55 protein-coding genes and 1 riboswitch (1 of these 56 only partly in view) are annotated in these 56,563 nt (G+C 66.8%); of the genes, 21 read left to right on the top strand and 34 right to left on the bottom strand.

The features are described 5' to 3' along the window. The 4 genes from HYG77_RS05945 to HYG77_RS05930 form a co-directional block, all read left to right on the top strand. A protein-coding gene (locus HYG77_RS05945) for an FAD-binding and (Fe-S)-binding domain-containing protein (RefSeq protein ID WP_208962111.1) crosses the window boundary here: on the top strand, positions 1-2,569 show its 3' portion. 332 nt of this gene lie to the left of the window's left edge; the window shows 2,569 of its 2,901 coding nt (coding positions 333-2,901); the start codon falls outside the window, past its left edge; it ends in the stop codon at positions 2,567-2,569. Between the two features lie 75 nt (positions 2,570-2,644). After that, the gene (locus HYG77_RS05940) at positions 2,645-4,240 is read left to right on the top strand and encodes an FAD-binding protein (protein ID WP_208962110.1); all 1,596 of its coding nucleotides are present in this window, start codon (positions 2,645-2,647) and stop codon (positions 4,238-4,240) included. After that, on the top strand, positions 4,237-4,575 hold the full coding sequence (locus HYG77_RS05935) for a ferredoxin family protein (RefSeq protein WP_109328521.1): 339 nt from the start codon (positions 4,237-4,239) through the stop codon (positions 4,573-4,575). Before HYG77_RS05940 ends, HYG77_RS05935 begins: the two co-directional genes overlap by 4 nt. A gap of 122 nt (positions 4,576-4,697) precedes the next feature. Continuing rightward, positions 4,698-5,129 carry a pyridoxamine 5'-phosphate oxidase family protein gene (locus tag HYG77_RS05930; protein WP_208962109.1) on the top strand — a complete coding sequence of 144 codons (432 nt, stop codon included), beginning with the start codon at positions 4,698-4,700 and terminating at the stop codon, positions 5,127-5,129. Positions 5,130-5,152: 23 nt separating this feature from the next. Here HYG77_RS05930 and HYG77_RS05925 read toward each other — a convergent pair whose 3' ends face one another. After that, complete coding sequence (locus HYG77_RS05925; protein ID WP_162603204.1) at positions 5,153-5,305, bottom strand: hypothetical protein; 153 nt, start codon at positions 5,303-5,305, stop codon at positions 5,153-5,155. 332 nt (positions 5,306-5,637) lie between these two features. Between HYG77_RS05925 and HYG77_RS05920 the strand changes: the two genes are divergently transcribed. Then, on the top strand, positions 5,638-6,285 hold the full coding sequence (locus HYG77_RS05920) for a restriction endonuclease (RefSeq protein WP_208962108.1): 648 nt from the start codon (positions 5,638-5,640) through the stop codon (positions 6,283-6,285). 28 nt (positions 6,286-6,313) lie between these two features. Here HYG77_RS05920 and HYG77_RS05915 read toward each other — a convergent pair whose 3' ends face one another. Continuing rightward, positions 6,314-6,772, bottom strand: a complete 459-nt coding sequence (locus HYG77_RS05915; RefSeq protein ID WP_208962107.1) for a 6,7-dimethyl-8-ribityllumazine synthase — start codon at positions 6,770-6,772, stop codon at positions 6,314-6,316. 23 nt (positions 6,773-6,795) lie between these two features. Further along, the gene (locus HYG77_RS05910) at positions 6,796-7,308 is read right to left on the bottom strand and encodes an Lrp/AsnC family transcriptional regulator (RefSeq protein ID WP_109328528.1); all 513 of its coding nucleotides are present in this window, start codon (positions 7,306-7,308) and stop codon (positions 6,796-6,798) included. Positions 7,309-7,446: 138 nt separating this feature from the next. Here HYG77_RS05910 and HYG77_RS05905 point away from each other — a divergent pair, with 138 nt between their 5' ends. From HYG77_RS05905 to HYG77_RS05890, 4 genes are all read left to right on the top strand, one after another. Beyond that, positions 7,447-10,956: an indolepyruvate ferredoxin oxidoreductase family protein gene (locus tag HYG77_RS05905; RefSeq protein ID WP_348273574.1), complete on the top strand. Its 3,510-nt coding sequence runs from the start codon at positions 7,447-7,449 to the stop codon at positions 10,954-10,956. Positions 10,957-10,962: 6 nt separating this feature from the next. Next, complete coding sequence (locus HYG77_RS05900) at positions 10,963-12,057, top strand: Glu/Leu/Phe/Val dehydrogenase dimerization domain-containing protein (RefSeq protein WP_109328532.1); 1,095 nt, start codon at positions 10,963-10,965, stop codon at positions 12,055-12,057. A gap of 79 nt (positions 12,058-12,136) precedes the next feature. Continuing rightward, positions 12,137-13,261 carry a class I SAM-dependent methyltransferase gene (locus HYG77_RS05895; RefSeq protein ID WP_208962105.1) on the top strand — a complete coding sequence of 375 codons (1,125 nt, stop codon included), beginning with the start codon at positions 12,137-12,139 and terminating at the stop codon, positions 13,259-13,261. Positions 13,262-13,353: 92 nt separating this feature from the next. Continuing rightward, the gene (locus tag HYG77_RS05890) at positions 13,354-14,622 is read left to right on the top strand and encodes an MFS transporter (RefSeq protein ID WP_244373486.1); all 1,269 of its coding nucleotides are present in this window, start codon (positions 13,354-13,356) and stop codon (positions 14,620-14,622) included. Here the strand turns inward: HYG77_RS05890 and HYG77_RS05885 are convergent. The 6 genes from HYG77_RS05885 to HYG77_RS05865 form a co-directional block, all read right to left on the bottom strand. Next, a complete protein-coding gene (locus tag HYG77_RS05885) occupies positions 14,597-15,622 on the bottom strand; it encodes an ABC transporter substrate-binding protein (protein ID WP_208962104.1) in 1,026 nt (341 codons plus the stop codon). The two genes, HYG77_RS05890 and HYG77_RS05885, sit on opposite strands and share 26 nt — an antisense overlap. Before the next feature lie 149 nt (positions 15,623-15,771). Further along, the gene (locus HYG77_RS40610; protein WP_257792473.1) at positions 15,772-15,906 is read right to left on the bottom strand and encodes a hypothetical protein; all 135 of its coding nucleotides are present in this window, start codon (positions 15,904-15,906) and stop codon (positions 15,772-15,774) included. 95 nt (positions 15,907-16,001) lie between these two features. Beyond that, positions 16,002-17,393, bottom strand: a complete 1,392-nt coding sequence (locus HYG77_RS05880; RefSeq protein WP_208962103.1) for a hypothetical protein — start codon at positions 17,391-17,393, stop codon at positions 16,002-16,004. 70 nt (positions 17,394-17,463) lie between these two features. After that, on the bottom strand, positions 17,464-18,150 hold the full coding sequence (locus tag HYG77_RS05875; protein ID WP_244373484.1) for an ESX secretion-associated protein EspG: 687 nt from the start codon (positions 18,148-18,150) through the stop codon (positions 17,464-17,466). A gap of 17 nt (positions 18,151-18,167) precedes the next feature. Beyond that, positions 18,168-19,157, bottom strand: coding sequence for a hypothetical protein (locus HYG77_RS05870; RefSeq protein ID WP_208962101.1), 990 nt, complete (start codon positions 19,155-19,157; stop codon positions 18,168-18,170). A 124-nt stretch (positions 19,158-19,281) separates the two neighbouring features. Next, complete coding sequence (locus tag HYG77_RS05865; protein WP_208962100.1) at positions 19,282-19,845, bottom strand: hypothetical protein; 564 nt, start codon at positions 19,843-19,845, stop codon at positions 19,282-19,284. 172 nt (positions 19,846-20,017) lie between these two features. Between HYG77_RS05865 and HYG77_RS40605 the strand changes: the two genes are divergently transcribed. Further along, positions 20,018-20,140 (top strand): hypothetical protein, encoded by a 123-nt coding sequence (locus HYG77_RS40605; RefSeq protein WP_280123294.1) that lies wholly within the window; start codon positions 20,018-20,020, stop codon positions 20,138-20,140. A gap of 3 nt (positions 20,141-20,143) precedes the next feature. On the opposite strand, the gene HYG77_RS05860 is transcribed toward HYG77_RS40605, so the two are convergent. Then, positions 20,144-21,169, bottom strand: coding sequence for an alpha/beta hydrolase (locus HYG77_RS05860; protein WP_109328548.1), 1,026 nt, complete (start codon positions 21,167-21,169; stop codon positions 20,144-20,146). A 175-nt stretch (positions 21,170-21,344) separates the two neighbouring features. Here HYG77_RS05860 and HYG77_RS05855 point away from each other — a divergent pair, with 175 nt between their 5' ends. Next, positions 21,345-22,709, top strand: coding sequence for a wax ester/triacylglycerol synthase family O-acyltransferase (locus HYG77_RS05855; RefSeq protein WP_208962099.1), 1,365 nt, complete (start codon positions 21,345-21,347; stop codon positions 22,707-22,709). A 32-nt stretch (positions 22,710-22,741) separates the two neighbouring features. Here the strand turns inward: HYG77_RS05855 and HYG77_RS05850 are convergent, their stop codons facing one another. The 4 genes from HYG77_RS05850 to HYG77_RS05835 all read right to left on the bottom strand — a co-directional run bounded on the left by HYG77_RS05850 (position 22,742) and on the right by HYG77_RS05835 (position 26,093). After that, entirely contained in the window at positions 22,742-23,554 is an 813-nt protein-coding gene (locus tag HYG77_RS05850) for an ABC transporter ATP-binding protein (protein ID WP_208962098.1), read from the bottom strand. Next, positions 23,547-24,368, bottom strand: a complete 822-nt coding sequence (locus HYG77_RS05845; protein WP_109328554.1) for an ABC transporter permease — start codon at positions 24,366-24,368, stop codon at positions 23,547-23,549. The genes HYG77_RS05850 and HYG77_RS05845 overlap by 8 nt, the downstream gene beginning before the upstream one ends. Next, positions 24,346-25,386, bottom strand: coding sequence for an ABC transporter substrate-binding protein (locus HYG77_RS05840; protein WP_244373479.1), 1,041 nt, complete (start codon positions 25,384-25,386; stop codon positions 24,346-24,348). The genes HYG77_RS05845 and HYG77_RS05840 overlap by 23 nt, the downstream gene beginning before the upstream one ends. After that, positions 25,371-26,093, bottom strand: coding sequence for a TenA family protein (locus HYG77_RS05835; RefSeq protein WP_208962097.1), 723 nt, complete (start codon positions 26,091-26,093; stop codon positions 25,371-25,373). The genes HYG77_RS05840 and HYG77_RS05835 overlap by 16 nt, the downstream gene beginning before the upstream one ends. Then, positions 26,087-26,182: riboswitch (TPP riboswitch) on the bottom strand. Its footprint overlaps the gene before it by 7 nt. Before the next feature lie 110 nt (positions 26,183-26,292). Here HYG77_RS05835 and HYG77_RS05830 point away from each other — a divergent pair. Beyond that, a complete protein-coding gene (locus HYG77_RS05830) occupies positions 26,293-27,846 on the top strand; it encodes a carboxylesterase/lipase family protein (RefSeq protein WP_208963290.1) in 1,554 nt (517 codons plus the stop codon). Here the strand turns inward: HYG77_RS05830 and HYG77_RS05825 are convergent. From HYG77_RS05825 to HYG77_RS05800, 6 genes are all read right to left on the bottom strand, one after another. Next, entirely contained in the window at positions 27,839-29,080 is a 1,242-nt protein-coding gene (locus HYG77_RS05825) for an MFS transporter (protein WP_208962096.1), read from the bottom strand. The two genes, HYG77_RS05830 and HYG77_RS05825, sit on opposite strands and share 8 nt — an antisense overlap. A gap of 85 nt (positions 29,081-29,165) precedes the next feature. Then, positions 29,166-29,690: a DUF3558 domain-containing protein gene (locus HYG77_RS05820; RefSeq protein WP_109328560.1), complete on the bottom strand. Its 525-nt coding sequence runs from the start codon at positions 29,688-29,690 to the stop codon at positions 29,166-29,168. Next, the gene (locus HYG77_RS05815; protein ID WP_208962095.1) at positions 29,687-30,229 is read right to left on the bottom strand and encodes a DUF3558 domain-containing protein; all 543 of its coding nucleotides are present in this window, start codon (positions 30,227-30,229) and stop codon (positions 29,687-29,689) included. Before HYG77_RS05815 ends, HYG77_RS05820 begins: the two co-directional genes overlap by 4 nt. After that, the gene (locus tag HYG77_RS05810; RefSeq protein WP_109328564.1) at positions 30,213-30,488 is read right to left on the bottom strand and encodes a GNAT family N-acetyltransferase; all 276 of its coding nucleotides are present in this window, start codon (positions 30,486-30,488) and stop codon (positions 30,213-30,215) included. Before HYG77_RS05810 ends, HYG77_RS05815 begins: the two co-directional genes overlap by 17 nt. Positions 30,489-30,544: 56 nt before the next feature. Beyond that, positions 30,545-31,717 carry a DUF4185 domain-containing protein gene (locus HYG77_RS05805; RefSeq protein ID WP_208962094.1) on the bottom strand — a complete coding sequence of 391 codons (1,173 nt, stop codon included), beginning with the start codon at positions 31,715-31,717 and terminating at the stop codon, positions 30,545-30,547. A 110-nt stretch (positions 31,718-31,827) separates the two neighbouring features. Then, a complete protein-coding gene (locus HYG77_RS05800; protein ID WP_208962093.1) occupies positions 31,828-33,201 on the bottom strand; it encodes an FAD-linked oxidase C-terminal domain-containing protein in 1,374 nt (457 codons plus the stop codon). Between the two features lie 513 nt (positions 33,202-33,714). Between HYG77_RS05800 and HYG77_RS05795 the strand changes: the two genes are divergently transcribed. After that, positions 33,715-34,044, top strand: coding sequence for a hypothetical protein (locus HYG77_RS05795; RefSeq protein ID WP_109328568.1), 330 nt, complete (start codon positions 33,715-33,717; stop codon positions 34,042-34,044). A gap of 42 nt (positions 34,045-34,086) precedes the next feature. Here HYG77_RS05795 and HYG77_RS05790 read toward each other — a convergent pair whose 3' ends face one another. Further along, positions 34,087-34,767 (bottom strand): Type 1 glutamine amidotransferase-like domain-containing protein, encoded by a 681-nt coding sequence (locus HYG77_RS05790; protein ID WP_208962092.1) that lies wholly within the window; start codon positions 34,765-34,767, stop codon positions 34,087-34,089. Positions 34,768-34,772: 5 nt separating this feature from the next. Beyond that, entirely contained in the window at positions 34,773-35,591 is an 819-nt protein-coding gene (locus HYG77_RS05785; protein ID WP_109328572.1) for a maleylpyruvate isomerase family mycothiol-dependent enzyme, read from the bottom strand. A gap of 161 nt (positions 35,592-35,752) precedes the next feature. Here HYG77_RS05785 and HYG77_RS05780 point away from each other — a divergent pair, with 161 nt between their 5' ends. Continuing rightward, complete coding sequence (locus tag HYG77_RS05780) at positions 35,753-37,306, top strand: AMP-binding protein (RefSeq protein ID WP_208962091.1); 1,554 nt, start codon at positions 35,753-35,755, stop codon at positions 37,304-37,306. Between the two features lie 16 nt (positions 37,307-37,322). On the opposite strand, the gene HYG77_RS05775 is transcribed toward HYG77_RS05780, so the two are convergent. Beyond that, entirely contained in the window at positions 37,323-38,699 is a 1,377-nt protein-coding gene (locus HYG77_RS05775; protein ID WP_208962090.1) for an APC family permease, read from the bottom strand. A gap of 236 nt (positions 38,700-38,935) precedes the next feature. After that, positions 38,936-39,331, bottom strand: coding sequence for a DUF488 family protein (locus HYG77_RS05770; RefSeq protein ID WP_109328578.1), 396 nt, complete (start codon positions 39,329-39,331; stop codon positions 38,936-38,938). A gap of 269 nt (positions 39,332-39,600) precedes the next feature. On the opposite strand from HYG77_RS05770, the gene HYG77_RS05765 reads away from it, so the two are divergent. From HYG77_RS05765 to HYG77_RS05755, 3 genes are read left to right on the top strand one after another with little or no spacing between them, the layout of a single operon-like run. Further along, positions 39,601-40,713, top strand: coding sequence for a Re/Si-specific NAD(P)(+) transhydrogenase subunit alpha (locus HYG77_RS05765; protein WP_109328580.1), 1,113 nt, complete (start codon positions 39,601-39,603; stop codon positions 40,711-40,713). Continuing rightward, positions 40,714-41,046, top strand: coding sequence for an NAD(P) transhydrogenase subunit alpha (locus HYG77_RS05760; protein WP_109328582.1), 333 nt, complete (start codon positions 40,714-40,716; stop codon positions 41,044-41,046). Then, the gene (locus tag HYG77_RS05755) at positions 41,046-42,470 is read left to right on the top strand and encodes an NAD(P)(+) transhydrogenase (Re/Si-specific) subunit beta (RefSeq protein ID WP_208962089.1); all 1,425 of its coding nucleotides are present in this window, start codon (positions 41,046-41,048) and stop codon (positions 42,468-42,470) included. The genes HYG77_RS05760 and HYG77_RS05755 overlap by 1 nt, the downstream gene beginning before the upstream one ends. 68 nt (positions 42,471-42,538) lie before the next feature. On the opposite strand, the gene HYG77_RS05750 is transcribed toward HYG77_RS05755, so the two are convergent. Genes HYG77_RS05750 through pdhA form a run of 5 tightly spaced genes read right to left on the bottom strand, consistent with a single transcriptional unit; the run spans position 42,539 to position 47,795 of the window. Then, positions 42,539-43,156 (bottom strand): hypothetical protein, encoded by a 618-nt coding sequence (locus tag HYG77_RS05750; protein WP_208962088.1) that lies wholly within the window; start codon positions 43,154-43,156, stop codon positions 42,539-42,541. A gap of 32 nt (positions 43,157-43,188) precedes the next feature. Beyond that, the gene (locus HYG77_RS05745; RefSeq protein ID WP_109328586.1) at positions 43,189-44,415 is read right to left on the bottom strand and encodes an MFS transporter; all 1,227 of its coding nucleotides are present in this window, start codon (positions 44,413-44,415) and stop codon (positions 43,189-43,191) included. Positions 44,416-44,434: 19 nt separating this feature from the next. Beyond that, a complete protein-coding gene (locus HYG77_RS05740) occupies positions 44,435-45,661 on the bottom strand; it encodes a dihydrolipoamide acetyltransferase family protein (RefSeq protein WP_208962087.1) in 1,227 nt (408 codons plus the stop codon). Between the two features lie 56 nt (positions 45,662-45,717). Next, a complete protein-coding gene (locus tag HYG77_RS05735; RefSeq protein ID WP_109328590.1) occupies positions 45,718-46,701 on the bottom strand; it encodes an alpha-ketoacid dehydrogenase subunit beta in 984 nt (327 codons plus the stop codon). Next, positions 46,698-47,795 carry a pyruvate dehydrogenase (acetyl-transferring) E1 component subunit alpha gene (pdhA, locus tag HYG77_RS05730; protein WP_208962086.1) on the bottom strand — a complete coding sequence of 366 codons (1,098 nt, stop codon included), beginning with the start codon at positions 47,793-47,795 and terminating at the stop codon, positions 46,698-46,700. The genes HYG77_RS05735 and pdhA overlap by 4 nt, the downstream gene beginning before the upstream one ends. Before the next feature lie 342 nt (positions 47,796-48,137). Here pdhA and HYG77_RS05725 point away from each other — a divergent pair, with 342 nt between their 5' ends. After that, entirely contained in the window at positions 48,138-49,166 is a 1,029-nt protein-coding gene (locus tag HYG77_RS05725; protein WP_109328594.1) for a phosphotransferase family protein, read from the top strand. A gap of 30 nt (positions 49,167-49,196) precedes the next feature. Here the strand turns inward: HYG77_RS05725 and HYG77_RS05720 are convergent, their stop codons facing one another. Continuing rightward, positions 49,197-49,679, bottom strand: a complete 483-nt coding sequence (locus HYG77_RS05720; protein WP_109334984.1) for a thioesterase family protein — start codon at positions 49,677-49,679, stop codon at positions 49,197-49,199. A gap of 81 nt (positions 49,680-49,760) precedes the next feature. Between HYG77_RS05720 and HYG77_RS05715 the strand changes: the two genes are divergently transcribed. Both HYG77_RS05715 and HYG77_RS05710 read left to right on the top strand, forming a co-directional pair. Continuing rightward, complete coding sequence (locus HYG77_RS05715; protein WP_208962085.1) at positions 49,761-50,951, top strand: benzoate/H(+) symporter BenE family transporter; 1,191 nt, start codon at positions 49,761-49,763, stop codon at positions 50,949-50,951. Positions 50,952-50,958: 7 nt separating this feature from the next. After that, on the top strand, positions 50,959-51,468 hold the full coding sequence (locus HYG77_RS05710; protein WP_208962084.1) for an O-acetyl-ADP-ribose deacetylase: 510 nt from the start codon (positions 50,959-50,961) through the stop codon (positions 51,466-51,468). Positions 51,469-51,487: 19 nt separating this feature from the next. Here HYG77_RS05710 and HYG77_RS05705 read toward each other — a convergent pair whose 3' ends face one another. Continuing rightward, entirely contained in the window at positions 51,488-52,303 is an 816-nt protein-coding gene (locus tag HYG77_RS05705) for a shikimate 5-dehydrogenase (RefSeq protein WP_109328600.1), read from the bottom strand. 84 nt (positions 52,304-52,387) lie between these two features. On the opposite strand from HYG77_RS05705, the gene HYG77_RS05700 reads away from it, so the two are divergent. After that, positions 52,388-53,962 carry a molybdopterin-dependent oxidoreductase gene (locus HYG77_RS05700; RefSeq protein WP_208962083.1) on the top strand — a complete coding sequence of 525 codons (1,575 nt, stop codon included), beginning with the start codon at positions 52,388-52,390 and terminating at the stop codon, positions 53,960-53,962. A gap of 5 nt (positions 53,963-53,967) precedes the next feature. Here the strand turns inward: HYG77_RS05700 and HYG77_RS05695 are convergent, their stop codons facing one another. The 3 genes from HYG77_RS05695 to HYG77_RS05685 form a co-directional block, all read right to left on the bottom strand. Further along, positions 53,968-54,663 (bottom strand): HNH endonuclease family protein, encoded by a 696-nt coding sequence (locus HYG77_RS05695; protein WP_208962082.1) that lies wholly within the window; start codon positions 54,661-54,663, stop codon positions 53,968-53,970. A gap of 68 nt (positions 54,664-54,731) precedes the next feature. Beyond that, positions 54,732-55,049: a hypothetical protein gene (locus HYG77_RS05690; RefSeq protein ID WP_109328606.1), complete on the bottom strand. Its 318-nt coding sequence runs from the start codon at positions 55,047-55,049 to the stop codon at positions 54,732-54,734. A gap of 147 nt (positions 55,050-55,196) precedes the next feature. Beyond that, positions 55,197-56,465: a DICT sensory domain-containing protein gene (locus tag HYG77_RS05685; RefSeq protein ID WP_208962081.1), complete on the bottom strand. Its 1,269-nt coding sequence runs from the start codon at positions 56,463-56,465 to the stop codon at positions 55,197-55,199. Positions 56,466-56,563 lie beyond the last annotated feature (98 nt).

Here is a 56,563-nt window from a genome sequence, read left to right as displayed (position 1 = left end):
ACCCGGGATCGTGCTCACGGACCTGCAGAAAGAGGTTCAGCTGGCGACGGACGGGGCCTTCACCTTCGCCCCCGACCCGTCGAGTAAGTCCCGCGCCACCGTCGGTGGTGCGATCGGGAACGATGCCTGCGGCAACCACTCCGTGCGATACGGGCGCACATCGGATCACGTCATCGCTCTCGACCTCGTCACCGCCGGGGGACATCGGTTGACGGCGACCCGGAACGGCGTCCGCGCCACCGACCCCGACGACGCGTCCGCCGTGGCCGAAGCGGAACGGATCGGGACCGGGCTGCGGGACCTGGCCGACAGTCACCTCGCCGAGTTCCGGCTCGAGCTCGGTCGGATCCCGCGGCAGGTGTCCGGGTTTCACCTCGCGAACCTGTTGCCGGAGAACGGATTCGACGTCGCACGCGCCCTCGTCGGCAGCGAGGGGACGTGTGCGGTGATCGTGGCCGCCACCGTGGCGCTGGTGCCGGTGCCCCCGGCGGCGATGCTCTTGTGCCTCGGCTACCGCGACCTGGTGGACGCGGCGCGAGACAATGCGATGCTCCTCGCGTATGCACCGGCGGCGATCGAGGGTATCGACTCGGCGATCGTCGACACCATGCGACACCTCCGCGGAGCCGACTCCGTCGTGGGACTTCCCGCAGGCTCGGCGTGGCTGTACGTCGATCTCGACGGGGACGATTCCGCCGAGGTCGAGCGGCGCGGCGCCGAACTGGTATCCAAGCTGCGGGCGGCGGGACGCCTCGTAGACGCCCGCGTGGTCGCGGATCCTGCCGAACGCGCGTCGCTGTGGCGAGTGCGTGAGGACGGCGCCGGGTTGTCTGCGCGGCTCGTCGAGGGCGGTGAATCGTGGACCGGCTGGGAAGATTCCGCGGTCGCTCCCGATCAACTCGCCGACTACCTGGTGGACATCAAGGCGCTTCTCGCCGAGTTCCACCTCACCGGAGTGATGTACGGCCACTTCGGTGCCGGCTGCATGCATATTCGCATCAACTTCGATCAGCGCACCGAGGAAGGCCGGGACGTCATGTCGCGGTTCATCCACCGGGCCGCGGAACTGTGCGTCCGGTTCGGCGGTTCGATGTCGGGGGAGCACGGCGACGGACGGGCACGCTCGTCGCTGCTACCGCTCATGTACTCGCCGACCGTGATGTCGGCGTTCTCCCGGTTCAAACAGCTGTGGGATCCGGCCACGCTGCTCAATCCGGGCAGCATCGTCGATCCGGAACCGTTGCTCGGAAGTCTCGCGCTCGACGGCGTCGACCCACGACCCTGGCAGACCAGCTTCGACCTCACACCCACCAGTGAGGTGCCCGTCGCCCCATTCGTCCACGCGGTGCAGGGCTGTATCGGCGTGGGCCGCTGCCGCGCGTCGACGGGCGGCGTGATGTGCCCCAGCTTCCGGGCGACCGGCGACGAGAAGGACTCCACCCGCGGCCGGGCGCGTGCCCTCCAGGAGATGGTGCGCAACTCGCCGACGATCGCCGATGGCTGGGCCTCCGAGGACGTCAAGGAATCCTTGGACCTGTGCCTGTCCTGTAAGGCGTGCTCCACCGACTGCCCGGTGGGCGTCGACATGGCCACCTACAAAGCCGAATTCCTCGACCACCACTACCGCGGCCGGATTCGTCCACTGTCGCACTACTCGCTCGGCTGGTTGCCGGTGTGGCTGCGGGCCGCGGAACGGTCGGCTCCCGTCGTCAACAAACTCACCACCGGACGGCTCGCGAAGATCGCTGCCCGCCTGGGCGGTATCACCCCCCACCGAGAACTACCGGAGTTCGCGTCGCGCAAGCAGATTCGACGTGAGGTCGGGAGCACGTCGGGAAATTCGACCGCAGATGTCGTGCTGCTCGCCGACACCTTCACGCGGGGTTTCCGGCCGCAGGTAGTCGGCGCGGCCGCGCGGGTGCTCGAGCAGGCGGGACTCAGCTCCCAGTGTCGAAGCGACGCATGCTGCGGCCTGACCTGGATTTCGACCGGACAACTCGATCGTGCCAAGAAGACCCTGACCAAGGCGGCAGAGCTGCTCGACGACGGCACTGACCGTCCCATCGTCGTCCTCGAACCGAGTTGTGCTGCGGCACTGCGCAAGGATCTGCCCGAGCTGGTCCACACCGACGCCGCACGACGGGTCGCGGCCAGAGTGCAGAGCTTCGCCGGTGCGGTGCTCGACCGCGTCGCGGCGGGGTGGCAACCGAGCGCCGCGCTGCCGGAAGACGTCACCGTGCAGACCCATTGCCACGAGTACGCGGTGTTCGGTGCGGCCACCCAGCGCAAAGCCCTCCAAGCAGTAGGCGTGGCGCGGGTGCGTGAAGCGACCGGATGTTGCGGCGTCGCAGGGAACTTCGGATTCGAGGACGAGCACTACGACGTCAGCATGCAGGTGGCCGAACAAGCCCTCGCCCCGGCCCTCCGCGCAACCCCCGACGAGGCCGCAGTCCTCACCGACGGATTCAGCTGCCACATGCAGGTGCGCCAACTCGAACCGTCGAGGACGTCGCTGCACCTCGCTGAACTCCTCGACCCGGGGCGGAGCCGCCTGTTCGGTTCACGCTGATTCTGACGATGGCGGGCGCGGCGGTCGTGGTGAAGTGTGGAGGGGCAGATGTCCGCGCCGACAGGAGTGTCCTTCATGACCGAACTTCTCGACCTGAGTACCGACGTTCTCGTCATCGGCGGTGGGCCCGCCGGTGCGTGGGCGGCTCTGCGCGCCGCCCAGTCCGGCGCCGACGTCGTCCTCGCCGACAAGGGGTACTGCGGGACGAGCGGTGCGACGGCACCCTCGGGCACCGGGGTCTGGTACGTGCAGCCCGACCCGGCCGAGCGCGCCAAGGCGAAGGCCAGCCGCGAGACACTCGGCGGTCACCTCGCCGACCATCAGTGGATGGACCGTGTCCTGCACCAGACGTACGTCAACATGAACCTTCTCGGCGAGGAGGGAAGGTACCCGTTCCCCGTCGACCCCGACACGGGACAGCAGATCCGCACCGGACTGCAGGGACCCGAGTACATGCGCCGGATGCGGGCGTGGATCAAGCGGGCAGGCGTCCGGATCCTCGACCACTCACCGGCGCTCGAGCTCCTCGTCGACGCCGACGGCGTGGTACGCGGCGCGGCGGGATACCAGCGTCAGGATCACCGCGACTATCGCGTCGCTGCCGGCGCGGTCGTGATCGCCAGCGGCGGTTGCGCGTTCCTGTCCCGCGCGCTCGGCACCAACGTCGACACCGGGGACGGTGCGCTGATGGCGGCGGAGGTGGGGGCCACGTTCTCCGGGATGGAATTCTCCAATGCCTACGCCATCGTGCCCGCCAACTCGACCATCACCAAGACCGCCTACTACGGCTACGCCACCTTCTTCCGCGCCGACGGAAGCGTCCTCGAGGGTGCCGGCTCGACCAAGGGTCGCTCGGTGATAGCGCGCACGTTGCTGTCCGAGCCGGTCTACGCGCAGCTCGACCGCGCCGACGACGTGGTGCAGCGACAGATGCGACTGGGTCAGCCCAACTTCTTTTTGCAGTTCGATCGTCGCGGCATCAACCCGTTCACCGACCGCTTCGAGGTGAGCATGCTCGCCGAAGGCACCGTGCGAGGAACCGGCGGCATCGAGGTGGTCGACGACAGCTGCGCCACTACGGTTCCCGGATTATTCGCGGCCGGGGACGCCGCCACCCGGGAACGTATCTGCGGAGGGTTCACCGGTGGCGGCAGCCACAACTCGGCATGGGCGATGTCGTCGGGCAGTTGGGCCGGAACGGGTGCCGCTCGCTTCGCTCGCTCGGCCGGCCGGATTCGCGCGTCCGAGCTCCGCGCGGTAGGCCGAGCCGGGCTGCGGCCGACGTCGCGATCCGAAGTGGATGCCCCGGCCGTCGTGGCGGCTGCGCAGGCGGAACTGCTCCCGTACGAGAAGAATTTGCTGCGTGACGGAGGACGTGTTCAGGGTGCCCTCGACGAACTGGAGTCGTTGTGGACGGCGGTATCTTCGGGACTCGGCGCCGATTCCGGTGACCAACGGGTCCGGGCCCGGCAGGCGGCGGCGATCACTGCAGTCGGCCGCTGGATGTACCACTCCGCGCTGGCACGCACCGAAACGCGGGGCATGAGCAAGCGAGCTGATTTCCCCGACCTCGACCCTGCCCAGCACCATCACATCCTCACCGGCGGCCTGGACGAAGTGTGGACCGCGGCCGGAGCGCTCAAAGGTGCAGAATTGCAGGTGGCTTCGTGATCGAGGTGGTCCTGGCCGAGGCGTGCATCGGCTGCGACAAGTGCGTCGACGCATGCCCCACCAACGTCTTCGATCGCACCGAGTCGGGGGTTCCGGCGATCGCCCGCCAGTCCGACTGCCAGACGTGCTTCATGTGCGAGGCGTACTGCCCCGTCGACGCCCTCTACGTCGATCCCCGGTCCACGCCTCTGCCGGACGGTCAGCACATCGCTGACGAGCACATCGGCCGCTACCGGGAAAGACTCGGATGGGGGAAGGGACGAATCGCCGGATCGCTCACGGCGATCGGCCCCGCCCTGCCGCACGGCGCGCCGCCGCCGAGGCTCCGCCCGTGAGTGGTTGAGGAGTCCAGGGACTCGTTTACCGCTCACAGCGCGGAATACCGTCGTATCGTCGCGAGTTGGTGCTGTTGCCTGCACCGGCGAATCCGAACGAATCGAGTAGATCGGAGCACGACGTGTCCGAGATGACCATGAGCAAAGCCGATCGTGAAAAGTTCCTCGCGGCACTCCATGTGGGCGTGATCGCGGTCGATAGGGAAGGTCGCGCGCCTCTCGCCGTTCCCATCTGGTACGGCTACGAACCCGGCGGTGAGGTCTATGTGTGGACCGGGCGGGGATCGCTGAAAGAACGCCTGATCCGGGCGGCGGGTCGATACAGTCTCGTCGCCCAGGACGAGACGCCGCCGTATCGGTATGTCAGCGTGGAAGGTCCCGCGACATTCGACGAGTCACCGACCGCCGACGACATCCGTGGCCTCGCCACCCGGTACCTCCCCGCCGACGAGGTCGACGCCTTCGTGGAACAGTCCTTCGACGCCGCCAGTGCCGTCCTCATTCGCATGCGGCCCGAACACTGGCTGAGTGTCGACTACGGCAAGGGTTCCTGACACCCGAACGCGCAGAGCAGCGCTCAGAAATCGACATTATCGTCGGGGCCCTCGCCCGTGAGCGCGTCGACGACGGCAGCAAGGTCGGTGGTCGAGACCGCGCCGGCCGGTTCGCTGCGTCGGTCCTCGAGACGGACCGGGCGCGACTGCTCGACGTGTGGTCGTGCATCCGTCATGGGAAACAACTCCTTCTGCGAGTGCCCGAGCGGCCCGGGAGGAACCGTCTCGACCCCATCCTCCACCTGCCGCATTGCTCAGTAGTTACCAGCTAATTACTGGACGCTGCGTCCTGGGTAACGGAACACCGCCGGCCATGCCACCAGCGATTCTCACCACTCCTGATTCTCACACTGTCTACCTCCACGATCCGCGACTTCGGTGGAAACCGCTGCACCGCCCCCAATCCGTAGGTCTGGCTGTGACGTTCGCCCGCAGATAACTGCTTTGGGCGAACGTCCGGGTACCTTCGACAGGAAGGACTGTTTACGAGTTGTGGGGGAGGAATGGCATGGCACGCATACGCACGGCGGCAGAAGCAGAGGTCAACGCAGCCGAGCAGATGCAGCGACTCGGGTACCACGACGCCACCGCGCTGCTCGGTGGTGTGGACGGCGGTATCGACGTATATTCGGCGCGGGCCTATGCGCAGGTGAAATGGCGCGGCGGACGCGCAGACCGGGCGGATCTACAAAATCTGTACGGCGCCCGCGGCACGAGTTCCGGCCGCGACCTTCTGTACTTTGCAGCCGCCGGATACACCGACGACGCCGTCGAGTACGCCGAGGCACTCGGTATCGCCCTGTTTCGCTGCGAGCCCGACGGCGAGACACCGCCGGTGGGCAGCCACGCTCCGAAGTTGATTACCGCCGCGCATAACTCGGCGGTTGCGGTGGCGTCGGCACCATCGCAGGCGCAGGCACCTGGCAAGGCGTCGCCCGTGCTCTCCGTCGCCCGCACTGTCTGGGCGCGGGTCGCGGCATTCCTCGGTACTCACTGGCGCCTGATCGGCGCGATCGTGTGCACGCTGGTCCTGCTGATCGCCCCCTTCGGCGAGGGAGACGTCGGACTGCGCGTCTTCGCCACCGTCGCGAGTGTGGTCGGCGCCCCGGTGTTCTGGTTGCTCTACCTTCAGCACCGACAGGTGCCGGGCAGGTAGCGACGTCGGGTGACCAACACGCTCAGGGCTATTCGGTGGGCAGTGCCTTCAGTGACCTGACGGTGGCGACGCAGGCGCGCGCGGCCTCGGCGCCCTTCTTGACGAAGTGCTCCCCGAAGTAGGTGAGGTGCTCCTCGTGCTCGTGGAAGTGGTGCGGGGTGAGCACCACCGAGAACACCGGCACATCGGTGTCGAGCTGCACCCGCATGAGGCCGTCGATCACGGCGGTGGCGACGAATTCGTGCCGGTAGATTCCGCCGTCGACCACGAGCGCAGCCGCCACGACGGCGTCGTATCGTCCGATGAGCGCCAGGCGGCGAGCGTGGAGCGGAATCTCGAAGGCGCCCGGCACCTCGAAGAAGTCCAGCTGGTCCTTCGAGTACCCGAGCGTGGCCACCTCGTCGGTGAAGCCGTCGCGGGCGCGATCGACGATATTGCGGTGCCACGTGGCCTGGATGAACGCGATCCGTCCCTGACTCTCACTCATGGTCTGAAACTACTGCACCGGTCCTAGCGTTGCGAACGCGGCAGGGCCGTGGATCGACCCCAACCGGACTCGCCGGTGAGGTGTTCGAGCAACGGCTGGATCCGATACGGCAGCGGGCTGGTCAGGGCAATCGTGGTGGTGGAGTGGGTGATCCCGGGGAGATTGGCGATCTTCTCGAGCAGCTTCTGCAGTTCGGCGTGCGTCGACGTGGCCACGCGCACCAGCAGGTCCTCGCGGCCGGTGGTCGCATGAATCTCGATGACTTCCGGCAGATCGACGAGCCGGTTGCCGACCGCGGTGAGTTTGCCCTGCTCGAGTTCGAGTCCGACGAAGGCCTGAATCGGAATGCCCACCTGAGCCAGGTCGAGGTTGGGGCGGAAGCCGGTGAGCAGTCCGCTGGTCTCCATCCGCTTCATCCGGGACTGGACGGTGTTGCGAGCGACGCCCAGCGAGTTGGCGAGTTCGGCCACGCTCATGCGTGAGTCCTTGCCGAGCAGTCCGAGCAACTGCACGTCGAGCTTGTCGATGCTGAGCACTTTGGGCACCTCCGGGAAGTGACGACTGTCACCTGTTGCGTGAACTGATCAGTTGAACCGATTTGCGTTGACCAAATCTTAGACCAGATACAGGATCAAGCTCACGAAATGCTCAACGCGACGGATCGGGAATCGCAGATGACTCAGCTAGACGACGCTCGTACCAGTGCAGCATCCTTTGATCTCGCCGACCGATACCGGGCCGACTCGGGCCCGGTGTTGATGACCGGTGTCCAGGCCATCGCCCGCCAGCTGGTGGAGCAGCACGAACGCGACCGCCGCGCGGGACTGAACGTCGCAACGTTCGTCTCCGGCTACCAGGGCAGCCCCCTCGCCGGCCTCGACCGCACCATCGCCGCGATCCCCACGTTGAGCACCGATCACGACGTCAAGTTCGTGCCCGGCATGAACGAGGAACTGGCCGCGACGTCGGTCTGGGGCAGCCAGGTGGACCTTCCCGCCGGCGAGCGGACCCACGACGGTGTCGTCGGCGTCTGGTACGGCAAGGGTCCCGGTCTCGACCGCGCCAGCGACTCCATCCGGCACGCCGCCATGTACGGCGCCAACCCCCGCGGCGGTGTCCTCGTCCTGGTCGGCGACGACCCCAACGCCAAGTCCTCCACCATCCCCTGCGCCAGCGAGCGGTCGATGGCCGCGATGGGCATGCCGGTGTTCTTCCCGCGCAACGCCGAGGAGGTCATCGCCTTCGGCCTGTACGGGGTGGCGTTGTCGCGGATCTCCGGCTGCTGGTCGGGCATGAAGATCGTCGCCGACGTGGCCGACGGACTGTGGACCCTCGACCGGAACTTCGCCGACCTCGACATCGTGCTCCCCGAGATCGAGTGGAACGGCAGGCCGTGGTCGTATCAGCAGCGTGTGCTGGCGTCCCCGCCCGACAGTGTCTACGCCGAGGCCGACCTCTACGGGCCGCGCTGGGCGATGGTCGAGGCGTTCAACGCCGCCAACGACATCGACCGGATCGAGGTGAACCCGCGCAGCGCGTGGCTGGGCATTGCCGCCGTCGGCACCGCCTACGACTCGCTGCGCCAGGCCCTGCTCGACCTCGGTCTCGGCGACTCCCAACTCGAGGACGCCGGCATCCGCATTCTCCGCGTCGGCATGCCCTACCCGCTGGGCGCCGACAAGGTTCGCGAACTCGCCGACGGCGTCGAGCAGGTCCTCGTGGTCGAGGAGAAGATGCCGTTCGTCGAGTCGCAGCTCAAGGACATCCTCTACGGCGCCGCGAGCGCTCCCGCCGTGCTGGGCAAGAAGAACGCGCAGGGCAAGGCGCTGATCCCGGTTGACGGTGAACTCACCGCCGCCCGCCTCACCGGGCCGCTGCGCCGCGTCCTGAAGGATCGGGTCGCGCTGACGCCGGCCCCGCCGCCGCGTCTCGAGCTGACCGTCCTCCCGACGTCGCGTACCCCGTACTTCTGCTCCGGCTGCCCGCACAACCGCTCCACCGCGGTGCCCGAGGGTTCTATCGCGGGCGGTGGCATCGGCTGCCACACCCTGGTCACCATGTCGGGTCGCACCGACAGCTCCGTCACGATGCTCACGCAGATGGGCGGAGAGGGCGCCCAGTGGATCGGGCAGGCCCCGTTCACCGACGTCCCGCACATGTTCCAGAACGTCGGCGACGGTACCTACTTCCACTCCGGTCAGCTCGCCGTGCAGGCATGCGTCGCCGCCGGCGTCAACATCACCTACAAGGTGCTCTACAACTCCGCCGTCGCGATGACCGGCGCGCAGGACGCCGAGGCCGGGCTGACCGTGCCGCAGCTGACCCACAAGCTGGCGTCCGAGGGCGTCAAGCAGATCATTGTGTGCGCCGAGGACCCCAAGCGGCACAAGGGTGCCCGCTTCGCGGCCAACACGCTGCTGTGGGACCGCACACGTCTCGACGAGGCGCAGCGCGTCCTGCGGGACATCGAGGGCGTCACCGTGCTGATCTTCGATCAGCAGTGCGCCGCCGAGGCCCGCCGCAAGCGCAAGCGCGGCAAATTGCCCGCCCGCCGTACCCGCGTCGTCATCAACGAGGCCGTTTGCGAGGGTTGCGGTGACTGCGGCGTGAAGTCCAACTGCCTGTCCGTGCAGCCCGTCGACACCGAGTTCGGTCGCAAGACCAAGATCGACCAGACCAGCTGCAACACCGACTACTCCTGCCTCGAGGGCGACTGCCCGTCGTTCGTGACGGTCGAGCTGCCCGAGGAAGGCGCGCCGAAGACATTGCGCGAGATCCCGGTTCCGCCGGAGGTCGGCGACCCCGATCCCGCCGTGTGGACCGGAACGCACAACCTGTTCATGGCCGGTGTCGGTGGTACCGGCATCGTCACCGTCAACCAGGTGCTGGGCATGGCCGCGTTGCGTGCCGGGCTGCACGTCGAGGGACTCGACCAGACCGGTCTCAGCCAGAAGGCCGGACCCGTCACGTCGCACCTGCGGCTCAGTGATCAGAAGACGAGTTCGGCGAGCTCGGCGCCGTCCAACCGGATCAGCCCCGCGACCGCCGACTGCGTCCTCGCTTTCGACCTGCTGACCGCCGCCGACGCCAAGTACGCCGGATACGGCAGCTCCGACCGCACCATCACCGTCGCATCGACCAGCCAGACCCCGACCGGCGACATGGTCTACGACCCCGCCGTCCGCTACCCGGACGAGGACAAGCTGCTCGAGCGTCTCGACGTCTCGGCCCGCGAACTGACCGCGATCGACGGGCTCGCCGCCGCCACCGCATTGTTCGGCAGCACCGCCGCCGCCAACTTCCTGCTGGTCGGCGCGGCCTACCAGGCCGGCGGACTTCCCGTACCGGCCCGCTTCATCGAGGAAGCCCTCGAAATCAACGGGGTGGCCGTCGAGTCCAACAAGGCCGCCTTCCACTGGGGACGCGTCGCCGTCGCCGACCGGGAAGCCTTCGTCGCCGCCACCAGCTCGGCTGCCGTGCCGCAGCGCAGCGACACCGTCGTCCCGACGCACCTGTTCGCCGGGTCCACCCTCGGCGGTACGACGCGCGAGCTCACCGAACGCCGCGCAGCCAACCTTGTTGCCTTCCAAGGTGACCGGGTCGCCGCCCGCTACATCGCCCTGGTGCAACAGGCGTGGGACGCCGAGCGCGAGCTGGGCAGCCGCACCGAGTTCAGCGAGTCCGTCGCCGCCGGGCTGCACAAGCTCACCGCCTACAAGGACGAGTACGAAGTGGCCCGGATGCTCACCGACCAGGCCTTCCTCGACGCCGCAGCGGGCGAGGTGCCCGGCGCCGGCAAGCTGACCTACAAGCTGCATCCGCCCGTCCTCAAGGCGATGGGCCGCAAGAACAAGATCGGACTCGGGCCACGCTCGCACGTCGCCCTCAAAGCCCTCGCCAAGGCGAAGTTCCTGCGCGGCACCGCCTTCGACCCGTTCGGCTACGCCAAGGTCCGCCGGCTCGAGCGTCAACTGCTCGCGCACTACGAGTCGACGGTCAGCGAACTGATCGCCGACCTCACCGCCGAGAACTACGACACCGCCGCTCAGATCGCCGCAACACCCGACCTCGTGCGGGGCTATGAAGACGTGAAACTCCGCAACGTCGCCGTCTACCTCCAGCGTCTCGCCGAACTCGGCGTCGACACCTCAGCCATCACGATCACCACTCCGGAAAGGTCCTGAGAAAAGATGACTCTCACCGTCGAACGTACCGATACTGCGCTGCCCGAGAAGGCTGGTGTCTTCGGACGCACCGACTTTCCCGCCGACTCGGCGCACGAGCAGGTCACGTTCTTCCAGGATCCCGCCACCGGTCTGAAGGCGATTGTCGCGATTCACGACACCACCCTCGGACCCGCCCTCGGGGGCACCCGCTTCTACCCGTACGCCGACGAGGCCGCCGCGCTCGAGGACGTGCTGCGGCTGTCGCGGGGCATGACCTACAAGTCGGCGATAGCCGGAGTGGACCTCGGCGGCGGCAAGGCCGTCATCATCGGCGACCCGGCCACCGGCAAGTCGGAGGCGCTGCTCGAGGCGTACGCCCGCTTCGTTCAGACCCTCGGCGGCCGGTACATCACCGCCGGTGACGTGGGCACCAACTCCGACGACCTCGACGTCATGGGCCGCGCCACCGACTACGTCGTCGGACGCAACACGTCCGCCGGCGGATCCGGCGACAGCGCGCCGATGACCGCGCTCGGTGTCTTCCAGGCCATGAAGGCCGGCGCCCAGGCCACGTGGGGGACCCCCAGCCTCGCCGGGCGCACCGTCGGCGTCGAGGGCACCGGCAAGGTCGGCTACCAGCTGATCAAGCTGCTGCTCGCCGACGGCGCATCCGTGGTCGCCACCGACGTCAACGCCGCCGCCCTCGATCGGGTGGTCCGCGACTTCCCCGAGGTGAAGGTGGCGTCGAGCGTCATCGATCAGGAACTCGACGTGTACGCGCCGTGCGCGATGGGCGCAACCCTGACCGACACCTCCGTCGCCGCGATCACCGCCGAGGTGATCTGCGGTGCCGCCAACAACCAGCTCGCCCACCCCGCGGTCGAGCACGACCTCGGCGAACGCGGCATCACCTGGGTGCCCGACTACGTCGCCAACGGCGGCGGCATCATCCAGGTGGCCGGTGAACGCATCGGCACCCCGGCAACCGACGTCCGCGCGCAGGTCGAGAAGATCTTCGACACCGTCGTAGAGATCCTCGACACGGCCCGACGGAACGGCATCCTCGCCGGCGCCGCAGCCGACGCCGTCGCCGAGGCCCGGATCGCTGCAGCCAGGTAGGCGGCTCCGCCCGTGAGTGGTTAACGAGTCCCTGCACTCGTTAACCACTCACGGGCGCGCAGCGCCTACGCTCTCCCTCATGGAGAACGAGTTCGTCCGCTGGACCGAGGACGGCACCGAGCATTCGGCGGTGTGGCGGTCTACCAGCGGTGCGAGGCCGCCGAAGAAGATCCGGGTGGCAGACGACACCATGACGGCCGACGAGGCCTACCGTCTCGCTTGCGAGGGGACGGCGTTGTTGTGGCGCGGTGACTTTCACAATGCCCGGCAACTGTCCGTCGCCGTCGCGAAGCGTACCGACCGCAAACCGCGCAAGGCCTCGGACGACCCCGCGACCGCATTTCACTTGCACCGGCAGACGCAGTCGAGGCGGGCGGGCATTCTCGGCATGCTGCTGGTCCCGTTCGACGCCGATCAGTCCGTTCCGTTGCGACGGGCCCCCGACGTGCGGCAGGCCGTGCTGGAGGCCTACGGGCCGAGCGATCAGCCCACGGTCACCACCCTGCGCGACCTGCTCGGCGCCATCGGTGCCCACGAATGGCAGAAGAAGGGCGTCGACATTCCGGCCCTGGGCGCCCGAATTCATCCCGGATACGGCGTGTTTTCCCCGATCCGCGGCGAATACGTCGACCTGGTAGCGGACACCCCGCTGCCGTCGCTCGAGATGGCATTCGACATCGGCACCGGAACGGGTGTGCTCGCGGCGGTACTCGCCCACCGCGGCGTGAAGAAAATACTTGCCACAGAGGTTGATTCGAAGGCCCTCGCCTCCGCCCGGGCCAATCTGGAGCGACTCGGCTACTCGGACCGCGTGCAGCTGGTGGAGGCGGACTTGTTCCCTGAAGGTCGTGCGCCCTTGGTGGTGTGCAATCCGCCGTGGATCCCCGCGAAACCCACCTCGCCCATCGAGTACGCCATCTACGACCCCGACAGCGCGATGCTCCGCGGCTTCCTCGCGGGTCTGACCGAGCACCTCGAACCCGGGGGCGAGGGCTGGCTCGTGCTCTCCGACATCGCCGAGCATCTGGGACTGCGTGGCCGGGACCAACTTCTGGTCCTCTTCGACGAAGCCGGACTTACCGTCGCCGGACGCCGCGACGTGACGCCGCGGCACGGAAAGGTTGCCGACCGCACCGACCCACTGCATGCCGCGCGCGCTCGGGAAGTGACGTCGCTGTGGCGGTTGGTGCCCACGACGCGATAGGCCGGACGTGGCGCACCGAGAAATACCCGTGCGCCATAGGGTGGTGAGTTGTGCCGCCGCCTTCTCCTTCTTCGCCTACCCGCTTCCAGGGTGTGTTTCCTCGGGCACGGGCGTTGCCGCCGCCGGTGAAACTGCTGCTGTCGTCGATGGTCTTGTTCAACGTCGGCTTCTACCTCGTGGTCCCGTTTCTCGCCGTCCACCTGTCCGACGACCTGGGCTTCGCGGGTTGGGCCGTCGGGCTCGTCCTCGGTCTGCGGATGTTCAGCCAGCAGGGCATGTTCTTTCTGGGCGGCAGCGTGGCCGATCGGTTCGGCGTCCGCCCGGCCGTGCTCGTGGGGATCGCGATTCGGGTGGTCGGCTTCCTGGTGCTCGGGTTCTCGGACACGATGATCGCGGTGGTTGTGGGCGTACTGCTGATCGGCGTCGCCGCCGCCCTCTTCGCCCCGGCCGTCGAGTCGGCCAATGCCGTGTACGGCAGAAAGCTGCAAGAACAGGGCGTCATGCGCCGCACGGATCTCTTCGCGATGGAACAGATGTGCAGCCGCACGGGAACGGTGATCGGGCCCGCTCTGGGGGCGGTGTTACTGGCCTTCCCGTTCTCGTGGACCGCGGTCACAGCGGCGATGTTGTTCGCGGCGATGTGGGTGGGTTTCTACCGTTGGCTGCCCGCCGATGACGACGCCGCCGTGGCAGTGCGGGAGGCGACCACGTTGCGGTTCGTGTGGCGAAGTGTGCTGACCAACAAGAGCTTTCTGGTGTTCGCCGCGCTGTGCAGCTTCCAGTTGCTGGCCTACAGCCAGCTGTATCTGATGCTGCCGGACCAACTCGAGCGGGGGCTCGGCTCGCAGGCCGCCCTCGGCTGGTTCTACGTCGGAGCCGCCGTGTTCGTGATCGTCGGTCAGACTCCGACGGTGGCCTGTGCCCACCGCATCGGGCACCGGGCGGCAATCCTCGGCGGGCTGACCCTGATCGCCGTGTCATTCCTCGCTCCGGTCGCCGGCGCCGGGCAGGCGGCTGCGCCGCTGATCCAGATCGTCCTGTTGACAGTGTGGGTGGTCGTACTGCACCTGGGACAGATGCTGATGATTCCTCCGATGCGCGACACGATCGGCGCCCTCGCCGGCGAGACCAATCTGGGTGCACACTTCGGGATGCTCAACACGATCGGAGGGATGCTCTGCCTGCTCGGGTCGCTGGCGGTGGGGACGATCTTCGACCTCGTCGACCTCGGTCGTGTCCCAGCGGCCACCTCCTGGGTGGCGGTGTCCGCTGCCGTGTTCGCCGCCACCGCCGCCCTCGCCGTGTGGACGGCCCGCGCCGGAGCCGTGCGCGCGATTATGCCCCGACGGGTGTCCGGTTGATCTTCTCGACGAACTGGTCGAGAACGAACGGGATGGTCAACGGGTTCGGCATCGACACGGCATCGCTCACGACGGGATCGAGTCCGACGAGCCCACCGGATCGCACGACCTCGAGATTGGTGAACGCCGGCAGGGACGTGAGCCGCTCGCGGGCCGCGTCGTAGTTGTCGACCAGCAGCACGTCGCCGTCCAAGAGGTCGAGGTTTTCGGGGGAGACGTCGAAGTAGAGCGCGTTGTCGAAGCGGGTGCTCAATGCGGCAGGCAGCACGAAACCGAGCTGGGTCAGCAGCTGGCTGCGAGCAGCTGAGGGACTGAAGGCACGCAGCGACCCGTCACCACGGACCGTCACCAGGACGGCCGACTTGCCGGCGAAGTGAGGGTTGGCGGTACGCGCGCGAACGATGTCTTCCTCCACCTCGCGGACCTGCTCGGCGGCGCGTTCGGGCAGCCCGACCGCGGCACCGATCCGTTGGGTCACCTCCTGCCACGGCAGCACCCAGTCGGTCTGATCGGCCGCGTGGAGCACGGTCGGGGCGATGGCGCTGAGCTGCTGATACGTGCTCTCGTTGATCGCATTGTTCACCGCCACGATGAGGTCGGGTGCCGACGCGGCAATCGTTTCGACGTCGAATGAGCTGGTGGCGTTGGCCAGGGCCATCGGGTCGGCCCCGCCCAGGCTCGCGTCCGCCCACTGGCCGATACCGTCGTCGACAGAACCCTTCCAGACCGGAACGAGGACGGGAATCACGCCGAGGGACAGCAGGACGTCGGCGTCGCCGATGCCGACAGCAGCGACCCGTGTCGGTGCCTGGGTCAGGGTCGTGGATCCGTGCACGTGGTCGATGGTGACCGGAAAGGCGCCCGGCTCTGCGCCGGAGGCGTTTTCACCGGCTGCGGCGGGCGACGAATCGCTGTCCGAGCCGCATGCTGACACGGCAAGACCTGCGACGGTCGCGAACGTCAGGGACAACACGGCACGTCGACTGAGGGTGGGAGGCATGAGGCAGGGTCCTTTCGAGCACTTTGGGTACCCTAATATAGGCGACGGGCCGGTTGGGCGAGAGTCCTCGGCCGACTAGTGCGGCCTGGGGACAGCACAGTGCGCCGTCACGGTAGTCGGAACTACCACAACGGCGCACCGGTAGGGGATCAGCGCTTCTTGACGTGCGAGACGATCTCGGGATCGACCTGCCCGTTCGACTTCGACTTCTTGTCGGCGCGCTTTTCTTTCAACGACTTACCGGACTTCTTGGACATGGAATTGCGGGGCGATTTGTCGGCCATGGACTCATCCCTGAACAGCGGAACCTGGACGGCGCCGATAGTGCCGACACTACGCCACATTTCGCGTAGACCGGACCAATCACAGAAGAGGGTCGTCAGGACGACGGGTCGTCGAAGAGAGTCTGCTCTTCCGGGTTGTTGAACAGCCCCATCTGCTCCGGCCGGGGCTTCGTTTCGGAAGCTGGATGAGGAGGTGGAAGGACGATCGTGCGCAGAGCGTCACGCAGATCCCCGACTACCCGCTCCCAGCCGTCGGCATGCGAATCGGACGTCTCGGCCATCGCCGTCTCGGCGTGCTGACGGAATTCGTCGGCGTCCCGGCGGAGCTGCGCGACCCACTCGGTACCGGTGTTGAGCAGCGACACGATGAGGTCGCGGTCGTGACCACAGACGTCGGCGACGACCGCGGCATCGGTACCGCCGTCGCCGTCGGGGTCGAGGTGGAACAACGTGAGGAGTTCGTTGGGCAGTTCGGCGGCCGTCATGCGGCTTTCGACGATGATGGCCGGCTCCTCGTCGGGGTCGTCGTCCCGGCGGAAGAACAGCTGTCCGCCGAACCGCGCCGCGAAGTCACCGTCGACGGTCCTCAGGAAGTCGGAGAACACCTTGCAGCTGTCGGTGAGGTGCTGCGGGACGAACGGATTGCCCGACACCTCGAGGAACGCCGACAACCGGTCGTCCACCAGCACGAACTTGATCCGCGACCACGTCCGGTTGAGATCCGCGGTGACCTCGGCTGCCCGGGTGCGGTCGCTGATGTCGTGGATGAGCGGCGCGAAGAGCTGAACATCCACCGAGTCGGCGAGCGGGCCGATGAACAGGATGGTGTTGCCGACTCGAATCGGAACGTCGCCATCGGGGTCCCGCTCGGGTAGCAGGCCGAGCATCGGGACCAGGGACAGCGTAATCAGCTCGTGGAGATGCTCCGCGTCGCGGGGGACGACTGCTGCGGCGGGATCGAGCTGGGTGACCAGGGGTGGACGCACCGCGACGGGATCGAATGCTGCTGCCGGGTCGGTGCTGGACGTTTCGGTGCTCAGGAACGCCGGATGCGTCACTCCCCACACGTCCCGGAACGCGGCGACGGTCATCGCGGCGAGCTGATCGGACCACGACTGCTTCTTGTCGACGAAGAACGCGGGCGACCCGTCGTCCGCCTCGTCGTCCGGACCGCGGGTCGGTCGATTCCAGCCCAACTCGGTGAGGTAGTGCTGTTCGGCGTCCGACAACATGCGGTCGGGGTGCAGATAGTGGTTGGACGGCACCTCGCAGCGCACCGTGTCGCCGTCCCAGACGACGAATTGGATGCAGGGCATCAGTCCACGAGATTCGTCGAGCTCCTCGAAGCCCGATTCGAGTACCAGAAGGTCCTCGTCGCGCATCGCTGCCAGGTAGTCGGCGAGGCGACGCTGGAACTCGGCCCAATCGCGATTTACGCTGACGTCCAGATCGAAGTCCTGCATGTCTGCTCCGTCCGGCTCGGCCACGGGTCACCTACTTTCGCCCTACACGGTAGTCGCGAACGCCGACACCGCAGCGCGGGAGGGGACGAAACGCTCAGACGGGGTGCCCGGCGTCGATACGTCCGGTCAGCCGGTCGACTGCGGCGAGGAGGTCCCAGGACGTGCCCGGCTCCACCGCCACCGTCGCATCACCCCACACCAGATAGCGACCGTCGCCGTCGATGTCGCGCCAGGCGAGACCGCCCACTGGTTGCGAGGAGTGCCGCCCACCCCGGATCACAAGGATGGTGCCCTGGCTCGTCGATGACTGCTCGAGGAGCTTCGTCACCGCGCGGGTGCGCACGGACCGCTCTGCTCGTCCGGTCATCTCCGCGCGGGTGACCACGGTGCCGGGGGCGTGGCCGGCGTCGACGTCCGGAAGCTGGGCAATCAGCTGGCGGGCGAGGTCGTAGGGCTCGCAGCGGCGGAGCACCACTTCGGCGCCGGCATGCTGCTGGGCGGCGATCGCGTGCCCTCGGGCCGTGGCCCCGAGCAGTCGGATCGGGGTGTTGCTGCCCTCGCCCAGAGAACCCGAAATCTCGATCCGCAGTTCCGGCTCGGCGAGTACCACGAGCGCGGCCGCGAGGTGGTCGTGTTCGGGACCGGAGAATTCGTCCCTGACTCTGCTCTGCTCGGCTGCATACTCCGCGGCGTCGGCTTGTCGGCTCCCACCACGGAAGGGGAACGGGAGACGATCCTGTCCGGTCTTCGCCCACAGCGCCGGGAACTGCCCGACGCTCAACGTCCACTGCGTCACGCTCAGCGGCCGATCACAGCCGGGGACACGTGAGGTAGTGGGCCGATGACCGGACTCCCAGGATCGATGTTCTCGAGATACGTGGGCACCTCTGCGGGCGCCTGCTCACCGGTGCCCGTCGACTGAGGCTTCGCAGCCGGCTTCTGGGCAAGCGCGGCTGCCGACGCCTGGTGGGCGGCGACCACCCGGTTGGCGTACTGAGCGACCCCGCCGCCGACGGCGCCCGCCAGGGCCGCACCCGCCACGGACCCTGAGCCCGTTCCGGCGGGCACTTCGTGCTGTCGGGGTGCGTCGGTGAAATCGTCGTGAGGGCTTTCGCTTCGTCGGTGCTCATTAGGAGAGTCCTCCGGGCGAGTGTCTTCTGCTACCTGTGGATCGCTGGGGATCCCGTGTATTCCGTTGGGGCCGTAGTCGAATCCGACGGGCTGGCCAGTAGCGGCGGCGTGCGTCGAAGTGATCTCGGCTGCGTCGGGCATTCGAGCATCCAGGGTGGGGAGCTGTGCGCCCGCAGTCTGGTATGCCGACGAGTAGACAGAGCCCATCGCCGCTTTCGCCGCGTCCTCCGCAGCCACGGATTCGGCTTCACCGCTCCAATTCCACGGCATCACCCGCGTCCAGTCGGTGGTGTACCCGACCGGTTCGCCGACAGCCGCCCGGACCGCTTCGGCCCCGGCAATCGCCTCCCGTAACGCCGCCCCGACGTCGCGGAAGCCTTCACCCGCCGGGCGCGCGCCAACGACGTAGGAGTCGATCGCGGAGGCGGCAGCACCGGCAGCGGGTCCCCGCCACCCGCTCGCGAGTGCACCCCGGGTGGCGTCATGAAAAGCGGTGATCGAGTCCTGGAATCGGCGGCCGATCTCGTCCCAGGCGGCCGCCACCGACTCGGACATCGCCGGCGACATCGCCTCGACGGCGCCTCTGATTGCGCGGTGGTCCCACTGCTCCGACTGGAAGTTCTCGCCACTCGCCCGGTGGTCGTACTCGTCACTCATGTGAAGCCCTCCCATGCCGGCCACTCTCGGTCCCCGAATGGATCCCCCCGATCCGGCGGGAAGCCACCTTACAGGCGGCTCGACGCGTCACACCATCACGAACCTTCGCGACGGTCCGCGACGTTCAGCGCTGCGGACGGGTGGTCACCGGCGGAATGGTGATCACCGGACGGGTCGTCGTGGTGGTGGTCGGGGCAGGTTGGGCCGGAATTCCCGCTGCGGCCCGTGCGTCGGGCGCCTCGGTGGTGGTGATCACCGGTGCGCGCGTGACCGGGGGCTGGGTGACCGGGGTCTGGGTGACGGGCGCCCGGGCGACCGGAGGCTGGATGACGGGGGCGACCTCGACGGTGGGGCGAGGAACGATCGTCGCAACCGGGGCCGGCGGCAGGGGCGCCGCCGCGGGCGGCAACGTGGTGGTGGGGGCGGGCTCGGTGGTGACCGGGATCGCTCGCGGTGTGGTGAGGTCCGCCATCTGCCACGTCGGAGTCGGTGGCACGAAAACCTGGTAGGTCGCGGGCTCGGCGCTGTAAGCACCGGCGGCCTGCAATCCCTCCGAGGACAGCGGGGGCGGCGCTACATACGCATTACTGCTGTCGAACACCCCGCCCGCAGCGCCCACCATGAGGCCCGAGACCGCGGATACAGCGGCAATCGCAAGTGCCCCGATCGCTACGGTTCTGTCGTCCATTCGCTACCTGTCGTCGGCGTCCAAATGCGTCCACCATAGAGGGTGGCCTGCCCCAACGCCGCACGTGTACGCCCGCCGAGCGCATCCGGAAGGTTCGCTCGATAGTTGCCGGGTTCGGCGCACGCTGACGAGAACCCGTGTTCGGTACAGCCCCCACGATCACGATCGATCGGTGTCCATATCGCTCCGACCGGGGGTAATGATGTCTCTGCTCGACAGGTTCTTCCGCCGCACGCATCTGTCCGCACGAGCCGGGGCGGCCGTCGCTGCGTCCGCCATCCTCTTCGCGTCGTGACGGCTAACTCACCCGTGAGTACTTGTTAACAGCGGGGTGTGCAGAAGTGCTCACGGGTGTGGACTCACGGATGAAGCGGCCGATCTCCCGAATCGCCTTTCTGCCCTCCGGGAGCAGCCCCGCAGCGGCCTGGAAGACGTGCACCTGGCGTTCCCAGATCTGCAGTTCGCACGGGACACCCGCCTGGGAGAGTCGTTGCGACATCAACTCCGCGTCGACGTACACCATTTCCTGTGAACCGGTCTGGATCAGCGCGGGCGGCATCGCAGCGAGGTCGCCGTCCACGGGGGAGGTGGACGGTTGGTGCCCGCCGCGGGTATCGAGGCGTTCGATGAGTGTCGACAACGCGCCGACCGCACGGCGGGGGAACACCGCGCACAGGTCGGCGTTGGGGTGCGCCAGCTTGTTGACCGGGTCCAGGTCGGTCAGCGGCGACAGCGCGACATCCGCGGCGGGGCGGGGAAGTCCCTGCCGTAATGCTTCGAGCGTCACCATGAATGTCAGGAAACCGCCAGCGGAGTCGCCGGCAATGACGATCCGATCGGCGGTGTAGCCGTGCGCGAGAAGCCAGCGATAGCCGTCGACCCCGTCGTCCACCGCCGCACGGATGGGATTCTGCGGGATCATCCGGTACGCCACGTTCAAGGTGGACGCCTGGGATTCGGTCGAGATACGAGACACCATCTGCCGGTGCGAATTGATTCCGCAACACAGGAAGGCGCCGCCGTGCAGGTACAAGATGGCCCGGTTGCCGTTCTCGCCGGCGGGGCGGATCCATTCGGCGCGGCAGTGGGGGAGTCGGATCGGCCTCCGCTGGGTCCCGCGGACGGGGCCGAGGGAGTACCCGAGATAGTCGACCACCCCGGTAGGCCACGGCAGGTCGGGGTAGCGGGCCCAGCCGTCGAGGAACGGCCGGACGGTGCGCCGGAGGGTGTGCGCGAGGGCAGCGGATTGCACGCTGGTCCCGACGAAGTCGCGCCGGGTCAGCGGTAGCGGCGAGGGGCAGAACTCCGCAGCTGCAGTGCTCATGGCCTGCCTCCTTCGGTCCGCGGTCGTTCGGTGACGCCCGTGGTTGGAGTCACCGTTTTTGCGCCGCACGATCTATATCGGAGTTGTGCGCACGGACGCTACGCCCGACGTACCATCCACAGGAAAGTCGTAATGGGATAGTGACCGAGCGGGGGTGAACGTCCAGGTGGGGATAATGCCGGTTACCGATTCGATATTCCTGTTAGGCGAATCGAGGGAGCATCCGATGCATGTCGGGTCGCTCGAATTGTTTACTCCGCCCGAGGATGCCGGGCCCGACTACGTGAAGACGATGCTCGACACCATGCTGTCGCACACGACCGTCGACTCCACGTTCCGGAAGAAGCCGCAAGGTCCCGTCGGCAGCGTCGGCAACCTGTGGTGGGCGGACGAGGGTGACAACGTGGATCTCGAATACCACGTTCGGCATTCGGCGTTGCCGGCGCCGTGCCGGGTTCGGGAGCTGCTCACGCTCACCTCCCGGCTGCACGGCACGCTCCTCGACCGTCACCGCCCCTTGTGGGAGATGTACGTGATCGAGGGGCTCAGCGACGGACGGTTCGCGATTTACACCAAATTGCATCATTCGCTGATGGATGGCGTATCCGGGCTCCGGTTGCTGCAACGCACGCTGACCACGGACCCCACGGTGCGTGATGCCCCGCCGCCGTGGAACTTGCCGCGTGGGGAGAAGAAACCGGACAGCGGCGGTGGTCTGGACCTCGGATCGGTGTTCGGCGGCCTCCGGCGAACGGTCGGTGAGGTGGCCGGTCTCGCCCCGGCATCCCTGCGCATCGCCCGTACCGCGCTGGGACAACACGATATGAAGTTCCCGTACGAGGCGCCCAGGACCATGCTGAACGTCCCGATCGGGGGCGCGCGGCGTTTCGCCGCCCAGTCGTGGTCGCTCGAGCGCGTCAACGCCGTGCGTAAGTCGGCGGGGGTGAGTGTCAACGACGTCGTGCTCGCCATGTGCGCCGGAGCGTTGCGCCACTACCTGACCGAACAGGACGGATTGCCGGACGCGCCGCTCATCGCCATGGTTCCCGTCTCCTTGCGTGACGAGAAGAAGGTGGACGCCGGAGGCAACTCCGTGGGAGTCACGTTGTGCAATCTGGCGACAGACATCGAGGACCCGGCCGATCGGCTGTCGGCCATCTCGGCGTCCATGTCCCAGGGAAAAGAGTTGTTCAGCAGTCTCACCCCGATGCAGGCGCTGGCGTGGTCGGCGGTCAACATGTCGCCGATCGCCCTGACTCCAATTCCGGGCGTGGTGCGCCTCACGCCGCCGCCGTTCAATGTGATCATCTCCAACGTTCCCGGACCGCCGAAGACGATGTACTTCAACGGGTCCCGTCTCGACGGGCTTTATCCGACGTCGGTGGTGCTGGACGGCCAGGCCCTCAACATCACCCTCACCAACAACGGTGGCAATCTCGACTTCGGGGTGGTGGGATGTCGACGATCGGTCCCGAGTTTGCAGCGGATTCTGATCCATCTCGAAACGGCGCTCGCGGAACTGGAAAAGGCGCTGTTGTGACGTGACGTTGCTCGAGCGGGGGCGCGGCGTGGTCAGCCTCGCCGCGACTCCTGCTCTCCCAGCGCGCGCTTCGACTCCTCGTGCAAGACCTCGAGAAGTTCGTGTTCGACGTCCGCGAACTCCGGCGACGTCATCATCGACAGCTCCCGGGGGCGGGGCAGATCCACGGTCACCTCACGCCGGACGGTGGCCGGTCGTGCAGACAGGATGACCACCCGGTCCGACAAGTACACGGCTTCACGAATGTCGTGGGTGATCATCAACACCGTCCACCGATAGCGTTGCCACACCTCCTGCAACCAGGCCTGCATCTCGGTGCGGGTCAAAGAATCCAGGGCACCGAATGGTTCGTCGAGGAGGAGAACTGGGCGCTCCTGAACGACGGTGCGGAGCATCGCAGCGCGTTGCCGCATCCCGCCCGACAACTGGCTGGGTCGCGCGTCCTCGAATCCGGCGAGGCCGAACACGGGGAAGAGGGCGCGGGCGCGTTCGCGTGCGTCACGTCGGGGCATGCCCTGCACCTCGAGACCGAGGGTGGTGTTGTCGAGAACGGTGCGCCACGGGAACAGAAGGTCCTTCTGCGGCATGTAGGCACACTGTGCCGAACCGCCACCGGCCGCGGGCACCGGCGTGCCGCCGATCGTGACGGTGCCGGAGTCGGGTCGGTCGAGGCCGGCGAGCATCGCGAACGCTGTGCTCTTCCCACACCCGCTCGGTCCGATGACCGACACGAACTCGCCCGGTTCGACGGTGAACGACACAGTGTCGAGTACGGGCCGGACGCCGCCGCGGACGGGGAAGGCCTTGGACAACCCACACAGTTCGACTCGCGCGTCGTCAGTCATTGTGGCCCCTCTCGGCGGCGATCCACGGCGCGACGGCGCGTTCGACCGCGAAGGTGAGCAGGTAGAGGCTGACGCTGATCACCGCGGTCACGAGCACCGCGGCCAACACCAGGTCGGTCCGGAACGAGTTCTTCTGGGTGGCCATGTAAATGCCCAGACCCGAGGTAGCGCCAACGTATTCGGCGAACACCGCTCCCACGACGGCGTAGGTGATGCCGATCCGCAAGGCCGTGAAAAAACGCGGAATTGCCGAGGGCAGCCGGACGTAGCGGAACTCCTGCCACCGGGACGCGCCCATACTGCGCAGCAGTGATCCGGCCTCCCGATCTGCCGCCGCGAACCCTTCGATCAGGCCGATCGTCATCGGGAAGAAGGTGGCGAGCGCGATGACGAGGATCTTGGGCAGTAAGCCGAAGCCGAACCAGATGATCATCAGTGGTGCGATGGCGATGATGGGCAGTGTCTGCGACACCACGAACAGCGGCACGAACGCGCGCCGCAGCCACGGCGAGAAATCGACCAGAACCGCGAGCGCCCAGGCACACAGCAGAGACACCGCGAAGCCGATGATGGTGACCTGAAGGGTGGCGGAGGCATGTTCGGCGATGACGTCGCGGGCCCGCCACCCCTGCGCGACCACACGGAGCGGCGACGGCAGCACCTGCGGACGGATTCCGCTGACACTGACATAAATCTGCCACGTGACCACCAGCGCCACGACGACCACGAGCGCAGGGAGTCCCCGCCGCAGGACCGAGGACGTCCCCGGCCCCGCGGAACGCGAACTCGTCTCAGGGTGTGTCGAGGTACTCATTGGTGAAATATGTCGACCAGTCGGGCTCGGCGGTCAGCGGCGCTCCGTCGGGTCCCGTCAGCAAGCCGTGCTCGAACAGGAATCCCGAGTACCCTGCCCACTTCTCCGTGGTCTGTGTACCGACGGTCCCGGTGGAATCCTTCATGTACTGGGACGAGAGCATCTGCTGGCTTTCCCGCACCAGCGACTCGTCCGGGAACGCACCGGGATTGGCGTCGATCAGCATCTGCGCGGCCTGATCGGGCTGGTCGGCCGCGAACTGGTAGCCCCGCTGCAGGGCCTGGACGAACTTCCGTGCCTCCTCGGGGTGCTCGGCCATCCATCCCTCGTTGCCCTCGATCACGAGTGCATACGCGTCGGGAAATCCGAAGTCCGTGTAGTGGAAGTACCGCATCGGCGTTCCCTGGTGCTCGGCCTCGATGCCTTCCCACGCGAAGAATGACACGGTGAAGTCGGCGGTGCCGGAGTAGACCGCCTCGTACGCGGACGTGCCGAGGGTGACGGTGGTGAATTCACCCTTGCCGCCGTCGTTCCGGATGATCTGTTTCAGCGTCGCTTCGCCGTCGGGGTCGGCGAAGCCCGCGTAGATCTTGCCGTCCAAGTCCCGAGGGCGGGTGATGTCGGGGCGGTCCGCCCTGACCGCGATGCCCGTGGCCCAGTGCTGCAGAGGTGCGAGCACGGACTTCGTCTGGGCACCCGCAGCCTTGGAGAAGGTCGCCGAACTCTGGAAACTCACGCCGAACTCGGCATTGCCGGCGTCGACGAGCGTGTCAGGGGACGTGTCGTTGTACGGCAGAACCTCCACGTCGAGTCCGGCGTCGGCGAAATAGCCCTGTTCGAGGGCGACGAACAAACCGGTGTGATTGGTGTTCGGCGTCCAGTCGAGGGCGAATCTGATGGTGTCGTCCGACGACCCGTTGTCGGCGCACCCGGCCAGTACGGAGAGTGCGGACACGAGGACGACGGCTGCAGCGGCGGCGCGCTTCGTGCGCGCGAAGAACGTCACGACTTCGGCCACTTCTGCTCGTTCAGGGCGGTATCCCAGAACAGGAGTTCGTACCGGCTGGCGACGATGAACGCCTCGATCATGGCCTCACGCTGCGCTTCGGTGGCGGCATCGGCGGCAGCGTCCACCAGTTCGCGGGCGGTGGCCACGGCAGCGTGGAATTCCTCGGCATCGTAGGTGGTCACCCACTGCGCGTACGGATGCGACGGGTCCGCGGAGAGCACTTCGCGGGCGCTGGCGGCGAGTCGTCGTCCCACGTCGGCGTAGATCCAGAAGCAGGGCAGTACCGCAGCCGCGGCAACCGGATACGGCTCGGTGGCGGCGACGGCCGTCAGATAGGAGACGTACCCGAGGCAGGCCTGCGAATGCTGCGGCTGAGCGTCCGACGCGGGCAACTTTCCGCCGCTCAGCAGATTCTGGTGCAGGCTGGCCTCGACGGTGGCTGCGGTGGCGGCGGAGTTGGCCCAGAATCCGGCCGCGACGGGGTCCGGAGCGTGCGCGGCCACCAGCGACAGCGCTTTCGCGTACCCGGTGAGGTACAGAAAGTCCTGTTCGATGTACGTGCGGAACACGTCCAGCGGAAGCGTGCCGTCACCGAGTCGGCGGAGAAATTCGAGCTCGTCGATCGCGTCCCGCAACACCGTGGTCCGGTCCCACAAGAGGTCCGTGAATCTGGTGTGCCGGCCCACGACGGCGGCATCATGGACAGAGCTGTTCACTACAATGACATCCCTTCGTCAGCATTACCTGAGCAGGTTCCCGGGTGTGATCTCAGCCCCGCCCGTGCGGAGCACCCCGTGTCAGAACAAGCCGACCCTAGCACCGCCCGCCGGGAGCGCGGAAAAGCCCCGTTCACTCGGACGCCTCTGCGCATCGTTGGTACCTTGGCCGGAGATTCCCGGTGAGGGGGTGTCAGTCGTGGAAGTCGAGAAGTCCGGCGACACGCTGGTCGTCCGCGCCCGCGACGGAGCGGTGTGCGGGCACGCCGCTGGCGACGTCTACGCATGGAAGGGCATCCCGTTCGCGGCAGCCCCCGTCGGCGCCCTGCGCTTCCGGGCGCCGGCCCCACCGTCCACCTGGAACGGTGTGCGCGACTGCGCCATCTTCGGGCCCATGGCTCCGCAGGGGCACGGCACCGCCGTGCCGATCGACGCGGGACTCGAGATGGACGAGGACTGCCTCTCGATCAACGTGTGGGCCCCGGAACCGGACGGCACACCGCGGCCGGTGATGGTGTGGATCCACGGGGGTGCGTACTGCCTGGGAACGGCGGCGCAGAGCATCTACGACGGGCGCATCCTGTCCACCGTCGGTGACCTGGTGGTGGTGTCGTTCAACTACCGGGTGGGTGCGCTCGGCTTCCTCGACCTGTCGTCGTTCTCCACGGCCGAGCACGTGTTCGAGACGAACATCGGACTGCGCGATCAGGTCGCGGCACTCGCATGGGTGCGCGAGAACATTTCGGCCTTCGGCGGGGATCCGGACGAGGTGACCGTGTTCGGCGAATCGTCCGGCGCCGGATCGATCACCACACTGATGACCTGTCCGAGCGCGGAAGGACTGTTCCACCGTGCGATCGCGCAGAGCCCACCGGCCACCTCCGTCTACGGGAGCGAGCGCGCCGCCACGGTGGCCCGGCAATTCCTCGACATCCTCAGGCTGGCGCCGGAGGAGTCCGCCACTCTGCTCCGCCTTCCGTACGACCAGATCATCGAAGCCAGCGACACGCTGGTCAACGAGGTGCCCACCAAGATTCCGGGCACACTCGCCATGGCACCTGTCGTCGACCGCGACTTCCTGCCGCGGTACCCGGTGGCGGCGTTCCAGAAGGGGTACTCCCACCGGATCCCGCTCATCATCGGTTCCAACAAGGACGAGTCCTCGCTCTTCAAGCTGATGAAGTCGCCGTTGCTGCCGGTCACGTCCGATTCGGTGCAGGAGATGCTCCGGGCCATCGCCGCCGATCATCCCGACCTCCCCGCCCACCGGCTCGCCGACATCCTGGCCGCCTACCCGGACCGCGGAAAATCTCGGGGTGCGCTGGCGATGTCCCGAGATGCCGCGTTCCGGATGCCCGCCCTGTGGGTCGCGGACGCACACAGTCGCCACTCACCGACGTGGATGTACCGGTTCGATGCGGCCACCCCGATCCTCAAGGCTGCGCGCATCGGGGCGGGGCATGCCACCGAGCTGCCGTACGTGTTCGGCAACTTCGGCACCCTGAACGTCGATCCCACGTTCTGGTTGGGCGGGCGGAAGACGGCACTGGAGGTGTCCGGCCGCGTTCAGCGCCGATGGCTCGCGTTCGTCCGGCACGGCGTTCCGGCGGCGTTGGACGGGTCAAAACACTGGGCTCCCTACGACGAGAACACTCGCGCAACGCTGCTGATCGACAGCTCCGACACCCTCGTGCAGGACCCGGACCGCGAGATGCGCCTGGCCTGGGGCAACGAGGTGATGGGCTTCAGCTGACGGTCGCCGGGGCGTCCAGTTCCTTCAGGACCGGAAATGCGCAACAGGCGATACCGAGGACGAGCACCGGGACGGCGAGCACGAAGAACGTCGGCTGAATGCCCCAGGCGTCGATCATCGGCCCGGCAAGCAGATAGCCCAGCGGACCGGCAGCGTACGCCGTGGACGTCATGACTCCCGTGATCCGCCCGCGCATGTGCTCGGGGCTACGAGTTTGCATGGCGTAGTTGGCAATCGGGCCGACCGGCCCGAAGACGAGGCCCTGCAGCAAGGCCAGCGCGAGGATCGCCCACAGGGGCGGGAGGAACGCCATGGCCACCATGGCCGCGCCCAGGACGATCACCGCGACGAGCATGATCACCCGTCTGGACACGAAGGGGGAGAGCGGCCCGTATGCCAGGGCGCCCACGACTCCGCCGACGCTCAGTGCCATCAGCACCGAACCCAGCTGTGCGGGTTTGTCGAGTTCGGTGAAGTACACCGGGAACACGACGGACTCGACAGGCAGGTACAGCGCCACCACCGCCATGTCGACCAAGGCGATCGTGCGCAGAAGGCGGTTGTGCCACACGAACTTCAAACCCTCGACGGTGCCGCGCCAGAGTGAGGTCGGCGCCGACGAGGCGTCGGGCCGGCCGGCATTTTCGAGCCGGAGGAAGGTGATGGTGACGATGGACAAGACGAAGCCGAGGGCCGTCACCCACAATGTGTTCTCGGCCCCGACCGTGGCGATCAGGACCCCGCCGATACCCGGTCCGACCAGGTAGGCCACGTTGTAATTGGCCTCGTAGAGGCTGTTCATCCGGTCGAGCGACCACCCGGCCGACGTCGTGGCTGCAGGCAGCATCGATTCCCTCGCCGCGATGCCTGCCGGGTCGAACGCGGCGCCGACTGCCGCGAGGACGGCTATGACCAGGACCGACAGGCCCGCCGTGTTCGCCACGATCGGAATGGCGGCAGCCGAGAGTGCGGAGAGGCAATCGGAGATGATCGAGGTGCGGCGCCGACCGAACAGGTCGACGACCGTGCCCGCGAACAGACTCGACAACAGAAGGGGAAGAGTGGCCGCGCCGGCGACCACCGCCGCGTCGGAGGCGCGGCCGGTTCGCTCCAGCACCAACCACGGCAACACGACGATTGCGATACCGTTCCCGGTGGCGGAGAACAGGGTTGCCAGATTGAGCAGCACCAGAGGGCCGAGCCGGCGAGGCACTGCCGTCTCGGTGGCGGTCACGGCTGAGTCCTCTGGTCGGAGCGAAAAGGTGTTTACTCGACGCTAACAGCGCCGCCGAGACCGCCGCGACCCAATTTTGTACTCGTCACTGATTGCGCTGCAGCGTCAATTCCGCGAGGGCCCGTGCCCCCGCACAAGGATCGCCCGTACCAGAACGGTTCTGCACCCACCAGGTGATCACCCCGGAGTAGGCGGCGGTGATTCCGCACGTCGCACTGTCACCGGGCCGCCGGGCGGTGAAGGCCGACGCACCTGCGACGGAGGTGGTGTCCACCTGGTAGCCGAGCCGATCGGCGACATCACGCTCGCGCTGCAGCGAGTTGTTCTCGAACCAGCCGAACGTCACGTCGAGGGAACCGGCATGCGACAACACCGTCCACATGCAGACAGCCCCGTAGAAGTACTGGTCGATTCCGTCACCGCCGAGCACCTCCGCGATCTTCTCGTTCGGCACCGCCTCACACTCGCGCAGCAGCTTGTCGAATCGGTCGGAGCCACCGCCGCTCACACCGGCACCTTCAGGGAGGGGAGTGCCGGTGATCGAGTTACCGCACCCGGTCAGCAGGAGCACTGCCGCGACAACGGCGGCGAATGTGCGGACGGCGCTCATTTCGCCTTCTTCAGAGTGAGGTCGACGAGAGCGGTAGGAGCCGCGCACGGATCGGACGGTGTGACGCCGACGCCGTACCGGACCAGCCAGTGCACGAAATCCGCCCCCGTCGCCACCGCCACCTCACAGAATCCCTCGTTCTGTGAGGAAAACCCTCGATGCCCGGCGATGTCGAGGTCGTGGACCTCGTGCCCGATTCCCTGCGCCACCGACCGTTCCCGGTCGATCGGGCTGCCGCGGTACCAGGTGAACATCACATATCGGGCTCCGCCGTCGGCCTCCCAGCGGCATTTGATTCCATTGCGGGACGAGGGCTTGAGCCCGGACATCCCCGCCCGCTCGTAGACCTCGCCGTCGGTGAGTGAGCCGCACTCGCCCACGAACGCTCCCGGCTGGGCGGCCGTCGACGTCCGCGGAAGGGCGTCCGGCATGCCGGCATCGTCACCGTTTCCTGATGCGCAGCCGACCAGTGTGAGGGCGGCGGCAGCGGCACACAGGCCGCGGACGGCCAGACGGTCCGACTCAGACGAGCTCCGCATAGCTCGGATTCTCGGCGATGTAATGCTCGACGTACGAGCAGGACGGAACCACGGAGAAGCCACGGTCCTTCGTGTCGTCCAGGGCAGCTTTGACAAGTTGAGCGGCCAGTCCCTGCCCCCGGAACTGCGGGTAGGTGACGGTGTGGTGGAAGTCGCGGACACCGTTCCTCTCGGCGTAATCGGCGTACCCGGCGAGCTGACCGTCGAGGAAGATCTCGAACCGGGACTCGGACACGTCGTGCTCTACCTTGACCGCCACAACCACTCCTCTGTTCGCATCGAGCGTGCAATGCTGCGCACACTCGCAGATTACCGTCAGTCGGCGAGGTTGGTGCGCAGGAGCATGACGTTGTAGTCGGACCAGGTGGTGGCGAGGAAGTACAGATCCGACCCCTTCGACCACGGATGCATGTAGGCGCCGTACAGCTCGGGCACGTCGCGGCTGCTCACCAACACTTCCGGTGCACTCCAGCCGGATTCGAGCCGATCGGACCGCCGCATGACCACCGAGTTGCCGGCGTCCGTGTACATCGCGACGAACTGGCCGAGGTATTCGTTGAACTGCACGGACAGCTCGCTGACGGGCCCTGGGATCACGGGCGCGGCAAGGGCGGCATTCGCCTTCACCCATGCCTTGCCGTCCCAGTACTCGTACGCGGTGAGGTTTCGAATCTCCGCTTCCGGCACCCGCGACAACCGTGCGTCACCCGAACGGCCGGACGGCGTGCCGAAGGCGTAGACGAAACCATCGTGTTTGACGTAAGAGCCCATCTGGAAGTTCTCGGCACCGGTGCCGGGCACATTGGGTCGTAGGGTCAGCGGATCCGTGACCCAGTTCTCGCCGTTGTCGACGGAATACGCGATTCCCGACGCGTTGGTGTCCCATTCGCCGGGAGCGCCCCAGCTCCGCACGGACATGTAATTGATGTACTGCACGGGACCCACCGAGATGCCGGTGGTGGGGATGACAGTTTGCTCGACGCCCGGAATCTTCTTGCTCTGGATGATTTCCTTGGAATGATTCGGGCGGTCGACGGGCGAGTTCTCGATACTCATGCCGTTGGCGAGATCGCGGTCGCTGCTGCGAAGCAGAATGTTGCTGCGCCAGTCGCCGACGAGCCCGCACAGGGGATTATCGCTGAGGCCGACCGTATCGCCGAAGGCGGTGAGAACCTGGCCGGCTCCGTTGTCCCACATGATGCCGAGGTCGGTTCCGAGGACGCTGAATCGGAAGATCGTGTCGTTGGTGCTGCGGGGCCCGGTGATGTGTGCGACGGCCTGGGTGTGGCCGCGTAGTTCGGGAAGGCGGCCGTCGCTGCCGTTCAGCCATGGAATCGGATTGATATCGTTGTTCGAGCTCGAACCCAGGCTGCCTGATCCGAGGCACGGCGCCGCCGTCGCAACGGAGGGTGACCACGCGAAAAACGTGCAGGTAGACGCCAATAGAGCGGGCATGGCCAGTGAAACGACACGGCGGAGCTTGGTCACGGGCGCACCTCTCTGCGACATTTCGAGCAGGTCCGGTCACGCTAGCAACACCTCAGCTGTCACACCAGCCCCTTGCATAACCATTTGGGTACCGTGACGGCCGGGGAAACCTACAGAATGGCGCCCGGGTTGAGGATTCCCAGAGGATCGAGCGCCTGCTTCACCCGGGCCGTCACATCCATGACGTCCTTACCCACTTGGTCGGGAAGCCACGCCTTCTTCAGCCTTCCCACCCCGTGTTCGCCGGTGATCGTTCCCCCGAGGGAAATGGCGAGATCCATGATCTCGCCGAACGCGAGCCGGGCACGTTCCGCCATCGCGGCATCCGCGGGATCGAACACGATGAGTGGATGCGTATTGCCGTCGCCGGCATGAGCAATGACAGCGATCAGCACATTTCGTGTCCGTGCGATGGACGCAATACCTTCGACCAGCGCAGGCAGCTTCGGCAATGGGACTCCGACGTCTTCGAGGAGAAGGCTTCCGAGTCGCTCCACTGCGGGAATGGCGAATCGCCTTGCAGCTGCGAAGGCTTCGCCCTCCTCGGGATCGTCGGTGGTGAATACCTCCGACGCGCCGCTCGCGGTGCAGGCGTCGGCCATGAGCGAGATCTCTTCCGAGGCAATCGCCCCCGGTGCATCCGAGCGGGCGATGAGCATGGCTTCTGCAGTCCGGTCCAGGCCCATCTTCAGCGCATCCTCGACGGCGCCGATCGTCGTGCGGTCCATGAACTCCAGCATCGACGGGCGCAGCGAGCGCGTGATGGCCAGCACGGTGTCGGCGGCCGCCTGCACCGACGCGAACGTCGCGACCAAGGTGCACGACGGCGGTTGCGCCGGGATCAGTCTGAGGGTCACCTCGGTGACGACTCCGAGCGTGCCCTCACTGCCGACGAAAAGTTTGGTCAGCGACAGTCCGGCGACATCCTTGAGGCGGGGCCCGCCCAACCGCACCGCCGTTCCGTCCGCGAGCACCACTTGCAGGCCGAGGACGTAGTCGGTGGTGACCCCGTACTTCACGCAGCACAGCCCGCCGGCGTTGGTCGCCACGTTGCCGCCGATGGTGCACATTTCGAACGACGACGGGTCGGGCGGATACCACAACCCATGTTCGGCGGCCGCCGACTTGACCTCGGCGTTCAGCAGGCCGGGCTGGGCAACGGCGATACGGGTGACGGGGTCGACGTCGATTCGGCGCATTCGCTCGGTACTGACGACGACGCTGTCCCGTACCGCGGTGGCACCTCCGCTGAGACCCGAACCGGCCCCGCGGGGGATCACCGGGACCCGATGTCTGCCGGCCCAGCGCAGCACCGCCTGGACTTCCTCGGTGCGCGTCGGTCGTGCAACGGCGGCGGGCAGGACAGCGTCCGGGTCGCGTGCCCAGTCGTGGCTGTAGGACGCGAGAAGATCCGGATCGGTGAGCAGGCATCCATGGGGGAGGGCAGCGTCGAGTTCCGCGAGAACGTCCGGTGCGATCGTCATGTTGTGCTCCTCGCGGGCGGTGGCGGCGTACCCGACGGTAGCGCCGCCCGGACTGGCCTGCACCCGATTTGGTCGAGCGTCCAACTGAACCGATTCGGAGGCTTCGCGTCGGATATCGCCTCAACCTGGACGTTCAGTACAGGTCGGGGTGGGTCCCGACCGCTCAACTTGTTACCGACGCGTACGAGTCTCACTATGTGAGATCGGGGGTGTTAATTTTTTTGCCTTGGACGACGGAGGGGTATAGAACCCTCCCCTGCGGGAAACCTGCAGGTAGTCGCACCTCGGGGCAAATTCGGACTTGGGAGTTTTCGATGTAACTCAGGTCACATTCGTCACTCTGTTACCGGATCGTATCGAGGGGGCAATGCAAAAAAGCACTTTCCCGGGTTAGCGTTCTGCATCGTCAAACACCGGCGAGGCGTTACACCCAAACGGAGAATCTCACGAAATGTGAGTCAGATCGCAACTTGGGGCCGGTTTTGCCGCACCGACCCCGGAAGGACCCGCACGATGCACGCACTCCACCGAGACCCCAGCAGCTACATTTCCGCGATGTTCTCGTACGAGTTCATCGACGGTGGTATCGACTACGACTCCATCGAACAGATTCACCGCGGGGAATTCGATGAGTGGGTCTTCGCCCTGGCCGGCTCGGGACTGTTCACGAACGACGAAGTTCGCGCGATGGTCACCGAGTGGAGTCTGAACCCCAAGGTTCTCCTCAACACGCTGCTCGCCGACGCCGACGAGGTCACCGCCAAGCGCTGCGAGGTCACCTGGGCAGCACTCGACCGCGTCGCTCCGTTCGCGCCGTCGATGCCCGTCGCCGTCTTCGGCTGACGTTTCCCGGGGTCTCCCGCAACTGGCACGCGCGGTGACTCGTCATATGAGCTCGGTGGACTCTCCGTCCACCACGATTACCTGTTCGTCCGTCAAGGTGCGGTACTCGATTCCCGCGAGCTGCAAGGCGGCGACGGTACGCCGGACAGCGGCCGCGTCTTCCAGGGGCACCGTCTCTTCGCCGCCTGAGGACGTCGCAGGCGGGTGATGCGGCACGATCGCGAATGGCACCACCCCGAGGCCTTCCCAGATCGGCTGGATGCCACAGGTCTCGAAAACTTCCGACGGGTCATCGGAGGAGTCGAGACCGCGCAACGTCGGTGTCATGACGCAGGCGCCCGCGCTGTATCCCGCGTAGACGAGCGAATCGTTTCTCAGCAGGTCGCGAAGAACATCGTCCGCACCACTACGCGCCATCTGGGCACGCAGGACGAACGTGTTTCCGCCCCGCACCCAGAGCATGCCGAATCCCGCCAGCCGGTCTCTCAGCCCGCTCGTGCCGCCGTTCTGCGTTCCTATGTGGTCGCGAAGATCGACTTCCTCCGGAGAGAACCCCAGGCGCCGCAGCGGCGCCACATCACTGACCACCGCTGAGGCGCGAGCGGACGGTGGCCAGGCGTCGGCTGCTGCCGCGATCACGCCCACCCGTCCCGGCTTTCCGACGAGCGACATCAGCGGTGCGGGGTCGGCTCCGAACCGGTAGGACGACAGGAACAAGCGCATCGCGGTCAGATCGTGAAAGTGAGATTGTCGACGATCTGCTTGCCGACGGCGGTGTCACCGCCGAGGGTGATGGCGTCGCGGTGATCCGCGGCCTTCACCCGGCCCCCGGCAAGACGGGTGAACAGCCGGGAGTCGAGTGTGATCGTCGTGGTGGCGTCGCCCGGCAACTCGTCCACCACCGCTGCGCGCCCGTCGACGGCGACGTGGATCTCTCTCGCGAGCGGACCAGTCAACTCGAGGGTGATGCGCGAGCCCGACGGCGCCTTGCCACGCTTTCCGACGAGGAACCCGACCGCTCCCATGATCTCCTCGAACGCGGTGTCACCGCGGACACCTCCCTCGTCCCCGGCAACACCCAGCGCGTCGCGGATGTCGAGTTCGTGCATCCAGCAATCGAACACGCGGACGCGCATGAACCGGAGATAGGGTGCTGGGCCGACCGGTGTGGCGGTCTCGGCGTCGAACATCTCATCCGTCATCTGCGCCAGTTCGGAGCGCCTGCGCTCGGTGATGTCCCGGAAGCGGTCGAGCATCTCGGTGCCGGGGCGCCCGCGCAGTCCCTCTACCCACCGTTCGTTGAACGCTCCGATCTCGTTGCGCACATGCGCGAATCCGTGGACATCGACGGTGGTGTGCGGTGCCGATATCCCCGCGAGCATCGATTCGGTACCGATCAGGTGGGCGGCGACGTCGTGCACGGTCCACCCAGGAAGGGGGGTGGGCGTGAACCAGTCGTCACCCGTCACCGAGGACAGCAACTGGTCGAGCACGTCCCATTGTTCGTACAGCGCGTCGAGTATCCGTTCCTTCTGTAGGGCAGTCACGTCTGATGGCCCTCCTCTCGCTTCAACTGTAGGACCTTGCCGGGGAGTGGCCCGGTGTTTTGGCCACGGGAAAGTCTGCGGCCGGTGAGCGTGAACGGGCCCCGTCCGCGGATGCCTGTGGTAGACCGATGATGAGAATCTCCATTAACAAAGGAGCGTGGATGTTTCCCGGAAATTTTGTCGCCACCACCCCGGACAAGCCGGCCGTCGTCCGGCCGTCGACGGGGGAGCAGCTCACCTACCGGCAGCTGGATGAGCGGTCCATCCGGTTGGCGCGACACCTGCGTGGGCTCGGCCTGAAGGTCGGGGATCACCTGGCTCTGGTGTCGAGCAACGACCTCCGGGTTTTGGAGGTGTACTGGGCGGCCCTGCGATCGGGCCTCTACATCACCGTGGTGAACTGGCACCTCACCGCGGACGAAGCCGGCTACGTCGTGAACGACTGCGGAGCCGCCGTTCTCATCGCCTCGGCTGATGCGGCACGGGCGATTCCCACCGACCCGGCCCAGTTGCCCGGCGTCCGGCACCGGCTCGTCTACGGCGGTGAACTGGACGGCTTCGACAGCTACGACGCGGCGGTGGCGGCGCAGTCCGGTGAAGCACTGGAGACGCAACCTCGTGGGCGGGACATGCTCTACTCGTCGGGCACCACCGGAAGGCCGAAGGGAATCAAACCCGCACTGCTGGAAGGTGAAGTCGACTCGACGACGGACCCGTACACGGCGGTGTTCGCGCCCATGTACGGATTCGACGCGGACACCGTCTACCTGTGCCCCGCGCCGCTGTATCACGCGGCGCCCCTCCGCTTCTGCGGCGCCATCACGTCCGTCGGCGGAACCATCATCCTCATGGACAGGTTCGATGCAGAGGAGGCGCTCCGCCTGATCGAGAAGTACGAGGTGACGCACAGTCAATGGGTGCCCACCATGTTCGTGCGAATGCTGAAGTTGCCGAAAGAAGTTCGCGAGAAGTTCGACGTGTCGAGTCTGAAGGTGGCGATTCATGCGGCAGCCCCCTGCCCGCCCGAAGTGAAGCGTGCGATGATCGACTGGTGGGGCCCGGTGATCCACGAGTACTACGCCTCCACCGAAGGTGCCGGCGCCACGTTCATCGACAGTGCGCAGGCACTCGCCAAGCCGGGATCCGTCGGGCACGACGGGGTGATGGGCATCGTGCACATCTGCGACGACACCGGTGCGGAGCTGCCCACCGGTGAGATCGGAACGGTGTATTGGGAGCGCGAGGAGCGGCCGTTCGAATACCACAACGATCCGGCCAAGACCGAAGCCGCAACCCATCCCAGTCATCCGACGTGGACCACCAGCGGTGACATCGGATACCTCGACGACGATCGGTTTCTGTATCTCACGGACCGGGCGGCCTTCATGATCATCTCCGGCGGTGTGAACATCTACCCGCAGGAGTCCGAGAACATTCTCACCATGCATCCCAAGGTTTTCGACGTTGCGGTGATCGGTGTGCCCGACGAGGAAATGGGCGAACAGGTCAAGGCTGTGGTCCAACTCGTCGACGATGTGGAGCCGTCGGATGCGGTCGCCCGTGAACTACTGGACTTCGTGCGGGACCGGGTGACGCACTTCAAGGCGCCTCGGAGCATCGATTTCTCGGACGACCTGCCGCGCACGCCCACGGGTAAACTCGTCAAGCACAAGCTGCGGGCACGGTATCTCGCGAGCGCGAAGACAATTGGCTGATCAGAGAGTCCCCGCGTTACTGCGCGCGGGGACTCTCGGCGTCCGTTCTCGTGGAACGACGGCGGGAGACTGCGTACAACACGACTCCGACGGCAAGGAGTAGCGCCGCACGCAGCCAGGTGGCCGCGCTCTGCTGGGTGAGCAGCGCCACGCACGTGACGAGGGCGAGGATCGGGAATATCGTCGGGGCCCGGAAGTGGCGGTGCTCCACCGCATCACGACGCAACACCAGGACCGCGATGTTGGTGCTGATGAAGACGACGAGCAGCAGCAGAACCACCGTCTCCGCCAAGGCCGACAGCGAACCCGTGACGCACAGAGCCATGGCGACGGCAGTGGTCGCCACAATCGCCACCCAGGGAGTCCGTCGCCGCGGGAGGACCCGTGCGAACGGACGCGGAAGCAGTCCCTCGGACGCCATTCCATACGTGAGCCGGCTCGCCATGATCATCGTCAGCAGTGCGCCGTTCGCGACGGCGACGAGCGCGATCAGACTGAACAGGCGAGGTGGAACGCCGACGTCGGCGGCGGAGACCACTGCCAGCAGCGGGCCGGACGATGCGGCGAGTTCGCCGGCTGGCAGGACCACCGAGACCGCCAGTCCGACGAGGACATAGACGGCGCCCGCCGTCAGCAACGCTCCGAACAACGCCCGCGGGTACACCGTGCGCACGTTGGTCACCTCTTCGGCGACGTTCGCGGAGGTCTCGAACCCGACGAACGAGTAGTAGGCGAGCAGTGCGGCGGCGAGCACCCCGAGCGCGGGCGAACGGCCGTCGTCGAATTCGACCACCCGGCCCAGGGTGCCGTCACCACGTCCGAGCACGATGCCGGCCAGAACCACTACCAGGACCAGGCCGGTGACCTCCACCACCGTCATGACGACATTGGCGCGCATCGACTCCTTGATACCCCGGGCGTTGAGCAATCCCACGAGGAGAAGGAACACGAGTGCCGCCGGGACGGTCGGCACGTCAACGAACGCGGCGAGGTAATCGCCGGAGAATGCGAGTGCGAGCCCCGCAGCGCTCGTGACTCCGGCGGCGAGCATCGAGAACCCGACGAGGAACGAGATCAGCGGTGTCCGATACGCCCGCTGGGCGAACACCGCCGCCCCACCGGCGCGCGGATACTTGGTGACCAGTTCGGCATACGAGGTCGCCGTCAGCAACGCCATCACCAGTGCCAGCAGTAACGGCACCCAGACTGCGCCGCCCACCTCGCCGGCGATGACCCCCACCAACGCGTAGATTCCGGCACCCAGCACGTCGCCGAGGATGAAGACGAAGAGGAGCGGACCCGTGATCGCGCGGGCGAGAGGGGTCCCGTGTCCGGCGTCCTCGTCGAGGTGGTCGGCATCTCCCTCGTTTACTTGCCGGGCGGCGCGTCGCATAGTTCATCCCGTCTGCCACGGTGACGTGCCGCCACCTCGGATGCAGTCATGTACCCACGAGACACGGTCCCAAACTGAGGACAGTTAGGCGGTCCGTTCGCACCCGCACCGTGGACACCGCGGTGCCGTCCGGTCCGTCAGGAACAATCCGCAGTCGGGGCAGACACGGTCGAGCCAGCACACGGAGTCGCCGCCCAGATCCTCGTCCGTAAGGTCGCCGGGGTCGGCCTCGCCCGTCACAGCTGACCGCGCAGATAGTCGGCAAGGACTTCCGCATGACTGTGGGTGACGTCCTTGGTGGCGGTCAAGAGAACGATGGGGCGTCCGTGCGCGAGCTCCCGAACCCTCGCAACAGCCTTGCGTCCCGGCGGGGAGTCCAGCTCGGACACGTACCGTTCCCGGAACTCGCCGAATGCGGCGACGTCGTGTGAGTACCAATGGCGAAGCTCGGTCGAGGGTGCGAGATCACGGGCCCAGTCGTCGAAGTGAAACGCATCCTTACGGAGGCCGCGCGGCCAGAGGCGGTCGACGAAGAGCCGGAGTCCGTCGCCGTCGGTGGGGTGGTCGTAGACCCGTTCCACCACCACTGGTGAGTCGACGTCCGTCTCCGGACGTGCCTGTCGTTTGTGCATCACCGAACCTCCGCTTCTGTGCGGGTTTCTCTCCTCACCCTACGACGCGGCCGTGTGTGACTGGCCTCACAAACTAGAGGAAAGGCGGGTGAGAACGGCTGTTCGGACTCGATTCAGACAGACTCCGGCCGGCTCCTCTGTTCACTACGTCACGCGGTCTCTGGCTATCATCAGCTGAAATCAGTCGAGGCTGGGGACATATTCCGCTCATCAACGGTTGGTTGCCGCTCGTCGCGGCATGCAGACCATCTACCGCAGGAAGTCGATAAATGGATACATCGCAGAGCGCGGCGCAGCCGCGCCCGACGGTTGGCGTTCCTCGTGAGTCGAACGAGGGCGAACGTCGGGTAGCGCTGGTGCCGAAGATCGTGGCCGCATTGACCGGTAAGGGTGTCGATGTGGTGGTCGAGTCGGGTGCCGGATTGGGTGCACTGATTCCGGATGAATTGTATGTCGGGGCGGGCGCGAAGATCGGCGATCCGTGGTCGGCGGACGTGATCGTGAAGGTCGCGCCGCCGTCGGACGAGGAAGTGGGCCGGCTGCATGCCGGGCAGACGTTGATCGGGTTCCTCGCCCCCCGCAATCAGGACAATCAGGTCGCCGCGCTGAAGTCGGCGGGGGTGGCGGCGTTCGCGGTCGAGGCGATCCCGCGGATTTCCCGCGCCCAGGTGATGGACGCGCTCTCCTCGCAGGCGAACGTGGCCGGATACAAGGCGGTGCTGCTCGCGGCGTCGGAGTCGACCCGGTTCTTCCCGATGCTCACCACCGCGGCCGGCACCGTCAAACCCGCGACCGTGCTGGTCCTCGGTGTCGGTGTCGCCGGCCTGCAGGCCCTCGCCACGGCGAAGCGGCTCGGTGGCCGGGCCACCGGCTACGACGTGCGCCCGGAGGTGGCCGATCAGGTTCGCTCGGTCGGTGCGCAGTGGCTCGATCTGGGAATCGACGCCGCCGGTGAAGGCGGGTACGCCCGCGAACTCACCGAACAGGAGCGCGCGCAGCAGCAGCAGGCGCTCGAGGACGCGATCAAGGGCTTCGACGTCGTCATCACCACCGCCCTGGTGCCGGGACGTCCGGCCCCGCGCCTGGTGACCGCCGCCGCGGTGGAGGGCATGAAACCCGGCTCCGTGGTGGTCGACCTGGCCGGAGAGACCGGCGGTAACTGCGAGCTCACCGAACCCGGTCAGACCGTGGTCAAGCACGGGGTGACGATCTGCTCGCCGCTGAACCTGCCCGCGTCGATGCCTGAGCACGCCTCGGAGCTGTACTCGAAGAACATCTCCGCGCTGCTCGAGTTGATGTTGGTCGAAGGGCGGTTGGCCCCCGATTTCTCGGACGAAGTCCTTGCCGCGTCCTGCGTCACCCGTGAGGAGGGTGTGTCCTAGATGTATACCGAATTGTTGGCGAACATCGCGATCCTGGTGTTGTCCGGGTTCGTGGGGTTCGCGGTGATCTCGAAGGTCCCGAACACGTTGCATACCCCGCTGATGTCGGGGACGAACGCGATCCACGGGATCGTGGTGTTGGGTGCGTTGGTGGTGTTGGGCAAGGTCGACAATCCGCCGTGGGGTCTGCAGGTGATTCTGTTCGTGGCGTTGGTCTTCGGAACGATCAACGTGGTCGGTGGTTTCGTGGTCACCGACCGGATGCTGGGAATGTTCAAGTCCAAGCCCGCTTCTCCCGCCGCTGCTGTTGCTGAGAAGGGTGGGGACAAGTAATGGAGTACTTGGTCAACGTGTTGTACATCGTGGCGTTCGCGATGTTCATCTACGGTCTGATGGGTTTGACCGGGCCGAAGACCGCGGTCCGCGGTAACCAGATCGCCGCGGTCGGCATGGGTGTCGCCGTGGTCGCCACCCTGATCGCGATCCGGGACACCTCCAACTGGGTGCTCATCGTCGCCGGTCTGGTGATCGGTGTGGTCCTCGGTGTGCCGCCGGCGTTGCGGACGAAGATGACGGCGATGCCGCAGCTGGTGGCGTTGTTCAACGGGGTCGGCGGCGGCACCGTCGCCCTGATCGCCTACGCCGAATTCCTCGACTCGGACGGGTTCACCGCCTTCGCGCACGGTGAGTCGCCGACCGTGCACATCGTCATCGCCTCGCTGTTCGCGGCGATCATCGGATCGATCTCCTTCTGGGGATCGGTGATCGCGTTCCTCAAGCTGCAGGAAACTCTGCCCGGCCGCCCGATCGGCATCGGCCGGTTGCAACAGCCGCTGAACGCTCTGTTGCTGATCGGCGCCGTCGCCCTCGCGGTGATCATCGGAATCAAGGCCATCGACCCGACCGGACCCACCAGCGGGTGGTGGATCGTCGGAGTCCTCGTCCTCGCCGCGATCCTGGGGTTGATGGTGGTGCTGCCGATCGGCGGCGCCGACATGCCCGTGGTGATCTCGCTGCTCAACGCGCTCACCGGCCTGTCCGCCGCGGCGGCCGGTCTGGCCCTGAACAATCAGGCGATGATCGTGGCCGGCATGATCGTCGGCGCGTCGGGTTCGATCCTGACGAACCTGATGGCGAAGGCGATGAACCGGTCCATCCCGGCGATCGTGGCCGGCGGGTTCGGTGGCGGCGGGGCTGCCGCGGTCGCCGATGACGGCACGGTGAAGACGGCGAAGTCCACCTCGGCGGCGGACGCGGCGATCCAGATGGCCTACGCCAACCAGGTGATCGTGGTCCCCGGCTACGGGCTGGCCGTGGCGCAGGCCCAGCACGCGGTCAAGGACATGGCCAAGCTGCTCGAGTCGAAGGGCGTCGAGGTCAAGTACGCCATTCACCCGGTCGCGGGCCGGATGCCCGGGCACATGAACGTGCTGCTCGCCGAGGCCGATGTCGAGTACGACGCGATGAAGGAAATGGACGATATCAACGACGAGTTCGCTCGCACCGATGTCACCCTGGTGATCGGGGCGAACGATGTCACCAACCCGGCCGCCCGCAACGACCCGTCGTCGCCGATCCACGGGATGCCCATCCTGAATGTGGATCAATCGAAGTCGGTGATCGTGCTCAAGCGGTCGATGAACTCCGGGTTCGCCGGTATCGACAACCCGTTGTTCTTCGCCGACACCACCTCCATGCTCTTCGGCGACGCGAAGAAATCCGTCGCCGACGTCACCGAGGAACTCAAAGCCCTGTAGGCGGCGCCGCCGCTCGTGAGTGGGTAACGAGTCCCTGCACTCGTTAACCACTCACGGGCGCGAAGCGCCTACCGGTGGCGGGAGAAGACAATAGCCGCGGTGTCGGGCCGAAGCGCCTCACGCTCCGCGGCGACGGGGGAGTACAGCATCAATATCGACGCCAGCGCCCACCAGATCGACGCCACAACAAGGCTCGCCACGAGCCCGTAGATGCTGATCGGTTCGACGAGGGCTGCGGCCCCTGCGACGCCGAGGATCAGAGCGAAGCCCAGTCCAGCGACCACGGGCCGGAATCGCGGCGCCGACACGAGGATCGCCGAGCCGTACAGGGCAGCGACGGCGACGACATGGCCGCTGGGCAGCAGAACGGTGGGAGCATCCGACGCCCACGCCCGGACGGCCGCGCAGGTGAGGTTTGCGCCGAGACAGAGCAACAGGATCGCGCCGATTCCGTACGACAGTTTCCGCACCGTCGCGACCACCGCGAGGACGACGGTCGCGACCAATACGGAGTTGACGTCGACGACACTGATCACCTGGTCCGCGATAGACCGTAACGGCTCCGGGAACGAGAGCGCTGTCGAGGCGGGTTTGACGAGATACAGCGCGCACAGCAACACCACACCTGCCGCCGAGACGGCAAGACGGTGAACGCTGCGGCGCAGCGTGCTGTTCGATTCGGTCACGGTCTCCAGCATGCCAACCCACGCTGAACGAACTATGAGAGCACGCTGTGATCCCGGTGTACGGAGTGGGGTGTTCGCCGGACCGCACCGGCACACGCTGCAGCGATCAACACACATCCCAGCGGCACGACCATCGCCGTTGTGAGGGGAATCACTTGAGTGATCCAGCCGATGGCGGCCGGGCCTGCGAGGAATCCCACGTATCCGAGTCCGACGACGCGGGACATGTTGGTGCCCGCGGATCCTGAGCCGAGGTTTCCGGCGGCGGTGAAGATCTGGGGGACTCCACCGGACAGTCCCAGGCCGAACAGCGCCCAACCGAAGATCGTGAGCGGGAGGGCCCCGGACACCAGCACGAGCGCCATTCCGCCGCCGGCGAGCAGTGCGCCGTAGCGGACGACGGCGACGGGCCCCAGTGCACCACTGACCCGGTCGGCGGTGAACCGTCCTACCGTCATCATCACCGAGAAGGCACCGAAGGCGAGGGCGGCGACCGAGTCGGAGGTGGCGAGGTGCTCCTTGACTTGCAGTGCGCTCCAGTCGTTGGCGGCGCCTTCGGCGAGCATGAGCACGAACGCGATGCCGCCGAGCCCCAGGACTCGCGCCGACAGTCGTCCGTGTGCCTTCTCTGCGGATCCGTCCGTCTTCGCGGTGCGCGGCCGATCCTGCATGAGCCACCGCGCACTCGCGCCGACGACCGCGATCCCGACACCCCCGGCGACCAGGAGTGCCGCGGCCGGTGTCCAGTCGGCGGCGAGTGTCGCGGCGCCGACGAGCGATCCCGCGACCCCGCCGACGGAGAAGAGAGCGTGGAAGGCGGACATGATGGGCCGCCGGTAGCGCTGTTCCACCTCGACGGCCTGCGAGTTCATCGACACGTCGAGGGCACCGTTGGCGAACCCGAAGACGAGAAGTGCGAGACCCAGCTGCCACGCCTCGGTGGCCAGTCCGGGGCCGATCGTGGCGACCGACAGTGTGAGCCCGGCGGCGATCACGGTCCGCCTGCTTCCGAACCGGTCGGCGAGGGGTCCGGTGAGTTGCATGCCGAAGATGGCGCCGATCGCGAGAAGGAGGAGCAGCGATCCGAGCGTGGAGTGGCTGATGCCGGTACGGTCCTCGATCGCGGGAATATGCACCACCCACATCCCGAGGAGGAACCCGTTGATCCCGAAGATCGCGAAGATCGCAGCCCGGGCGGATCTGAGCGGTTCGGGTACCCGTGCGCGCTTGTTCACCGCGGGCGGTTGAGAAGTACTCACGGGCTCAACGTACCGAGGCTCAGAGTTGTGCGAGCAGCGCGACCGGATCGTGCAGCATCGCGGCGACGGAGGACAGGAACCTCGACCCCTGTTCGCCGTCGACGACGCGATGATCGAAGGACACACTCAGTGTGGTGACCCAGCGGACGGCGAGCTCGCCCTCGTGTACCCACGGCCGCCGGGAGACGCTGCCCAGGCACACGATCGCGGATTCGCCGGGGTTGATGATGGGTGTGCCTGTGTCGACACCGAAGACACCGACGTTGGTAAGCGAGATGGTGCCGCCGGTGAGCTGAGCGGGATCGGCTTTACCGCTGCGCGCGATGGCGGTCAGTTCTGTGATCGCCCGGCAGAGTTCGAGCAGGCTCAGCGACTGCGCTTCTCTCACGTGGGGGACGACGAGACCACGCGGAGTGGCCACGGCGATACCGAGGTCGACGTAGTGCTTGGTGACGATCTCCTGGTGCTCTTCGTCCCAGGAAGCGTTGAGATCGGGGTGCTCACGTAGGGCAACGATCATGGCCTTCGCGGCGATGCTGAGGGGAGTCACCGACAGCCCCTCGAATTCCCTTCGACCACGGAGACGTTCGAGGAGTTCGACCGAACGCGTGACGTCGACGGTGACGAATTCGGTGACGTGGGGCGCGGTGAACGCACTGCGGACCATGGCGGCGGCCGTCTGCTTCCGCACGCCCCGCACAGGGGTGCGAGTCTCTCGCTCGCTCGGCCCGGCCGCCCCGCGCGGTGCGGCGGAACCGGCGTACTCCTCGACGTCGTGCCGGGTGACGGCCCCGGACGGACCCGTGCCCGGGACAACGGTGAGGTCGATCCCGCGTTCGCGTGCTGCCAGCCGGGCGGCCGGCGAGGCGTCGGGACGCACGCGTTCGGGCGGTGCCGTGCCCTCCGGCGTCGCGGCCGCGCGTGGCCGTGCACGCCTGCTCTGGGCGGCGGCCTCGGGTCCGTACCCGACCAGCACTGGAGTCCGCGTAGGTGGCGTGTCCGACGCCGAGTCGGTCGCGATCCTGATGAGCGGTGTGCCCACCGGCACGGTGGCCCCGGCGGGAATCAACAGCTCCTCCACGACACCTGCGTAGGGCGACGGTAGTTCGACCAAGGCTTTGGCAGTCTCGACCTCGGCGATGACTTGATTCAGTTCGACGCTCTGGCCGACCTCGACGGACCACGACACCAACTCGGCCTCGGTCAACCCCTCGCCGAGGTCGGGCAGGCGGAATTCCTGCGCCAACGGACACTCCTCTCCTTCGGGCCTCTCCTTCGGGCCTCACTTTCGGGCGGAGCCGGTCAGGCCGCGAGGCTGCGGTCCACGGCGTCGAGCAGGCGATCGGCGTCGGGAAGGTGGTGACGTTCCAGCTTCGCCGGGGGATAGGGAATGTCGAAACCGCCGACGCGCAGAACCGGGGCCTCGAGCTGGTAGAAGCACCGCTCCGATATCCGGGCGGCCACCTCGGCGCCGAGGCCGAGGAACGTCGATGCCTCGTGTGCCACGACGAGCCGGCCGGTTTTGCGGACCGACCGTTCGACGGTGGGGAAATCGATCGGGGAGAGGGACCTCAGGTCGATCACTTCGAGGGAGTTGCCCTCCTGCTCGGCGATGGCCGCAGCCGACAACGCCGTCGGTACGACGGAACCGTACGTGACTATCGTGGCGTCCGAGCCCTCGCGCAGTACACGCGCACTGTGTAACGGCAGGTCGGGTGCAGCGTCCACATCGAATTCTGCTGTGTCCCAATACCGCCGCTTCGGTTCGAAGAACACCACCGGGTCGTCCGACGCGATCGACTGCTGGATCATGTGGAAGGCGTCACCGGGGTTGCTCGGGGTGACCACCCGCAGTCCGGCGGTGTGCACGAAGTAGGCCTCGGGGGACTCCGAGTGATGTTCGACGGCCCCGATTCCACCGCCGTAGGGAATCCGGATGGTCAGGGGTGCCGTCACCTTTCCCTCCGTGCGGTAGTGAATTTTCGCGACCTGCGAGACGATCTGGTCGAAGGCCGGGTACACGAAGCCGTCGAACTGGATCTCGCACACGGGCCGGTATCCGCGCAGCGCCATACCGAAGGCTGCGCCGATTATCCCTGATTCGGCGAGAGGGGTGTCGATCACGCGGTTGTCGCCGAAATCCTTCTGCAGGGTGTCGGTGACCCGGAAGACTCCGCCGAGGCGTCCGACGTCCTCACCCATGATCACGACCTTGCGGTCCCGTTCGAGTGCGCGCCGCAGACCCGCTCCCACAGCCGCACCGAGCGACATTCTTGTGGTGCTCATGACAGTGCCTCCTCGGTGTCGGTGACCGCTGCGAGGTACGCGGCGTACTCGGCGCGCTCCTCCTCGAGGAGCGGATGTTCGCTGGCATAGACGTGATCGAACACGCTGAGCGGCGGCGGCGTGGGTGCGCCGACGGCCCCCGACCGGAGTCGCGCGGCGATCTCGTCGGCGGTGGTCCGAACCCGGGTCAGGAATGCCCCGTCGAGCAGGCCTTCCCGGTCGAGCAGGCGGTGCATGCGGTCGATCGGATCGCGGGCCTTCCATTCCGCGGTCTCCGCCGAAGACCGGTACCGCGTGGGGTCGTCGGAGGTCGTATGGGGACCCATCCGGTAGGTGATGGCTTCGATGAAGGTGGGGCCGCTCCCCTCGCGTGCGCGCTGCGTGGCCTGGCGGGTGACGGCGAGGACGGCGAGGACATCGTTGCCGTCCACCCGGACGGCCGGCATCCCGTAGCCGGCGGCACGCTGGGCGATCGGAACGGGACTCTGCAGGTGCACCGGTTCGCTGATCGCCCATTGATTGTTCTGGCAGAAGAACACGACCGGGGCATTGAAACTCATCGAGAAGCCCAGTGCCTCGGCGATATCTCCCTGGCTGGTGGCACCGTCACCGAAGTAGGCGATGGTTGCGATCTCGGCACCGTCGAGGTGGGCGCCCATTGCGTATCCGGTGGCGTGCAGTCCTTGAGATCCGACGACGATGGCCGGGTTGGTGACCTTCACGCCGTGTGGATCCCAGCCCGAATGGGCGGTTCCCCGCCACATCCGAGTCATTTCTGCGGGGTCGACTCCGCGGCAATAGGCGACGGCATGCTCGCGGTAGCTGACGAAGGCGTAGTCGTCGGGGCGGAGGGCTCGGGCCGAACCGACCTGCGCTGCCTCCTGGCCGAGCATGGGCGCCCACAGGCCGAGTTCGCCTTGTCGTTGCAGAGCAGTGGCTTCCACGTCGATGCGGCGCGTGACAACCAGATCTTCGTACAGTGCGCGCAATTCGTCCGGACCGATATCGCGCACCAGGTTCGTGTACTCGGGCCGTAGGACCCGTCGGCCGTCCGGCTGTAGGAGCTGGACCGGATAGGCAATCTTGTCGACCATCGGACTCACCTCGCTGTGTCGAGTCCCGGGGACCTTGTGAGTTCGCGGGAGACGTGCGCTGCGTTCAGGACATGTATGTGTCCTACTTCACAGCATCCACGGGAACGCGAACTGCGCAAGTGGTCGCATTTCGGTAGAGCAACTTGCCCAGTCGACGAGCCCGCGGAGGAGTCGTACTGCGTCTTATGACCAGTCCGGACGCCGCCGAAGCTGAACTGTTATGGAGTGGTGATCCGATGATCCGTCCGGCGTGGAGGTCTCGGACCGAATCCACCTCACCGTTACCGCCGGTGCGTCACGGTTCCCACCGCACCGGGCCCCCGAGCGGTTAGCATCGAGCGCGTGAATGCTGTGGGGTTGAACGAAGATGCCGTCTCCGCGTGGATTGCCGGACTCGGTGTAGGAGCGATCGCACCGCTGAGCTTCGAACGGATCGGAAACGGTCAGTCGAACCTCACGTATGCGGTCAGTGATGCAGGTGGCGGCCGATGGGTGCTTCGGCGTCCGCCGCTCGGAAACCTGCTCGCCTCGGCGCACGACGTGGTCCGAGAACATCGAATCCTGTCCTCGCTGCAGGGTTCGGACGTGCCCGTGCCGAAAATTCTCGGACTCATCGAAGATCCCGAGGTGACCGACGCCCCACTCGTGTTGATGAGTTACGTGGCCGGCGTGGTGATCGACAGCATCGGGGTCGCCAAGAAATTGACACCCGAGCAGAGGCGCGGTGTCGGGCTCGCGATGGCGCGCGCGCTCGCGAAGATTCACGCCGTCGACCTGGCGGACACCGGGCTCGAGGACCTGGCGAGCCACAAACCCTATGCAGCAAGGCAATTGAAGCGTTGGGCAGACCAGTGGGAAAAGTCCCGTACCCGGGATGTCCCGGAGGTCGAGCAGCTGGCGGACATTCTCCAGCGCAACATGCCTGAGCAGAAGGAGCTGTCGCTCGTGCACGGTGACTTCCATCTGAGCAATGTCATCACGTCGCCCGAGGAGGGCGAGGTGCTCGCCGTGGTGGACTGGGAACTCTGCACCCTCGGAGATCCGCTGGCTGACGTCGGTGCACTTCTGGCCTATTGGCCGGAGGCCGGTGACGAGGATGCCGGACCCTTCCCTGCTTCCACGCTGGAGGGTTTCCCGACGAGGGCCGAACTCGTGGAGGCGTACACCCAGGAAACCGAGCGCGACGTCACGCACGTGGGTTATTGGCACGTGCTGGCACTGTGGAAACTGGCGATCATCGCCGAAGGCGTCCTGCGCCGGGTGACGGACGATCCACGAAACCAGGCCGAGACAGGTGCGCCCACGGTCAAGCTGATCGACGGCATCATCGCCCGGGCCGTGGCCACGGCGGAGGCCGAGGGCCTGCGCTGAACCGAGGCGCTGCTCAGTGGTGCCGGGCGCTCACTTCGTGCCTGGCACCACCAATAGCTTTGCCGCACTGAGAATGTCGGGTGGGATGGGCACCGGCGTGCGCGTCTTCGCGTCGACGTACACGTGGACGAATCGGCCGAGAGCCGCCAGGTCGAGGGCCTTGTCGCGTTCGTCGAGTGCCTCGCCGCGTTCCCGGAAGATGGCGAGCGCATACACGATGCTGCGAGTGCCGAGCCGCTCTATCGACAGTCCCACTTGGAGGCGGTCCGGGAAGGTCAGTTCACCGAGGTACTTGCAGGATGTCTCGGCAACGACGCCGATCGCCGGCAACTCCCGGATGTCCGTGCCCGTTTCTGCGATCAGCCAGGCGTTGACCGCGGTGTCGAAGTACGAGTAGTAGGTGACGTTGTTGACGTGCCCGTAGTGGTCGTTGTCTGCCCAGCGGGTGGGTACCGGCCAGAGGACCGGGAAGTCGTCGGCGGTCGGCAAGGCGGGAACGTCGTCGTGTGTCATCGCTTCGACCTTAAACGTCGAGGTTCCCGTGCCCTGGGCAGGCCCGCCGGACGTGCCGCGCATCGGGCAGAATCGCGTCCTATGTCCGTACCCGACAGTGACGTGCGTTCGCCTTCTTCCGCCGCCCAGCCGGTCAGTGCGGGAATCGTCACGGCCCTGGTGGGATTCACCAGTTCCTTCGCCGTGGTCCTCACGGGTCTGACCGCGGTCGGCGCGAATTCCGCCGAGGCGGCGTCGGGCCTCCTCATACTGTGTGTGACGCAGGCACTGGGGATGCTGTGGTTGTCGCGGCGTTATCGCATGCCGATCACCCTCGCCTGGTCGACGCCCGGCGCCGCGCTCCTCGCCGGGGCCGGGACCGTGGGCGGTGGTTGGCCCGCTGCGGTGGGCGCGTTCGCCATCGTGGGTGTTGCGATCCTTCTCACCGGGTTGTGGCCCCGGCTCGGGCGGGCGATCGCCGCAATTCCTTCCGCGTTGGCGCAAGCGATGCTGGCCGGGGTGCTGCTGCCCCTGTGCCTGGCCCCGGTGCTCGCGCTACGGGACGCACCGCTCGCCGTCGCCCCGGTCGTGCTGGTGTGGCTGGTTCTGCAGCGGTATTCCACACGGTGGGCGGTCCCGGCAGCATTCGCCGCCGCGGGTGTGGTGGTCGCGGTCAGCCTCGTCGTCGGGAAAGTCGGACTGGACGCCAGCGCCTTGCTGCCGGAGTTGGTGCTGACGACACCGACGTGGTCCTGGCAGGCATTGATCGGGATCGCCGTGCCGCTGTACATCGTGACCATGGCGTCGCAGAACATTCCCGGCACCGCAGTGATGAAGTCCTTCGGATACGAGGTCCCGTGGCGGCCCGCGATGCTGGTGACGGGGATCGGAACCCTGGTGGGGGCACCCGCCGGTGGGCACGCCATCAACCTCGCGGCGATCAGTGCCGCCCTCTCCGCGGCACCCACCGCCCACCCCGACCCCCGGAAACGGTGGCGCGCGGCCTTCACCGCAGGCTGGGCGTATCTGGTCCTCGCAGCCTGCTCGGCGGCTGTGGCCGCGCTCATTGCGGCGGCTCCGGTGGGCGTCGTGGAGACGGTGGCCGGTCTCGCCCTACTAGCCACTCTGGGTGGTGCGCTCGCGTCGGCGCTCGCCGACATACGCGAACGGGAAGGGGCTGTCGTCACTTTTCTGATCGCGGCGTCCGGGGTCAGCGTCCTGGGAATCGGTTCGGCCTTCTGGGCGCTGATCGCCGGATTGATCGTGCGGACGGCCCTGCACTTCCGGAGATAATGGGCCGATGACGACCATCGAGGTAGTGCAGGGCGACATCACGACGGTGGCGGTGGACGCGATCGTCAATGCGGCCAACTCCGCCCTTCTCGGCGGCGGCGGCGTGGACGGAGCGATCCACCGTGTGGGCGGACCGGACATCCTGGCCGAGTGCAGGAAGTTGCGGGCGACGACACTGCCCGACGGACTGCCTGCAGGTGAGGCCGTGGCCACGACGGCGGGAAGGTTGCGGGCCCGGTGGGTGATCCACACCGTCGGACCGGTGTACTCATCTTCCGAGGATCGATCACACCTTCTGCGGGGTGCGTACCTGAGCAGCTTGCGCGTGGCGGCCGACCTCGGCGCGGAATCGGTTGCGTTCCCGCTGATCTCGGCCGGTGTCTACGGGTGGCCGGCCGACGACGCCGTCCGTCAGGCCGTCAGTGCAGTGCGCCGATCGGACAGCGGTGTGCCGCGCGTCGTGTTCGTGGCGTTCGACGCTCAGATGGCGGAGAGGCTTCGTGCGGCGGTCGGGTGATCCGCGACCCGCGCCTGTTTCACGACCGCGAATACTCCGACGCCCGCCGGATCTCTTCCGGAGAGGGGCGGACGCCGGTGTACAGGACGAACTGCTCGGCCGCCTGCAGGGCGATCACCTCGGCGCCGGTGATCACGGTCTTGTGGCGTTCGGCCGCCGCTCTGATCAACGGCGTGGTCGGGGGCATCGCCACCACGTCGAACACGGCCTCCGCCGCCTCGATCGCGTCCAGTTCGAACGCCAGAGCGTCCTCCTCGGCACCACCGGCCATCCCGATCGGCGTCGCGTTGATCAGCAGGCCCGGACGAGCGTGACCCAATTCGGATTGCCACGAGAAGCCGTACTGCTTCGCGAGCGCGCCGCCCGTTTCCGCGTTTCGCGCCACCACGGTGACATCGGTGAACCCGAAGTCGCGTACTGCTGCCACCACCGCCTTGGCCATCCCACCGCTGCCCGCGACGGCCACGGACAGCGAGTGTGGAAGTGCGTTCTCCCGCAGCAAGTTTGCCACTGCCTGATAGTCGGTGTTGTAGGCGTGCAGCACGCCGTCCTCGTTGACAATGGTGTTCACCGACTCGATGACCGACGCCGACGAGTGCATGACGTCTACGTGGTCGATCACCTGCTCCTTGAACGGCATCGAGATACCGGCCCCGCGGATACCGAGTGCGCGAATCCCGCCGACCGCGGCCGGCAGGTCGGTGGTGGTGAACGCCTTGTAGACGTAATTCAGACCAAGCTCACCGTAGAGATAGTTGTGAAATCTGGTGCCGATGTTGCTCGGTCGACCGGAAAGCGAGATGCAGAGAACGGTGTCTTTGTCGAGCGTGTTCATCAGCGCAATACTAGTGGTGGGCTCCCATCCGCGCGTGTTGCCGGCTCCGAATACCCCGTGACCACAACAAAGGAGCACGGCTGCATGACTACCACGATCGGTGACCGGCCCCACGCCGCACGAGCGCCCGAGCGGCGACGGCATCTGTTCTCCCGTGCACTCGCGGGAGTGATCGCCGCCGGTGTCGTTCTCGCGGTCGGTGAACTTCTGTCGGTGCTGATCGACCAGAACAGCTCGCCCTTCTACGCAGTGGGTTCCACCACGGTCGACCGCAGTCCGGCCTGGGCGCGCGAGTTCGCCATTTCGACGTTCGGAACGAACGACAAGCCGGCGCTCTTCGCGGGGATGACACTGCTGATCGTGTTGCTTGCCGCAGCGGCAGGCATCGTCGAGCGACCGCGCGCCCCCTTCGGCAGTGCCATCCTCGGAATTCTGGGCGCAGTCGGCGTATTTGCCGCCACACAACGCCCGAGCGCCTCGTGGGTCTACGCGGTGCCGACGCTCGCAGGGGTCGCGGCCGGAATCGTCGTACTCCGCATCTTGACGGCGGCGGCGCAGATGCCGGACGGGGCCGATGGTGCGGATTCGCGGATGCCCCGCCGAAGGTTTCTCGTGCTCGCGGCCACTGCTGCTGCGGCGGCAGCGGCGGCGGGAGCTGTCGGACGGTATCTGGGCCAGCAGATCGCCGGGGCCATCGACAACCGTCGGAATTTCGCGATTCCCTCGGTCGCGGACAAGGCGTCTCCGATCGCTCCGGGAACCGACATCGACGTACCGGGCGCCACCCCGTTCGTCACCGCGAACGACGAGTTCTACCGCATCGACACCGCGCTGCGGGTCCCGCGGATGACGACGGACAACTGGGAGCTGCACATCCACGGAATGGTGGACCGGGAACTCACCCTCACGTGGAACGACCTCGTTGCACGGACCCCGGTCGAACGGATTATCACGTTGACGTGCGTGTCCAACGAGGTCGGGGGAGTCCTCGCCGGCAACGCCACCTGGATCGGGTACCCGATCAGGGATCTCCTCGACGAGGTGGGCGTCGGTGCCGAGGCCGACATGCTGCTCTCGACGAGTATCGACGGCTTCACCGCAGGTACCCCGATCGAAGCATTGCGCGACGGTCGCGACGCAATTCTCGCGGTGGCGATGAACGGTGAGCCCTTGCCGTTCGAGCACGGCTACCCCGTGCGCCAGGTGGTGCCCGGTCTCTACGGTTACGTCTCCGCCACCAAATGGGTGGTGGATTGGGAGTTCACCCGCTTCGACGCGGCCGAGGCGTACTGGACGCAGCGGGGGTGGGCCGAGAAGGCACCGATCAAGACCGCCTCCCGCATCGACGTGCCGGCTCCCTTCGCGCCCTTGGTACCGGGTCCGGTACTGGTCGCCGGAACCGCCTGGGCGCAGCGCCGAGGAATCGAGACGGTGGAAGTGCGGGTAGACAACGGCCCGTGGGAAAAAGCTGCGCTCGCACAGCAATACACCATCGACACCTGGCGTCAATGGACCTGGGAATGGCAGGCGACACCGGGCCTGCACACACTGCAAGTGCGGGCGACGGACCTCAGCGGCAACGTACAGGTCGAGGAACGGACGCCGCCGATTCCAGGCGGCGCCACCGGGTGGCACACACGCTCGTTCACGGTGTCCTGAGGAGCTCACGGACACCTTTCCGCCACATCGGCGAGTGCCTTCCGGTCGGCGGCTGTGACAGGAAGGCCGTACTCGACGGCGACGCTGAGATACTTGCCCGCATAGAAGCAGTGATACGCGGGATTCGGCGGAAGCCAGTCGCCGGGAGTCTGGTCTCCCTTGTCCTGGTTGTCGTCGCCGTTGACGGCCAGCAATTCGAACATCACGTCGTTGGCGAACCGTATTCGGCGCTCCAGTGGCCACGTGGACGCACCCATGTCCCAGGCCGCGGCCAACGGGTAGACGTGGTCGATCTGCACGGCCTTGGCGTCGCTGCGGTCGAAGGTGACGAGATCGCCGGAGTACGGGTCCGCGAGGACCCCGCTCAGCACGACACACTCCCGGGTGCCGTCCCGGAACGACACCGATCGCAGGTCGGTGGCCAGCACGTTGTTGCGGGTGTCGCATCCGTCGTGCCCCGCTGGAGCGCTCTGGGCGTCTGTCCACGCCGGACCGAAGACGCACTGTTCCTTGCCTGAGCACCCGCGTTGGTACCCACCCGGGTGCGGGCGGGACTCGACCGTCTCGACCTGTGCCAGCAACTGTTCGATATGCTCGCGTGGCGGACTGCCGGGCGCCGGGCCCGGCCCGCTCAGATCGAGGGTCGATACCCCGCAGCCACTGACCGCAAGAGCCCACAGCACGACATACAGAACCCTCATTGCGTCCCCCCGGCGCTCGACGAGTGTCCGAACCGTCGACCCGCAGTATCGCGCGGGCCACCGACACGTCAGGTGAAGGGTAACTGCACGGCGGCGATCGAGGACAGGTGGGCACCGTCGTGCCCGATCACCCACGACCCACCACTCTCTCGGCACTCCGCCAGGACGTCGAGGGTGCGGAGGAGGAAGAAGATGGCTTCGCTGGGGACCGGCGTGATGGCAAGTTGATGCGCCTCACCGTGTTTCATCCCGTCGAGCCAGACGCCGGACTGCCCGTCGAGGCGGATCGTCACGATGTGCGTTGCGTCGACGAATGCATACTTCCGCTGCTCCCACGGGGTGGTGAGTGCGTATCCCTGCTCGAGAACCTGAATGAGGATGCTCATGGGCCGACTCCGAGTCTCCGGCGTGGCGGGCGGACAAGTTCCAGCATCTCACCTGCCTCCTGCACGACGCCATGGCCCGGGCGGCGGAAATGTCGACACGGCGCTCGACCTCCGGCCGCTCTACCCGGCGCTCGACCTCCGGCCGCTCTACCCGGCGCTGCTCGGATCGGCGGTGAACCGGTCGAGGACGGCGCGCGCACATCGCACGACCGTCGAGCGGTCGTAGGAGACGACGTAGTCGAATTCGCGTTCCGAATCTGCCTCTCCGCGGTGAAGATCCACGGCGGAGAGAACGCAACAGAAGTGGGGGCCCAGTACCACGACGTTCCACTCCTCCACCAGCTCATCGTCCGCCGCGAGGGGAGCCTGATGAATGCCCTCGTCCACCGTGTGACCCATGCCGACGCCGTACACACCTGCGTAGGCGATCCGGCTCGCCATGTTCTGCCAACGGGTACGCGTCCGGTCGGTGAAGTGCTCGGCGCGCTGGAAGGTTCCCAGCACCAGGGTTTCGGGCCCCGCGGCGGCGGCGTGCGTCTCGAGGGTGGTGCTCATGGTCACCAGGAGTCGCTTGAGACTCTGGACAGCGGTGCGCCCGGAGGAGGCGATGGCGTGTGGTGAGCGCGAGTCGTGGTCGGGAGTGTTCCAGGTCGGCGCGGGCGGGAACGGCTCGACAGTCGCGGAATCCGGCCACGACGCCGGGGCCGACTCGATGTCCTCGAGATGCTCGCCGACCCCGTACGTCGCTCCCAGGCTGAGCGCACGCCGGCGCTGCACCTCGGTGCCCACTCCGGTGGCGACCACCACAGCGCCGGAACTCTCCACGCGTGCAGCCACCGCATGCGCGGTGCGGGCGATGTCCGAGTCCGGGCGACGCGTGATCATGGCGGGCGCGAGGAGGATGATGTCCGGCTCGATCAGTGACAGCAGTGCGATGGCTGCGGGGTGGGTGCCTACCTCGTCCACAGCGATGAGCCTTCCGCGGCCGCGTGCATCCGCGACGGCCCGCAGTGCGCGGGACGGATCGGTAGTGAATATCGCGGCGGTGACCACGACGATCTCTCTGCGCAGGCACTCGGCATCGGCTGCGCGGTTCTCCAGGCCGGGGAGGGAGTCGAGGTCGATCGACACCAGTACGGGAACGCCGTCCGCTGTTACCGTACCGGCGACGTCCCAGGTGAGATGGTCGAGCTCACGCTTCTCATTCATGGCCCGGGCCACGGTCCGTAGTGCTTCGGGGGTAGCGAGTGGGCCGTCCGCGGGCCCGCGCAGCTGCACTTCGAGAGCGGCCAGCGCCCCATTGTCCAGGCGTCGCACGGCCGCCGTGTGCGGCGAGACTGCCAGTCCGCCCACTTCAGCATTGTCGACGGACCGGTCAGGATTGTCGACGGACTGGTCAGGGGCGAGAACGAACATGCCGCGATTCTCGCACTCGTGACTCGTGCGCCGCAGCAGGGCACGGAGATCGCCGTTACCGTTCCGTGACTATTCGTTATCGCTTCGTGACTTTGTGG

The sequence above is a fragment of the Rhodococcus sp. ZPP genome (genome assembly GCF_017656075.1).
Lineage (GTDB): Bacteria > Actinomycetota > Actinomycetes > Mycobacteriales > Mycobacteriaceae > Rhodococcus_F > Rhodococcus_F oxybenzonivorans.
This window is presented reverse-complemented; position numbering and strand designations above follow the sequence as displayed.

Excerpts from the sequence above, each read along its gene's own strand:
- HYG77_RS05850 (WP_208962098.1), bottom strand. The coding sequence starts at position 23,554 with ATGACTGACGACGCGCGAGTCGAACTGTGTGGGTTGTCCAAGGCCTTC.
- HYG77_RS05765 (WP_109328580.1), top strand. The coding sequence starts at position 39,601 with ATGGATACATCGCAGAGCGCGGCGCAGCCGCGCCCGACGGTTGGCGTT.
- HYG77_RS05795 (WP_109328568.1), top strand. The coding sequence starts at position 33,715 with ATGCACGCACTCCACCGAGACCCCAGCAGCTACATTTCCGCGATGTTC.
- HYG77_RS05860 (WP_109328548.1), bottom strand. The coding sequence starts at position 21,169 with ATGAGCACTGCAGCTGCGGAGTTCTGCCCCTCGCCGCTACCGCTGACC.
- HYG77_RS05735 (WP_109328590.1), bottom strand. The coding sequence starts at position 46,701 with ATGAGCACCACAAGAATGTCGCTCGGTGCGGCTGTGGGAGCGGGTCTG.
- HYG77_RS05710 (WP_208962084.1), top strand. The coding sequence starts at position 50,959 with ATGACGACCATCGAGGTAGTGCAGGGCGACATCACGACGGTGGCGGTG.
- HYG77_RS05690 (WP_109328606.1), bottom strand. The coding sequence starts at position 55,049 with ATGAGCATCCTCATTCAGGTTCTCGAGCAGGGATACGCACTCACCACC.
- HYG77_RS05885 (WP_208962104.1), bottom strand. The coding sequence starts at position 15,622 with ATGCCTCCCACCCTCAGTCGACGTGCCGTGTTGTCCCTGACGTTCGCG.
- HYG77_RS05845 (WP_109328554.1), bottom strand. The coding sequence starts at position 24,368 with ATGAGTACCTCGACACACCCTGAGACGAGTTCGCGTTCCGCGGGGCCG.
- HYG77_RS05800 (WP_208962093.1), bottom strand. The coding sequence starts at position 33,201 with ATGACGATCGCACCGGACGTTCTCGCGGAACTCGACGCTGCCCTCCCC.
- HYG77_RS05905 (WP_348273574.1), top strand. The coding sequence starts at position 7,447 with ATGACTCAGCTAGACGACGCTCGTACCAGTGCAGCATCCTTTGATCTC.
- HYG77_RS05940 (WP_208962110.1), top strand. The coding sequence starts at position 2,645 with ATGACCGAACTTCTCGACCTGAGTACCGACGTTCTCGTCATCGGCGGT.
- HYG77_RS05865 (WP_208962100.1), bottom strand. The coding sequence starts at position 19,845 with ATGGACGACAGAACCGTAGCGATCGGGGCACTTGCGATTGCCGCTGTA.
- HYG77_RS05895 (WP_208962105.1), top strand. The coding sequence starts at position 12,137 with ATGGAGAACGAGTTCGTCCGCTGGACCGAGGACGGCACCGAGCATTCG.
- HYG77_RS05760 (WP_109328582.1), top strand. The coding sequence starts at position 40,714 with ATGTATACCGAATTGTTGGCGAACATCGCGATCCTGGTGTTGTCCGGG.
- HYG77_RS05855 (WP_208962099.1), top strand. The coding sequence starts at position 21,345 with ATGCCGGTTACCGATTCGATATTCCTGTTAGGCGAATCGAGGGAGCAT.
- HYG77_RS05780 (WP_208962091.1), top strand. The coding sequence starts at position 35,753 with ATGTTTCCCGGAAATTTTGTCGCCACCACCCCGGACAAGCCGGCCGTC.
- HYG77_RS05820 (WP_109328560.1), bottom strand. The coding sequence starts at position 29,690 with ATGAGCGCCGTCCGCACATTCGCCGCCGTTGTCGCGGCAGTGCTCCTG.
- HYG77_RS05925 (WP_162603204.1), bottom strand. The coding sequence starts at position 5,305 with ATGACGGATGCACGACCACACGTCGAGCAGTCGCGCCCGGTCCGTCTC.
- HYG77_RS05920 (WP_208962108.1), top strand. The coding sequence starts at position 5,638 with ATGGCACGCATACGCACGGCGGCAGAAGCAGAGGTCAACGCAGCCGAG.
- HYG77_RS05685 (WP_208962081.1), bottom strand. The coding sequence starts at position 56,465 with ATGTTCGTTCTCGCCCCTGACCAGTCCGTCGACAATCCTGACCGGTCC.
- HYG77_RS05915 (WP_208962107.1), bottom strand. The coding sequence starts at position 6,772 with ATGAGTGAGAGTCAGGGACGGATCGCGTTCATCCAGGCCACGTGGCAC.
- HYG77_RS05870 (WP_208962101.1), bottom strand. The coding sequence starts at position 19,157 with ATGAGTGACGAGTACGACCACCGGGCGAGTGGCGAGAACTTCCAGTCG.
- HYG77_RS05790 (WP_208962092.1), bottom strand. The coding sequence starts at position 34,767 with ATGCGCTTGTTCCTGTCGTCCTACCGGTTCGGAGCCGACCCCGCACCG.
- HYG77_RS05705 (WP_109328600.1), bottom strand. The coding sequence starts at position 52,303 with ATGAACACGCTCGACAAAGACACCGTTCTCTGCATCTCGCTTTCCGGT.
- HYG77_RS05815 (WP_208962095.1), bottom strand. The coding sequence starts at position 30,229 with ATGCGGAGCTCGTCTGAGTCGGACCGTCTGGCCGTCCGCGGCCTGTGT.
- HYG77_RS05720 (WP_109334984.1), bottom strand. The coding sequence starts at position 49,679 with ATGACACACGACGACGTTCCCGCCTTGCCGACCGCCGACGACTTCCCG.
- HYG77_RS40610 (WP_257792473.1), bottom strand. The coding sequence starts at position 15,906 with ATGGCCGACAAATCGCCCCGCAATTCCATGTCCAAGAAGTCCGGTAAG.
- HYG77_RS05775 (WP_208962090.1), bottom strand. The coding sequence starts at position 38,699 with ATGCGACGCGCCGCCCGGCAAGTAAACGAGGGAGATGCCGACCACCTC.
- pdhA (WP_208962086.1), bottom strand. The coding sequence starts at position 47,795 with ATGGTCGACAAGATTGCCTATCCGGTCCAGCTCCTACAGCCGGACGGC.
- HYG77_RS05695 (WP_208962082.1), bottom strand. The coding sequence starts at position 54,663 with ATGAGGGTTCTGTATGTCGTGCTGTGGGCTCTTGCGGTCAGTGGCTGC.
- HYG77_RS05755 (WP_208962089.1), top strand. The coding sequence starts at position 41,046 with ATGGAGTACTTGGTCAACGTGTTGTACATCGTGGCGTTCGCGATGTTC.
- HYG77_RS05900 (WP_109328532.1), top strand. The coding sequence starts at position 10,963 with ATGACTCTCACCGTCGAACGTACCGATACTGCGCTGCCCGAGAAGGCT.
- HYG77_RS05715 (WP_208962085.1), top strand. The coding sequence starts at position 49,761 with ATGTCCGTACCCGACAGTGACGTGCGTTCGCCTTCTTCCGCCGCCCAG.
- HYG77_RS05770 (WP_109328578.1), bottom strand. The coding sequence starts at position 39,331 with ATGCACAAACGACAGGCACGTCCGGAGACGGACGTCGACTCACCAGTG.
- HYG77_RS05700 (WP_208962083.1), top strand. The coding sequence starts at position 52,388 with ATGACTACCACGATCGGTGACCGGCCCCACGCCGCACGAGCGCCCGAG.